Source organism: Gemmatimonadota bacterium, from assembly GCA_026705765.1.
Lineage (GTDB): Bacteria > Latescibacterota > UBA2968 > UBA2968 > UBA2968 > VXRD01.
In genome coordinates, this window is the sequence record JAPPAB010000028.1 from 1 (window position 1) to 57,671 (window position 57,671).

General features: G+C 52.3%; 50 protein-coding genes (1 of these 50 running past the window's edge). 18 read left to right on the forward strand and 32 right to left on the reverse strand.

Annotation, left to right across the window (positions count from 1 at the left end; all coding sequences use genetic code 11):
* Positions 1-1,441: ABC transporter substrate-binding protein (locus tag OXH16_03405; protein MCY3680416.1), on the reverse strand; the 1,441-nt coding region annotated here is incomplete at its 3' end.
* 1 nt (position 1,442) lies between these two features.
* Between OXH16_03405 and OXH16_03410 the strand changes: the two genes are divergently transcribed.
* A complete protein-coding gene (locus OXH16_03410; protein MCY3680417.1) occupies positions 1,443-2,393 on the forward strand; it encodes a 2OG-Fe(II) oxygenase in 951 nt (316 codons plus the stop codon).
* A 6-nt stretch (positions 2,394-2,399) separates the two neighbouring features.
* Here the strand turns inward: OXH16_03410 and OXH16_03415 are convergent, their stop codons facing one another.
* A complete protein-coding gene (locus tag OXH16_03415) occupies positions 2,400-3,449 on the reverse strand; it encodes a M42 family metallopeptidase (protein ID MCY3680418.1) in 1,050 nt (349 codons plus the stop codon).
* A 120-nt stretch (positions 3,450-3,569) separates the two neighbouring features.
* Between OXH16_03415 and OXH16_03420 the strand changes: the two genes are divergently transcribed.
* On the forward strand, positions 3,570-4,013 hold the full coding sequence (locus OXH16_03420) for an SRPBCC family protein (GenBank protein ID MCY3680419.1): 444 nt from the start codon (positions 3,570-3,572) through the stop codon (positions 4,011-4,013).
* Positions 4,014-4,015: 2 nt separating this feature from the next.
* Here OXH16_03420 and OXH16_03425 read toward each other — a convergent pair whose 3' ends face one another.
* Positions 4,016-4,795, reverse strand: a complete 780-nt coding sequence (locus tag OXH16_03425) for a hypothetical protein (protein MCY3680420.1) — start codon at positions 4,793-4,795, stop codon at positions 4,016-4,018.
* Between the two features lie 136 nt (positions 4,796-4,931).
* Here OXH16_03425 and OXH16_03430 point away from each other — a divergent pair, with 136 nt between their 5' ends.
* The 4 genes from OXH16_03430 to OXH16_03445 all read left to right on the forward strand — a co-directional run bounded on the left by OXH16_03430 (position 4,932) and on the right by OXH16_03445 (position 9,435).
* A complete protein-coding gene (locus OXH16_03430) occupies positions 4,932-6,389 on the forward strand; it encodes an arylsulfatase (protein ID MCY3680421.1) in 1,458 nt (485 codons plus the stop codon).
* A 1-nt stretch (position 6,390) separates the two neighbouring features.
* Positions 6,391-7,170, forward strand: coding sequence for a phytanoyl-CoA dioxygenase family protein (locus OXH16_03435; protein MCY3680422.1), 780 nt, complete (start codon positions 6,391-6,393; stop codon positions 7,168-7,170).
* 10 nt (positions 7,171-7,180) lie between these two features.
* A complete protein-coding gene (locus OXH16_03440) occupies positions 7,181-8,020 on the forward strand; it encodes a phytanoyl-CoA dioxygenase family protein (protein ID MCY3680423.1) in 840 nt (279 codons plus the stop codon).
* 89 nt (positions 8,021-8,109) lie between these two features.
* Positions 8,110-9,435, forward strand: coding sequence for a GWxTD domain-containing protein (locus OXH16_03445; GenBank protein MCY3680424.1), 1,326 nt, complete (start codon positions 8,110-8,112; stop codon positions 9,433-9,435).
* A 3-nt stretch (positions 9,436-9,438) separates the two neighbouring features.
* Here the strand turns inward: OXH16_03445 and OXH16_03450 are convergent, their stop codons facing one another.
* The 13 genes from OXH16_03450 to OXH16_03510 all read right to left on the reverse strand — a co-directional run bounded on the left by OXH16_03450 (position 9,439) and on the right by OXH16_03510 (position 22,598).
* On the reverse strand, positions 9,439-10,209 hold the full coding sequence (locus OXH16_03450) for a phytanoyl-CoA dioxygenase family protein (protein ID MCY3680425.1): 771 nt from the start codon (positions 10,207-10,209) through the stop codon (positions 9,439-9,441).
* 8 nt (positions 10,210-10,217) lie between these two features.
* Positions 10,218-10,985 (reverse strand): phytanoyl-CoA dioxygenase family protein, encoded by a 768-nt coding sequence (locus OXH16_03455; protein ID MCY3680426.1) that lies wholly within the window; start codon positions 10,983-10,985, stop codon positions 10,218-10,220.
* A 152-nt stretch (positions 10,986-11,137) separates the two neighbouring features.
* The gene (locus tag OXH16_03460; protein MCY3680427.1) at positions 11,138-11,956 is read right to left on the reverse strand and encodes a hypothetical protein; all 819 of its coding nucleotides are present in this window, start codon (positions 11,954-11,956) and stop codon (positions 11,138-11,140) included.
* A 28-nt stretch (positions 11,957-11,984) separates the two neighbouring features.
* A complete protein-coding gene (gene gcvPB / locus OXH16_03465) occupies positions 11,985-13,424 on the reverse strand; it encodes an aminomethyl-transferring glycine dehydrogenase subunit GcvPB (GenBank protein ID MCY3680428.1) in 1,440 nt (479 codons plus the stop codon).
* Positions 13,424-14,755 (reverse strand): aminomethyl-transferring glycine dehydrogenase subunit GcvPA, encoded by a 1,332-nt coding sequence (gcvPA, locus tag OXH16_03470; protein ID MCY3680429.1) that lies wholly within the window; start codon positions 14,753-14,755, stop codon positions 13,424-13,426. Before gcvPA ends, gcvPB begins: the two co-directional genes overlap by 1 nt.
* Complete coding sequence (gene coaE / locus OXH16_03475) at positions 14,752-15,354, reverse strand: dephospho-CoA kinase (GenBank protein MCY3680430.1); 603 nt, start codon at positions 15,352-15,354, stop codon at positions 14,752-14,754. The genes gcvPA and coaE overlap by 4 nt, the downstream gene beginning before the upstream one ends.
* Positions 15,351-16,283 (reverse strand): peptidase MA family metallohydrolase, encoded by a 933-nt coding sequence (locus tag OXH16_03480; protein ID MCY3680431.1) that lies wholly within the window; start codon positions 16,281-16,283, stop codon positions 15,351-15,353. Before OXH16_03480 ends, coaE begins: the two co-directional genes overlap by 4 nt.
* Positions 16,284-16,375: 92 nt before the next feature.
* Positions 16,376-17,236, reverse strand: a complete 861-nt coding sequence (gene hflC, locus OXH16_03485) for a protease modulator HflC (protein ID MCY3680432.1) — start codon at positions 17,234-17,236, stop codon at positions 16,376-16,378.
* A 1-nt stretch (position 17,237) separates the two neighbouring features.
* Entirely contained in the window at positions 17,238-18,212 is a 975-nt protein-coding gene (hflK, locus tag OXH16_03490; GenBank protein ID MCY3680433.1) for an FtsH protease activity modulator HflK, read from the reverse strand.
* Entirely contained in the window at positions 18,212-19,222 is a 1,011-nt protein-coding gene (locus OXH16_03495) for a carbohydrate kinase family protein (GenBank protein ID MCY3680434.1), read from the reverse strand. Before OXH16_03495 ends, hflK begins: the two co-directional genes overlap by 1 nt.
* A 106-nt stretch (positions 19,223-19,328) precedes the next feature.
* Positions 19,329-21,422: an ATP-dependent DNA helicase RecG gene (gene recG, locus OXH16_03500; GenBank protein ID MCY3680435.1), complete on the reverse strand. Its 2,094-nt coding sequence runs from the start codon at positions 21,420-21,422 to the stop codon at positions 19,329-19,331.
* A gap of 6 nt (positions 21,423-21,428) precedes the next feature.
* Positions 21,429-21,812: a spore germination protein GerW family protein gene (locus OXH16_03505; GenBank protein ID MCY3680436.1), complete on the reverse strand. Its 384-nt coding sequence runs from the start codon at positions 21,810-21,812 to the stop codon at positions 21,429-21,431.
* A gap of 30 nt (positions 21,813-21,842) precedes the next feature.
* Complete coding sequence (locus OXH16_03510; GenBank protein ID MCY3680437.1) at positions 21,843-22,598, reverse strand: DUF2953 domain-containing protein; 756 nt, start codon at positions 22,596-22,598, stop codon at positions 21,843-21,845.
* A gap of 125 nt (positions 22,599-22,723) precedes the next feature.
* On the opposite strand from OXH16_03510, the gene OXH16_03515 reads away from it, so the two are divergent.
* The 5 genes from OXH16_03515 (at position 22,724) to OXH16_03535 (ending at position 30,969) form a co-directional block, all read left to right on the forward strand.
* The gene (locus OXH16_03515; protein ID MCY3680438.1) at positions 22,724-24,574 is read left to right on the forward strand and encodes a phospho-sugar mutase; all 1,851 of its coding nucleotides are present in this window, start codon (positions 22,724-22,726) and stop codon (positions 24,572-24,574) included.
* Positions 24,575-24,662: 88 nt separating this feature from the next.
* Positions 24,663-26,351 carry a dihydroxy-acid dehydratase gene (locus OXH16_03520; GenBank protein MCY3680439.1) on the forward strand — a complete coding sequence of 563 codons (1,689 nt, stop codon included), beginning with the start codon at positions 24,663-24,665 and terminating at the stop codon, positions 26,349-26,351.
* 32 nt (positions 26,352-26,383) lie between these two features.
* Positions 26,384-28,858, forward strand: coding sequence for a CehA/McbA family metallohydrolase (locus OXH16_03525; GenBank protein MCY3680440.1), 2,475 nt, complete (start codon positions 26,384-26,386; stop codon positions 28,856-28,858).
* Positions 28,859-28,982: 124 nt separating this feature from the next.
* Positions 28,983-29,438, forward strand: coding sequence for a hypothetical protein (locus OXH16_03530; GenBank protein MCY3680441.1), 456 nt, complete (start codon positions 28,983-28,985; stop codon positions 29,436-29,438).
* Positions 29,439-29,778: 340 nt separating this feature from the next.
* The gene (locus tag OXH16_03535; GenBank protein MCY3680442.1) at positions 29,779-30,969 is read left to right on the forward strand and encodes a leucine-rich repeat domain-containing protein; all 1,191 of its coding nucleotides are present in this window, start codon (positions 29,779-29,781) and stop codon (positions 30,967-30,969) included.
* Positions 30,970-30,978: 9 nt separating this feature from the next.
* Here the strand turns inward: OXH16_03535 and OXH16_03540 are convergent, their stop codons facing one another.
* Together OXH16_03540 and OXH16_03545 are read right to left on the reverse strand one after the other, a co-directional pair.
* Entirely contained in the window at positions 30,979-31,752 is a 774-nt protein-coding gene (locus tag OXH16_03540) for a 3-oxoacyl-ACP reductase FabG (GenBank protein ID MCY3680443.1), read from the reverse strand.
* A 95-nt stretch (positions 31,753-31,847) separates the two neighbouring features.
* On the reverse strand, positions 31,848-33,044 hold the full coding sequence (locus OXH16_03545; GenBank protein ID MCY3680444.1) for an aspartate/tyrosine/aromatic aminotransferase: 1,197 nt from the start codon (positions 33,042-33,044) through the stop codon (positions 31,848-31,850).
* Between the two features lie 148 nt (positions 33,045-33,192).
* Here OXH16_03545 and hpnC point away from each other — a divergent pair, with 148 nt between their 5' ends.
* From hpnC to hpnE, 3 genes are read left to right on the forward strand one after another with little or no spacing between them, the layout of a single operon-like run.
* Positions 33,193-34,077, forward strand: a complete 885-nt coding sequence (hpnC, locus tag OXH16_03550) for a squalene synthase HpnC (GenBank protein MCY3680445.1) — start codon at positions 33,193-33,195, stop codon at positions 34,075-34,077.
* On the forward strand, positions 34,074-34,922 hold the full coding sequence (gene hpnD, locus OXH16_03555) for a presqualene diphosphate synthase HpnD (protein ID MCY3680446.1): 849 nt from the start codon (positions 34,074-34,076) through the stop codon (positions 34,920-34,922). Before hpnC ends, hpnD begins: the two co-directional genes overlap by 4 nt.
* A 2-nt stretch (positions 34,923-34,924) precedes the next feature.
* Complete coding sequence (gene hpnE, locus OXH16_03560) at positions 34,925-36,238, forward strand: hydroxysqualene dehydroxylase HpnE (GenBank protein ID MCY3680447.1); 1,314 nt, start codon at positions 34,925-34,927, stop codon at positions 36,236-36,238.
* Here hpnE and OXH16_03565 read toward each other — a convergent pair.
* From OXH16_03565 to OXH16_03630, 14 genes are all read right to left on the reverse strand, one after another.
* Positions 36,227-37,393, reverse strand: coding sequence for a threonine synthase (locus OXH16_03565; GenBank protein MCY3680448.1), 1,167 nt, complete (start codon positions 37,391-37,393; stop codon positions 36,227-36,229). The genes hpnE and OXH16_03565 overlap by 12 nt on opposite strands.
* Positions 37,394-37,460: 67 nt before the next feature.
* Entirely contained in the window at positions 37,461-38,798 is a 1,338-nt protein-coding gene (locus OXH16_03570; GenBank protein ID MCY3680449.1) for a sigma-54 dependent transcriptional regulator, read from the reverse strand.
* 217 nt (positions 38,799-39,015) lie between these two features.
* On the reverse strand, positions 39,016-42,882 hold the full coding sequence (locus tag OXH16_03575) for a hypothetical protein (protein ID MCY3680450.1): 3,867 nt from the start codon (positions 42,880-42,882) through the stop codon (positions 39,016-39,018).
* A gap of 30 nt (positions 42,883-42,912) precedes the next feature.
* Positions 42,913-43,350, reverse strand: a complete 438-nt coding sequence (locus tag OXH16_03580) for a hypothetical protein (GenBank protein ID MCY3680451.1) — start codon at positions 43,348-43,350, stop codon at positions 42,913-42,915.
* A 74-nt stretch (positions 43,351-43,424) separates the two neighbouring features.
* Entirely contained in the window at positions 43,425-44,252 is an 828-nt protein-coding gene (locus OXH16_03585; protein ID MCY3680452.1) for an RDD family protein, read from the reverse strand.
* A 1-nt stretch (position 44,253) separates the two neighbouring features.
* Positions 44,254-47,529, reverse strand: coding sequence for an efflux RND transporter permease subunit (locus OXH16_03590; protein MCY3680453.1), 3,276 nt, complete (start codon positions 47,527-47,529; stop codon positions 44,254-44,256).
* A 5-nt stretch (positions 47,530-47,534) separates the two neighbouring features.
* Positions 47,535-49,178, reverse strand: a complete 1,644-nt coding sequence (locus tag OXH16_03595; GenBank protein ID MCY3680454.1) for an efflux RND transporter periplasmic adaptor subunit — start codon at positions 49,176-49,178, stop codon at positions 47,535-47,537.
* A gap of 75 nt (positions 49,179-49,253) precedes the next feature.
* Positions 49,254-49,520 (reverse strand): hypothetical protein, encoded by a 267-nt coding sequence (locus OXH16_03600; GenBank protein ID MCY3680455.1) that lies wholly within the window; start codon positions 49,518-49,520, stop codon positions 49,254-49,256.
* A 132-nt stretch (positions 49,521-49,652) separates the two neighbouring features.
* On the reverse strand, positions 49,653-50,126 hold the full coding sequence (locus OXH16_03605; GenBank protein ID MCY3680456.1) for a zf-HC2 domain-containing protein: 474 nt from the start codon (positions 50,124-50,126) through the stop codon (positions 49,653-49,655).
* Between the two features lies 1 nt (position 50,127).
* On the reverse strand, positions 50,128-50,736 hold the full coding sequence (locus tag OXH16_03610; protein ID MCY3680457.1) for a sigma-70 family RNA polymerase sigma factor: 609 nt from the start codon (positions 50,734-50,736) through the stop codon (positions 50,128-50,130).
* Positions 50,737-50,762: 26 nt separating this feature from the next.
* Positions 50,763-51,173, reverse strand: a complete 411-nt coding sequence (locus tag OXH16_03615; protein MCY3680458.1) for a biopolymer transporter ExbD — start codon at positions 51,171-51,173, stop codon at positions 50,763-50,765.
* A gap of 2 nt (positions 51,174-51,175) precedes the next feature.
* Positions 51,176-51,799: a MotA/TolQ/ExbB proton channel family protein gene (locus tag OXH16_03620; GenBank protein MCY3680459.1), complete on the reverse strand. Its 624-nt coding sequence runs from the start codon at positions 51,797-51,799 to the stop codon at positions 51,176-51,178.
* A gap of 4 nt (positions 51,800-51,803) precedes the next feature.
* Entirely contained in the window at positions 51,804-52,655 is an 852-nt protein-coding gene (locus tag OXH16_03625; protein MCY3680460.1) for an energy transducer TonB, read from the reverse strand.
* Between the two features lie 23 nt (positions 52,656-52,678).
* The gene (locus OXH16_03630; protein ID MCY3680461.1) at positions 52,679-54,175 is read right to left on the reverse strand and encodes a glycosyltransferase family 2 protein; all 1,497 of its coding nucleotides are present in this window, start codon (positions 54,173-54,175) and stop codon (positions 52,679-52,681) included.
* A gap of 277 nt (positions 54,176-54,452) precedes the next feature.
* Here OXH16_03630 and OXH16_03635 point away from each other — a divergent pair, with 277 nt between their 5' ends.
* The 4 genes in view from OXH16_03635 to OXH16_03650 are tightly spaced (at most 17 nt apart) and all read left to right on the forward strand, a layout consistent with a single transcriptional unit that may run on beyond the window.
* On the forward strand, positions 54,453-55,250 hold the full coding sequence (locus tag OXH16_03635) for an AAA family ATPase (protein MCY3680462.1): 798 nt from the start codon (positions 54,453-54,455) through the stop codon (positions 55,248-55,250).
* Between the two features lie 17 nt (positions 55,251-55,267).
* Positions 55,268-56,020, forward strand: a complete 753-nt coding sequence (locus tag OXH16_03640; protein MCY3680463.1) for a phytanoyl-CoA dioxygenase family protein — start codon at positions 55,268-55,270, stop codon at positions 56,018-56,020.
* Positions 56,021-56,037: 17 nt separating this feature from the next.
* Positions 56,038-56,994 (forward strand): phytanoyl-CoA dioxygenase family protein, encoded by a 957-nt coding sequence (locus OXH16_03645; GenBank protein ID MCY3680464.1) that lies wholly within the window; start codon positions 56,038-56,040, stop codon positions 56,992-56,994.
* A 14-nt stretch (positions 56,995-57,008) separates the two neighbouring features.
* Positions 57,009-57,671, forward strand: partial view of a hypothetical protein gene (locus tag OXH16_03650; GenBank protein MCY3680465.1) — the 5' portion only. The gene runs 420 nt beyond the window's last position; 663 of the gene's 1,083 nt are visible here — the first part of the coding sequence; it begins with the start codon at positions 57,009-57,011; its stop codon lies off the right edge, out of view.

The window sequence follows — 57,671 nt, forward strand, 5'->3', positions numbered from 1 at the left end:
CGGGGTGTACGAAGTCGATGGTGAGTTCAAAGCGGGAGCCATCCCGAAGTTCGCGGATGCCGTCGCCATCGGTATCGACATAGCCTTCGCTGTCGAGGAGGTATCTGGCTTTGTCGGGGTCGTATTCGGCGTATTTTTTATAGGCTTTTGGAGAGAAATAAGGGCTTATGGGGCCAAAGGAATAGCCCGAGGGGTCGAGGAGGCCGTGGAAGACTATTTCGTCAATTTCTTCGCGGTTTATAGCGTGTGAGAGTGCGATGCGGACGTTTTTGTTGCGGAAAGCTTCGCTCAAGGCGGGCTTGGGCGCGTCCCAGTTGAGGTGGTAAGCCGGTCCTCTGTTGGGTCCGGTGAGTCGGAGATTGAATTTTCCGGTTTTCTCTTTTACTTTGAGGGTGGGGAACATGTCGATGCGGGTATAACGCCCGATTAAGTCGAGTTCGCCGTTGATGAATTTTAGCAGAATGACCTGGGGGTCCTGGATGATGTTGAATACGATGCGGTCGGCATAGGGTAGCTGGTTGCCCGCTGTATCTATTTTCCAGTAGTAGGGGTTGCGTTCATAGATGATGCGCTGACCCCGAATCCATTCGACGGGGATCCAGGCTGAGATGCGGGGGATGCCGGGCTGCATGAGTAGTTGCGCGCTGGTCGTGGCTTCTCGAAAGGCGTTGTAATCGGTTTTGGGATTGTATCTGGGGTGTAGGGGCGATAGGACGTGTTTTGGCGCGGCGATTAGAGCGCGGCTGAGTTCGTGGAGTACGCGTCCCAGGGGTTTTGACGAGGAGATTTCAAGGGTGTGAGGGTCAATTTTTTTGAACTGCATGGGTTTGCTATCTACCATCCATCCGGCTGGCGGAAAGGGGTTTTGACGGGCGTTGTCGTCAAAGGTCATGTCGTAATACCAGAAGAGGATGTCGTCAACGGTGAATGGGTGGCCGTCGGACCATTTGACGCCTTTGCGGATTTTGAAAATTGCGACTTTGCCACTGTCCTCATAAGTGAAGTGCTCGCATAGGTTGTATTGGATGCTGTTTGGAAAGGGACGTTCGTAGCCCATGAGGTTTTCGTTGAGGGTTTTGTTGGGTCCCGGGGTTTGTACGATGTCGCCGGTGAGGGCGCGTCTCAGTGTGCCGCCGTAGATGCCGATTTCTTCGGTGGGTACGATGACGAGGGGATTTTCGGGCAGTCGCTCAGAGACGGGGGGGAGTTTGCCCTGTTTGACCTGTTGTGAGAACATGGGGGCTTCGTTAAAGGTGCGGTGTTGGAGTATGGCGGGGTTGATTTTGAGGGGGGCACGGGTTTGAGGTGCTTGCTTTTGAGCGCTGGATGTGGATTGGGTGGGTATGTTCTGTCCCGGATCGGGAGCGAGGCATCCGAGTAAGAGAAGAGATAGGCAGAAGCAGGGTAAATGGTGGTTCATGTTAAACGCTAAGAGGCTCACTATGGGTATCCTGAATCGGGGCGAACGCGCTCCCGACTTTGTTCTTCCGATTATGGACGGTTCTCAAACGCGCTTTTATTCCCGCGCAGGCGGTCGTCCGACGCTTTTGATTTTTACCGGGGAAGAACGGGTTTTAGAAGGTTTAGAGCGTTCGGAAGAGGTAGATGTTTTTGTTATTAGTCCGTCGGAACCAGTACAGGTTAATGGTACTGTATTTATCGATAGTGAAAACGCGGTTGGCAAAGCTTATGGTCTCGATGGCGTTTTTGCCGCGTTTGCGCTGGATGCCAATCTGCGGGTTCTGTCGGGGATTGAGGATCCGAATGCGTTTGTTCAGATTTATAAGGCGTTTGAGAGTCTGCCTTCCCATCTGGCTCTTGATGTCGATGTCCAGGCGCCGGTTCTGCTTATTCCCAATGTTCTGACTTCGGATGTCTGCCAGGCGCTTATCAATGTGTGGGCGACAAAGGGCAATATAGAAACCGGTGTTGAAAGTTCCCAATCTGGCGTTCGGCGCGATGTTATTGATTATCAGAACAAAAAGCGGCGAGACCACGAGGTTACCGATGCCCGACTGTTGCGGTTGCTTACTTCTACGGTGGGGCGGCGGGTTATGCCCGAGGTACAGCGCGCTTTCCACTACCGGGCGACGCGTTTCGAGGGTTTCAAAATAGCGTGTTACGACTCGGAGAGTAGGGGTTTTTTTCACGCGCATCGCGATAATCTCAGTCCTTCAACTGCCCACCGTCGCTTTGCGCTTACGCTCAATCTCAATGACGATTATACAGGCGGTCATCTCGTTTTTCCCGAGTTTGGTCCCCACCGCTATCGCCCGCCAGCAGGCGATGCTATTGCGTTTTCCAGTTCTTTTCTCCACGAGGTCCAGCCCGTGACCCGGGGACGTCGGTTTACGTTGCTTTCGTTTTTGTTTCATGAGGAGCAGAGGCGGTAGCGAAACTCATACCATGTCCCAATCTGTGCGATGGCCTTCTTCGAGAAAGGCTGCCAGTAGTTGGATCGTGGCTTCGATGTCGTCTTTGTCGGCCAATTCGATAGAGGTATGGACGTACCGCGTGGGAATGGATAAGGTGATTACGGGTACTCCGGCTCGAATTCGCTGTATGCCACCTGCGTCTGTGCCGCCCCGGGGTAGTATTTCCATCTGGTATTTGATGTCGCGCTTTTTTGCGAGGGTTTTCATGTGTGCGACTAATCCCGGGTGTGAGATTGAGCTGGAGTCCTGTATTTTTATCGCAGCGCCTTCTCCCAGGCGCGTGACCTGTTCGTGTTCGGGGATGCCCGGTATGTCGGCTGCCAGTGTGATGTCCAGTGCTACGCCTACGTCTGGATTTACGCCAAAAGCACTCGCGGTTGCACCTCGCAGGCCGATTTCTTCCTGTACTGTGGCTACGGGATATGTTTCAAAGGCGAAGGATTCAGCCCGTTTTACGGCTTCGATCATGACATATACGGCGATCCGATTGTCCATGGCTTTGCAACTTACGCCGTTGCCGATTTCGACAAAGTCGCGTTGCAGTGTGACCATTGCGCCGATTTCGATTTCTTCTTTGACGTCGTCGGCTGACATGTAGAGATCTACGACAAAGTCGCTGACGTCCAGTTTTTTGTTGCGGTCGGCTTCTGTCTGGATATGCGGGGGTTTTACGCCGGGATACAACAGGCCGATGTGATCTTTTTCAATGCCGGCGACGGTGACGCGCTGTGCGACCATGTTGCGGGGATCGTGCCCGCCCAGGGGTACGAGGCGCAAGAGGCCCTGTTTGTCGATGTGGGATACGACAAAGCCTATTTCGTCCATGTGCGCGGCCAGCATTAGTTTTTTGGGGTTCTCGCCCGCGCTTGCGTTCTTTTTCATGATTAAGTTGCCCATCCCATCTACGCGAAGTTCATCTGCGATGGGTTCCAACTCTCGCCGCACGATTTCGCGCAGTCGCTCTTCGCGCCCAGGTACTCCCGAACATTCACACAATTCTTTTAATAGTTCCATGCTGATCTCCTGTTATTGATTATTGGTGATAGCCCTTGTGTTCCTCGCTGTGATTGCTCTGGGTTTTTTTGTATATTGTGTGCCCATTTTTACCAGTATATTTTCAACGAGGAGGACGATATGGCCAGGGCCAGTGTTTTTGTCAGTTCAGTGCTCGATGCTTCAGTAGATGCTGTGTGGAAAAAAATTCGCGATTTTAATGCGTTGCCCGAATGGCATCCCGCGATTGCAGATAGCCATATTGAAGGTGGTGAACCCAGCGATAGTGTGGGCTGTATTCGCAATTTTAATTTGCATGATGGCGGCAATATTCGCGAACAATTGCTGACGTTGAGCGATGTCACTTTTACGTGTACGTATTCTATTCTCGAGTCGCCTATGCCGGTTGAAGATTATGTGGCAACGCTGAGTTTGACGCCCATTACGGATGGCAATCGGACGTATATTCAGTGGACTGCAGAATTTGGCTGTCCGGCAGATGAAGAAGAGGAACTGGTCGATTTTGTCGGCAATGGGGTTTTTCAAGGTGGTTTTGATTCGCTGAAGGATATTCTCGCTGGATAGATTTACATCGATCCTTTGAGGGCCATTAGATCTACGGGGTCGGGATTTTCAAATACTGAGGCGGGTAATGCATCAAAGACGGCTATATCCGTATGCTTGCGTTCGCCTCTGCGCGTTGATCCGCGTCCGTCGGAGAGCAGGATGTTGCCGTGTTTTGTCCAGTTTGTCCACGGGCTGCGGAATCGCGGTTCTGCGTCCGATGCGTTGCGATAAAAAGCCCATTCTGTGACCAGGTTGTGTTCTTGATCTACCCATACGTCGTATTTATTTTGCGGCGTGACGCCGGTGTTTTGAAAGGTGAGGGTCAATTTGTGCGCGGGGCGGTCGTCCAGGGTTTTGTCTTCGCCGCTGTATTTTAAGGTGACGCCGGTGTCTTTCAATTTATAGGGCATGACGAGCCAGTAGGAGTCGTTGATCCACCGCCTGTAACCCTGGTTCATATATTTTTTTACTGAGTCGGGGTTTGTTTGCTCTGTTCCTCCAAACCAGACGCGGCCTTTTTTGGTGTTTATGTTCGTCAAGATGAGCATGTCCCCGTCTTCATGCCGCAGGTTGCCCGTCCATTTGTCCCATACGTGCATGCGCCGTCCAAAGAAACGCCATGTGATGTATCGGGTCTGATTCCAATTTTCCCATCCGCCCATTTTTTCCATGACTGCATCGGCAATTTCAATTGCTTTTGCGTCGGATTCCGACTGGTTGAATCCTTCGGCGGGGGGATTGGTTTCCGCCTGGGCCATTGTGCTTAGCAATACCGCGAGAATTGTCAATCGAGTAATCATATATTCTCCTTGTTCAATGCGTGTGGTGATTATTTCCGCTTGCTTGCGGTTTGGATAACGTCCTATATTGCGAACCCGTAATTTACGCAACGGGATACGATTGCGCCAGAAGTTAAACGAAAGGATACAAAAAAATATGAAAGTTTCGTCAAAGCACCCCAATATTGTTGTTATGTACGCGGATGATCTCGGTTTTGGAGATGTGAGTTGTTACGGTGCTACGGTACTCGATACGCCCAATATTGATCGTTTGGCTTCTGAGGGTGTGATGTTTTATCAGGGGTATGCTACGGCGGCGACGTGTACGCCTTCGCGCTATAGTCTGCTTACGGGATCTTATTCCTGGCGCAATGAACGCGCGCATATTTTGCCCGGGGATGCGCCGCTTATTATAGATCCGGGTACTGCTACGTTGCCTGCTGTTCTCAAGGAGGCGGGTTATACTACGGGTGTTGTTGGCAAGTGGCATCTGGGTATTGGCGAGGGGAATCAAAATTGGAATGAGCCGCTTCCGCTGACGCCTCTGGATATTGGGTTTGACTATTCTTATATCATGGCCGCGACCAATGATCGCGTGCCGTGTGTGTATCTGGATGGCAGAGATGTGGTGGGTCTCGATCCGTCTGACCCGATTGAGGTGGAGTACGATAAGAATAAGCCCTTTCCGGGGTTGCCGACAGGGAGAGACAATCCCGAGTTGCTGAAGATGATGTTCCACCACGGGCACGATATGAGTATTGTCAATGGCGTGAGTCGGATCGGGTATATGAGAGGGGGCGAGGCTGCGCTTTGGGTGGATGAAGATATGGCTGATGTGTTTTTGGATAAGGCTGTTTCATTTGTGGAGGATAACAAGGATAATCCTTTTTTCTTGTATTACGCGTTCCACCAACCCCATGTTCCGCGGTTGCCGCATCCCAGATTTGTAGGGCGCACTGGATTGGGTCCGCGCGGCGATGCGATTGCCGAGATGGATTGGTGTGTTGGCGAGTTGCTCGATGCGCTCGATCGGTGTGGTTTGAAAGAAGATACGATTGTGGTTTTTTCGAGTGATAACGGTCCGGTGTTGAATGATGGTTATTACGACGAGGCGGTTGAGTTGTGCGGCGATCATAGACCAGCAGGTCCGTTGCGCGGGGGCAAATACAGTATGTACGATGGGGGTACTCGCGTGCCTTTTATCGTTTCCTGGCCCGGTAATGTGGAGGCCGGGGAGTCTGATGCGCTGGTCAGTCAGGTCGATTTTCTCGCGTCTTTTGCTGCGCTTGCAGGTGTGTCGCTGGATGCGGATGCAGGTCCCGATAGCGTGGATGTGCTCGATGCTCTGTTGGGAAAAAGCGATGAGGGTCGGGCGGAGATTGTTCTGGAGGGTATTCAGGCGAAGACTATTTTGCGACAGGGGGACTGGGTGTTTATTCCGCCCCACCAGGGTCCGCCTGTGAATACGAATGTGAATATTGAGACTGGCAATTCTCCTGTTCCGCAACTTTATAATCTTTCGGGCGATATTGGGCAGATTGAGAATGTGGCGTCGGTCTATCCCGATGTTGCCGAGCGGATGGCGGATCGATTGCGAGCGATGAGGTCGGGGTGATATGAATAATTTGCGTAGTGAATACGATCAAAATGGCTATGTTATCGCACGTGAGGCGATTGATGCGGCGCTCGCAGAGGAGACGGTGCAACACGTCCACTGGCTTATTGAGCGGAATCCGGGCGTGCGTCCCGAGCGTTTGCATCACCATTTGCTCGCCCGCGATCCTTTTATGCACCGGCTCGTGGGTGATGAGCGTCTGGTAGATATTGCGGAACAGTTTCTCGGTCCCGATGTGGCGATGTTTGCCGCGCATTATATCGCCAAACCTCCAGGCGATGGTCAGGCTGTGCAGTGGCATCAAGATGGGTCTTATTGGCCCCTCGAGCCGATGGAGGTGACGACTTTGTGGGTGGCAGGGACGCCTTCGACGGTTGAGAATGGCTGTATGCGGGTGTTGCCGGGGACGCATGATAAGCATTTGCTCAAGCGTCGCGATCTCATTGATCTGGATCGAGAAAAGTACGTGCTCGGCGTGGGGATTCATCCCGATCAGATTGACGATTCCGATGCGGTTGACCTGGAGCTCAATGCGGGCGATGTTTCGATCCACAATCCGAATATTATCCACGGTTCCAATGCCAATACTTCGGATCAGTGGCGCGTTGGGCTTACGTTGCGGTATATTCCGACGAGTACATGGGTGAATAGAGAAGATCACGAGAATATTCTCGTGCGCGGCAAAGCCGATCCCGGTGTTGCAAATGTGTATGCAGCGCGCCCGCGGTATGTTCCGGGGGAGACTATGCCGTTTGGGGGCTGTGAGGAGTGGAAGAAATAGGAGATGAATCATGGGTGGTTTGACTGATGAGCAGGTTGCTTTTTATAAGGATGCAGGGTATTTGTTGATAGATGAATGTTTGCCCCCAGGGGCGTATCAGCCGCTTGTGGATGAGTTTGATGCGGTGATTGGACAGAAGGCCAGGGAAGCTTATGCCCTGGGGCAATTGGAGAGTCTTTTTGAGGACGCGCCTTTTGAGCGTCGATTGGCGCATTTGTGCGAGGCGCTGGAGACGGATAAGCGTTTTGTAGCTGAGATTTTGGGCAAGGCGCACAAGACTGCGGGTTTGTTTTTTTTGTTGACCCATCCAGCTATTCTGGATGTGGTAGAGTCGATTATTGGGCCGGAAATTCTGGTGCATCCGCAGTTTAATATCCGCGCAAAGATGCCCGGTGAGGAAGAGGTGTTGTGGCATCAGGATATCGCGTTTCTGGATCCGGAGGTGGAGGAGACGTTTATGGTCAATTTCTGGGTGCCGCTGGTGGATACGGATGTGGAGAATGGCTGTCTGGAGATTTTGGCGGGGAGTCATAAGCACGGTATTATTCCGCACGATCCGGCGGATTCGGAGAAGGAGATTCCCGAGGATCGGCTGCCGCCGGGCGATCGCGTTTTGTCCGTGCTGCCTGCCGGGGGCGCCGCGTTGATTCAGCACAAGACAATACATCGCTCGTTTCCCAATGCGTCCGATCACATTCGCTGGAGTCTGGATATTCGATATAGCGATTACAGGTTGCCAACCGGGCGCGAGGAGGTGCCCGGCTTTGTTGCGAGAAGCGCGATAGATCCGGGGCGGGTGGCAAGCGGTCATGAGGATTGGCTGCGGTTGATGGAGGAGGCTGGGAATTGAGAATTAGGAATTAAGAAGCGGTGTACAACTGGTCGCAGTTCATTGTCCTCGTCCCCAAATTTCTAATTTCTAATTGGGAAAGATACGCCATGAGATGGATACGTTGTGTCGCGGTGCTGCTCATCTGGTCGCACGCGGGTGGCACTGGAGCGCAGGATTTGCCTTTGAAGAGTACGGGCAACCTGCGTTTTTTTGTGGATTTGTCGGCTTTTCGAGGTCCTGAGGGATATACCCGACAGGAGGTGGCGCTGTTGCTGGATGCGAATCAGCTTCAACTGCGAGAACAGGCGGGTGAGTCCGTTGGGAAAATTTCTCTGGTTGCTGTGGTGCTGGATACGCTGGATAATCGGGTGGCACATCGAACATGGGTGCAGCAGGTTGCTGTACCGGAGCTGGATGTGGGGATTGGGGCACCGTTTAAGGATGTTGTTTTCTTTGATTTGAAGCCGGGTGCTTATCGGCTGATTGTGCAGATTAAGGATATTCATGCGGAGGAGAGTGGGCGTTGTACTGTGCCGCTTCAGATACCGGATTACGAGCGTCGTGCGGGGCTGGTGTTTAGCGATTTGCAATTGGCTTCTCATGTGGCGCGAAGCGGGGAAGTACATCGGTTTGTCAAGCAGGGCTGGAAGGTCGTGCCGAATATTACCCGAAATTATGTTATCGGAGAGCCGCTGCAGATTTATTTTGAGGTGTATAATCTGTCGTCGTCGGGAGAGAGTTTTATTATGGGGTACCGTCTGATTGATGCGGAGGAGGAGGTTGTGCGTACTTATCCGGCCAAGCGGTTCTTAAAGCCGGGAGAGAGTTGTGTGAGGGCAGAGGTTCTGGATACAGAGGGTTTGCGGGAGGGGACTTATGATCTTCAGGTGGAGGCGTTTGATGGGAGTAGTCGGCAGTATTTTCAGACGAGACGGCCCATTTTTCTGGTTTCAAAAGATTTGCCCGAGGGGCTTACTCAGGTACAGAGGGATTTGATCGGGTATTATGCAGATATCCGGTATATCGCCGATGAGAAGACGCGGCGGACTTATGACGCGCTGGAGAGTTGGACCGCCAGGCTGGCATTTTTGAAGGTGTTTTGGAAGCAGTTGGACGACGCGCCCGATACGCCGACCAATGAGCGTCTGTTGCAGCATTTGATGCGTATGCATTATGTAGAGACGCATTTTGGGGCTGGCGTAAGGGGATCGGATACGGACCGGGGACGGGTTTATATTCAGTATGGGCCGCCCGATGATATTGATTACCGGACTTCTGCGGCGGGTCAGAAACCTTCGGAGGTCTGGTTTTACGAGACCCATCGGCGCTACGAATTTGTGTTTAGAGATCGGCGAGGTACGGGGGTTTACGAGTTGGTTCATTCCTCTTATCCGGGGGAGATGTCCAATCCGTACTGGTGGCGGGAGTTTTAGTCGTCAAATGTCGGGTGGGGGTTCGCCGACTGTGGATTTGCCATTGCGGAGGAAGGGTTCGGCGTTGCCCCAGAGTTTGCTGCCGTCGGAGGATAGGATGGGTTCGCAGGAGTATTGGCCCAGGTACGCGCGGCGCAGTTTTGGGGTGGTGTTGGTGCTGCTGCTGTGAAAGACGATGCTGGAGAAGGCGACAATGCTGCCTGCGGGAACTTCTGCAATGAGGCCGGGGTCGCTGCCAAAGTAGCCGACTTTGTCGTTGCTGCCTTCTTCGACGATGTGGTGTACCCACGAGCGAATGCCGCTGCGGGAATAGGGCAGGAGATGGACGGTGCCGTTTTCTTCGCTCATGTCGTCGAGCGCACACCAGCAGGTGAGGTACGGTTTGTGGTCGGGATAACCGACATAGCCGGAGTCCTGATGCCACGAGAATTTCATGCCGGTTTCCGCGCCTTTGACGACGTATTGTTCCCAGAAGAGGTACGCGTTGTCACCGAGGGTGGCACGGCATATTTCGGCCATGAGTTCGCTGAAGAGGAAGGCGCGGAGTTTGGGTTGCTGGCGAAAGCAGTTGGAGACGAAGTAGCGTTTGTTGCGGTGGTTGATGCCGATGGTGTCCGTGCCCTGTTCGTCCATGCGCGCGTGCATGGAGTTGATGAAGGTCTGACATTCGTCGCGCAGGAGTTCGAGGTGGTGCTCGGGTATGACGGCTTCGAGGATGAAATAGCCTTCGTCTTTGTATTGTTGTTTTTGCGCTTCGGTGATGGTAATGGACATGGTGAACTCTACGATAGGACGTCGCGGACGCAGGGAAATTCGCGCCAGATGTCCTGGAAGCCTTCGTTGCCATTTTTGTCGCAGTCGATGTGGCGCAGACGCGCGATGGCGGCGTAGCGTATGTTGGGCGAGGCATTGGGGCCACCGGTGTGGATCATCTGATGGTGTGCGATGATGAGGTCGCCGGCGTTGCCGGTGACCATGTCCGGCCCTTCGGGCAGGTCAACGCGCGGGGTGCCGTTGGAGAGTGTTTCGAGGCCCTCGCATTTGAGGTAGTTTTCGAAGAAGCGATGAGAGCCAGGCCAGACGGTGAAGTTACCGCTGTAGGGTTCGGGTACGTCGGCCAGGTAGATGACGGCGAAGGCGGTGAATCCGCGGTGGTACACGCCTTTTGGCATGCCGTTTGTGCCGGTGCCCATGCCGTCGAGATGGCCGCGGGGTTCGGGTGGGACTTCGCCGATTACTGTGGGGAAGCGCGGGGCGACTTGCGCACCTCTGATGGGTTTTTGCAAGTTGCCTTCTCCCATGAGCGATTCGGCGATGGAGATGACCGGGCTGGCGTTGAAGAGGTTCATGATAACCGGGGCGCCATTCAAATCGCGACAGAATTGCGCTGCGCGATGTTTGGACATGTCTTCGCCATTTGGGCCCAGGGTGCCGATGGAGTGGTTGACGGCCTGACGCGCGGTATCGACCATGGCTTTTGATATGGCTCCGGGTATTTTGACGTAACCGCGGTCGTGAAATTCACGTATTTGTTCGGGTGTGAGTTGCATGACGTGGCTCCTTAATGCGAATAGACGAATAGACGAATAGACGAACCCTACCCCGCCACCCAAAGGCGAGGCAAATCCCGATGAACTGTTATCGCAGTCATGCTCAATTTACGAATAGAAAAATTCAGAGACAATAGTTATTACACGACGGTTTATGTCGCAGATGCAAGGCGTTTGATGGCGGTTTCTTTTCTTTCCACGCGTTCGTTCATGTGTTGGGAATATTCAGGTGTGCCGCAGAAGTCGTGGATGGTGGCGCGTTTGCGGTAGGGTACGTAATTGCCGAGGTGCCAGGCGCTGGAGCGGTAGAGGGCGAAGTCGCCCGCGTTGAGGCGCAGTTGAATAGCACCGGGCATGTTGCGCGTGTAGTCGAGGCAGTCGCGTTCTTGTTGTTCGTGGGATACGGGTCTCTGATTGCGGAATTTTTCGCGGTCATAGGCGTTTTTGGCGGCGATTTCGCCGGGGAGGTTGCGCTGGCGATAGTGGCTGCCAGGTACGATCCAGGTGGCGGGGTCTTCGTATAGGGCGCAGTTGATCTGGTTCTGGTAGTCGATGTGGAATGATTGCCATTGCCACTCTTCGCGAAATTCGGATTCGAATACTTCCCTGGGCATGTGATCGCGCCAGTCGCGGTGCCAGTCCGTACACCAGGGGTATTCGGCGGGTTCGAGGAGGATGCCGGTGCGGTCGAGGTCGGCGTGGTAGTGTTGCGGGGTGAGGACGCGATGGATGGCGTCGTTGAGTTCTGGCAGTTCGCCGTAGTTTTTGAAGGGTTGTTGGTCGAGGTCGTATTTGGCGATGGGCTGGAGGCGCTGTGCCTGTGGGCCGGTGACTTTGCGCGCTATTTCTCTGGCTTTGTCGGCGACGCGGCGCAGGTCCGTGAGTAAGGATGTGGGTATGATGTTCTGGAAAATGGTATAGCCGAGGGTGTGGTAATCGGCGATGTGTTTTTCTGTGAATTGGAAGGACATGATAGCACCTGCCTTTTGGTGAGGTGTTTTACAATTTCCAGCGCAGGATGGGTTTTCGCGCGGCGGTTGCTTCGTCCAATCTTCGCACGGGCGTTGCGTGGGGGGCTTCTCTGAGGAGGTCGGGGTTTTCTTCGGCTTCTTTTGCGATTTGAATCATGGCTTCGATAAAGTCGTTGACCTGTTCGAGGCTTTCGGTTTCGGTCGGTTCGATTAGCATGGTTTCGGGGGCTACGTTGGGTAGGGGAAAGTAAATGGTGGGCGGATGGACGCCGTAATCGATCAGCCGTTTGGCGATGTCGGTTGCGGTGATCCCGTTCGCCTTTTTTTGTCGCGATGCCGAGAATACCATTTCGTGCATGGGTTGTGCATTTTTGGGGCGGTCGTAGTAGGGGTCGAGTTTTGCCGCGATATAGTTGGCATTCAAGACGGCCATTTCACTGGTGCGGCGCATGCCTTCTGCGCCGAGCATTTTGGCATAGATTAGCGCGCGTATTACCATGCCAAAATTGCCGTAGAATGAACTCACTTTGCCGATGGATTCCGGGCGGTTAAAGTCGAGCTTAAACGCATTTCCTTCTTTCAGGACTACGGGCAAGGGCAAGAATGGCAAGAGTGCTTTTGTTACGCCTACTGGACCAGAACCTGGTCCCCCGCCTCCATGGGGCGTGGTAAATGTTTTGTGCAGGTTGATGTGTACGACGTCAAAGCCCATGTCGCCGGGCCTACACTGGCCCAGAAAGGCGTTTAAGTTTGCGCCGTCGTAATACAAGAGGCCACCCGCGTCGTGTACTAACGCGGCGATGTCTTCAATTTCGTCTTCAAATACGCCAAATGTGTTGGGGTTGGTCAACATCAATCCGGCTACGTCTTCGGTCAAGTGCGTTTTGAGGTCTTCCACATCGACTGTGCCGCGTTCTGTTGATTTTATTGCCTGTACTGCATATCCGCAGATTGCCGCGGTTGCCGGGTTTGTGCCGTGGGCAGAGTCTGGAATGAGGACTACTTTTTTGGCATTGCCCTGTGCCCTGTGATAGGCGGCGATCAGTGAGATGCCCACGAATTCGCCCTGCGCTCCGGCTGTGGGTTGAAAGGTGAATCCGTCCATTCCGCTGACGGCTTTGAGCACCTGTTCCATTTCCCAGATGACTTGCAGGGCGGGTTGGGCATTTTCCGATAGGGGATGCAATCCCGCGATCTGTGGGATACGCGCAGCTTTTTCGTGTACTCTGGGGTTGTATTTCATGGTACAGGATCCCAGGGGGTAAAAATGCGTGTCGATGCTGAAGTTCATCTGTGAGAGCGCGGTGTAGTGGCGCACGAGTTCCAGTTCGCTCACTTCGGGGAGACCGGGAGGCACATCGCGGCGCATGGTTTCGGGTATCGCTGTTCCGGAATCCACAGCAGCGGGAAATGCGACACAGCGTCTGTCTGGTGCGCCGCGTTCAAAGATCAATATATCGCGATCCATTACAATGTCCTCCACGCATCGATGAGGCGATCAATGTTGGCGTCTGTGCGTTTTTCTGTGACACATGTGAGAATACAATTTTCGAGTTCGGGATAAAATCGGCCCAGGTCTATGCCGGCTTCAATGCCCCGATGTTGCAAAGCTGTTAGAACATCGGATGCTTTGCGGTCTGTTTCCAAAACGAATTCGTTGAATATTGGACCGGAGAATTTTTGGCGCACACCGTCTAATGCGGTTAATGCCTGCAATGCGCGGTGGCTTTGATGCCAGTTCAATTCGCCAACTTCTCGGAAGCCCTGCGGTCCGACCGAGGATAGGTACACGGTTGCTGCAGTTGCGCAAAGGGTCTGGTTGGTGCAGATGTTTGATGTGGCGCGTTCGCGTCGAATGTGTTGTTCGCGGGTTTGTAATGTCAGTACAAAGCCGCGTTTGCCATCTACATCGGTGGTCTGTCCGCAGATGCGACCGGGCATTTTGCGCACGTGTGCGTTTCGCGACGCAAAAAAGCCGACATAAGGTCCGCCATAAGACAGGGGCAGGCCCAATGGCTGCCCATCGCCTACGACTATATCGGCACCGAAGTCGCCCGGCGGGCGAATCGCGCTCAGGGATATGGGGTTGACGCAGGCTACAAAAGCCGTTCTGGTATTGTTGACGAGGTCGCCAATTTCGTCCAGGTGTTCGAGTACGCCCAAAAAATTCGGATTTTGTACGACCACGGCGGCGGTATTGTCGTTTAATTCGCGCTTTAAAGCGGGGATATCCAGTGTGCCGGAGTCGGACCAGGGAATATCCACGAGTTCGAGATCTATCCCCCGCACATAGGTCGCTACTACCTGGCGGTAAAACGGGTGCAGGCTGCGCGGCAATAAGATGCGCGTGCGGTTGTTCAGCCGGACCGACATAAGTACGGCTTCGGCCAGTGCAGAAGCGCCGTCGTACATGGACGCATTGGCGACTTCCATGTTGGTCAGTTCACAAATCATGGATTGAAATTCAAAAATAGCCCGCAGGGTTCCCTGACTCACCTCGGGCTGATAGGGCGTGTAGGCTGTAAAAAATTCGCCTCGTGAAATGATGGCATCGACCACGCTGGGCGAAAAGTGATCGTAAGCACCTCCGCCCAGGAATGATAGGGGTGTCTCGCTTCCGCGGTCGGTTAGCGATTGCACAAAAGCCATCGCTTCCATTTCACTGATTCCAGAGGGCAAATTGAGCGCTTTCAGGCGCAGTGATTCGGGAACGGGTGCAAATAGATCATCTGTGGATGCTACTCCGATCACGTTGAGCATGTGCTGAATATCGCGTTCTGTATGTGGCGTGTAATTCATCTCTCCTCACATTGCAATTTGTTCCAGATAGCCCGCGCGCGCTGGCGACACACGGCGGGTGTTTTGTCATTGACTACGACAAAATCTGCGACTGAGACTTTGTCTTCTTCGGGCAACTGTGCGGCCAGTCGCGCCACAACTTCGGCTCTGGAGATGCCCAACCGCGCCATTGTCCGCTGAATCCGCAGGGCTTTTGGGGCGGTTACTACTACGAGTATATCGACGATTTTTTTGGGATCGCCGCGTTCGACCAGAAGGGCCGCATCTACAACGACAGGGCGTGTGGGTTCTCGATCCAGAGCCGCGTGAATTTTATCCAGCAATAACTGCCGAAGCGGTTGCCACACGATGGCGTTGAGTTTTTCGCGGCTTTTGTCAGAGGCAAAGGCTCGCTTGCCCAATTCCCGGCGTGCGATTTGCCCGTGGGAATCCAGAATCTCCTGTCCGAACACATCGGTCAGGTTGCGAATCACAGTCGTGTCGCGGAGTACTTCGTGACCTGTTGCATCGGCGTCGATTACGCATGCGCCGGCTTTTTCAAATACGGCGCACACGGTGCTTTTGCCCGCGCCAATGCCTCCTGTTACGCCTATGATCACTGCTCGTCCTCTCGGCGATATACGCGCAGTTGCAGGGTCAATTCTTCGGCTGCGTCTTCGGCTTCCCACCGACGCAAGGTCGCGCGGTTCCGCAGTCTCACGCATATATAGGCGAGTAGCAAGAGCAAGGTGAGATACAGCCAGATCAAATCGGGCGAAAAGAGTAGTGTCATCAGACTGAATCGCGCCTGTACATCATCGCGCCATCGCCGCTCAAATTCGCGGGGCGTTTCGCCAGTTACGCGAAATAATGCGACTTCAAAGGGCGCGCCTGCTTCCAACTCGGAAAGCATGACGACCACGGCATTAGGACCGCCCAAACGGATTAAAAACGAGACTGCCAGCAAACTTTCCGTGTAAGCCAGATCGGCTTTTGCCGAAGGGAAAGATAGGACTTCATCAATTTCGGAGAGCGGGATTAAGTTTTCCGAAAAGACCGCGTAAAACACTGCCGCGCTTTGTCGCAAGCGCCACTCGTGCGACGCCCACATCGCCACGCCTTCGTGAAACCAGACGGGTACACGCGATGGCGCAATGGCGTGCAAAAATATATGGGCAAATTCGTGCCGCGCAACCTGTAGTAAATTGTCGGTGCCAGCTTGCAGTACAATGGTGCGCGATTCGAGAAATGCAACCCCCGCGCTCCAGTGTGGCAACCGCCCGTGTGTCAATTCTCCAAAAACGGTTTTGCTCGGTGCGAGATAAACCGCTATGGGAATTTCGGGGGCGCCGCCCAGTTTGCGCCGGATTTCATTGCGTCCAATAAGGAGTGCGTTCAACAATTCTCGTGCCCGAACCGCATCGGTATGCGCGAGGTATAAGGCGAGTCCATCGCGTTCAAATTTGTGCCATTCTGTCGCGTTTGCTGCGGAAAAAGAGAAGAGGAGGAGAAAGCAGAGATACGAGATTTTCGTTAAACGGGCAGACATGGGGTTGCCTCGTTGAGGCGTAGCCTACACCCAAATTCAGGGCGATGGGGTACAGACGGGACGGCACAGGGGCCGTCCCCTACAGACCATTTCTACCGCGGACGCTTTTTGGTCAGGTACTTAAAGAAGTCGCTGGTGGGAGGCATCACGACGGTTGTTCCTTCACCCAGGGTTTTTTCATAGGCTTCGAGGGTGCGCCAGAATTGAAAAAACCGGGGGTCTTGTTCAAAGGCATCGGCATAGATACGCAATGCTTCGGCATCGCCTTCACCGCGAATTAGCTGCGATTTTTGCAGGGCTTCGGATTTGAGTCGCGCGACTTCGAGGTCGGTTTCCGCGCGGATTTTCAGAGCCGCTTCTTCGCCCTCGGCGCGGTATTCTTTGGCCTGCCGGTCGCGCTCGGCACGCATGCGTTCAAATACGTTGTTTTTGTTTTCGCGCGGCAGGTCTGCGCGTTTAATCCGCACATCGAGGATATCAATGCCCAGTCCGAGTGCTGCCTCGTGGGAGCGCTCTGTTACTTTTTTCATGATTTCCTCGCGGTGCGTAACTACGATCTCGACCAGCGTGCGTTGGCCGAGTTCTTCTCGAACAGCAGAAAAAATGATGTCGTCCAGGCGCGATTGTGCATAGGAGACATTCTGGACAGATACCAAAAACTTGAGTGGGTCTGTGATGCGCCAGCGGGCGAAATTATCGACGATGAGGTTTTTCTTGTCCTGTGTGTAAATTTGTCTGGGATCGGCATCGCTGTACAGCAGGCGATCTTCGAAGGTGTGCAATTGTTGGATAAATGGGATCTTAAAATGCAGGCCCGGGGATTGCACGGTGCGTACGGGTTGTCCAAATTCTGTGACGACGACCTGTTCGCGTTCATCCACGATATAACACGATGATTGCAATAAAATGGTGGCAGCTATCAAAATGACCACCAGGGTTACGAGGTTGCGCATGTCAATTTCCTCCTCCTAATGGCTTTTGCAAGTTGAGAACGTTGAGGATGCCGCCCTTGCCATCGGATTCGACGACGTATTTTTGTATGCCGGGCAGAATTTTTTCCATTGTTTCGAGGTACATTCGCGTTTCGGTCACGTCTTTTGCGTTGCGGTATTCTTTGAGCACCTCGACGAAGCGGTCTGCATCGCCCTGTGAGCGCTTGACGCGCTCGACCTTATAGGCTTCGGCTTCTCGAATCATTCTTTCGGCTTCACCGCGCGTTTTTGGGATGATGTCGTTGCGATAGGCTTCGGCTTCGTTGCGGAGACGTTCTTTGTCTTCTCGCGCGTTGGCGACGTCCTTAAATGCGTGATCGACTTCCTGGGGTACAGATACGGTTTGCAATTTGGCCTGATCGACGCGCACGCCGATTTGGTAGAGGTCCAGGACTTCCTGAACCTGTTTCAGTATCTCTTCCTGTATTTCCAGCTTGCCCTCTGTGAGGGCCTGATCAATGGTGCGCTGCCCAATGACCTGACGCAATGCGGCCTCGGTCACGTCTTTGACGGCTTTTCGCTGGTCGTTGACCTGGAACAAGTAGTTCTCCAAATCGCGGATGCGATACTGAACGATCAACTCTACATCGACGATATTCTCGTCGCCGGTCAACATGGCGGATTCGGCTGTGACCTTCTGGTATCTCGGCGTGGGCGTTACGCTGATGGTGCGAAAGCCGACTTCGAGGCGTTTTACCTCTGATACGCGCTCTTTTTCAACGCGCTCGATGGGTGTGGGCCAGTGGTAGTGGATGCCAGGATCTTCCAGGCTTACCGCTCGTCCAAATCGAAATACGACTGCTTGCTCATCTTGCCGCACCGTATAGATGCCACTGGCCAACCAGAGCAATGCCAGTACAATTAACCCGTAATAGATGAACTTGGGGTTGAATTGCAAATCGAAATTTGGACGGTTTGGAAATTGATATTCTTGCATCAGGCCCTCCTTTCAGGACCGGGGAGAATGCCGTTTAATACGGCAGGTTGACCTGTCTGAATGTCCTGCACAGGCAGGTCTTCGGGGTTTAAGAATTGATTTATTTTCGCAATGCCCTCAATGCCGCGCAAACACACGTTGATACCCGCCACTCGATTGGCAAAACGGCTTGCAACTGCGCGGTTGCCCGTTTGCAAGAAGGCCCAGGTATATCCCATTAAAAAGGTGTCGCCACATCCGGTTTCGTCACAGGGTTCGGATATGGGCGCGGGGTCAAACTGGTCGATTACAATGTCTGAGCGATCATCTTGAAAAATTGTCTCAGAACCGCGGTTGCTGCGCGTGATCATCAATACCGAAGGTCCCGCGCACAGTACTCGTTTTGCAAAACGGCGTGTTGCGTTTTTTCCATCAAGTGTTTCGCCGGCGAGCAAAGCGCCTTCTTGCTCATTCATTTGTACGACATCTACGCATCCCATCCATTTTTCCCACTGCGGGGGCACGCGCCAGAACCGGCGGCGTTTTTCATCCATGCCCAGGGTTAGACTGTGGACATCCATTAACAATAAGCCAGTGGCGGAACGGCGTACGCGCTGTGCGGTTTCGAGCGCGAGTTCCATTCCGGTGATGAAATTAAAGCATATCGCGTCGCAGTCTAAAAATGGTTCAATTTGTGAAAAAGAGATTTGCGGGACGTCATTGTGCAGGGTTTCGCGTTTGCGCCCGTTTGCGTCGTAGTCCAAAAAGCAATGGGGATTCTTGCCCGATACAAATCGGATGCCGTCGAATTTGACGTGCGGATATGGCGCGAGTTTTTCTCGCACTACGGTTTCCATGTCTGCGCCTACATTGCAGATGGGATAAATCGCTACCCGAGAAGACGCGATCTCGGCCAGTGCCAGGATGCTGTACAACAAACCGCCGTAGCTTTCGGTTGTTACGCCATCGGCGGTGTGAATCGTGTCTCGGTTAATCGTGCCAAGCAACGCAATGCGCAGCTTATGATTCATCAGTCAGTTTCCGGGTAATGGTGAAAAAGATCATCCGCAGATGAAACCGAATCAATCTACCATAATACAATATGGGTGTCAACTATTAGCGGTTAGCTATAAGCGGTCATCCCGCTTCTACAATTTGCATGTCGTGGCGTGCGGTTGCGGCTAATTCTCGTCTTAAAACAGTGTGTGCGGTCAAATTTGGGTCGCGGTTCAGGAGTGTCTGTGCTTCTCGGCGTGCGGCGGTGATTAAGGCACCGTCGCGGGCGAGGTCGGCAAAGTGAAATTTGGGGAAGCCAGCTTGTTGTGTGCCAAAGATATGTCCGGGTCCCCGGATGCACAAGTCGGCTTCTGAAATTTCGAATCCGTCCGTTGTTCGCGCCATGGCGTCGAGGCGTTCATGTGCGTCATCTGATAGCCCTTCCTGGGGGTCTGCGATTAAGATGCAGTAGGATTGATGTTGACCGCGGCCCACGCGTCCGCGCAATTGGTGCAGTTGCGATAGTCCAAAACGCTCGGCGTGTTCGACCATCATGACTGTGGCATTGGGTACATCGACGCCGACTTCTATGACTGTTGTCGTGACCAGTGCATTCAGGTCGCCGCGTCTAAAGGCAGACATTGTGGTTTCTTTTTCATCGCGTTTTAGCCGGCCGTGAAGCAAGCCCAGTTGAAAGTTGGAGAGTGCGCCCTGTTGCAGGTTTTCAAAGGCGGCGGTGGCGGCTTGCAGGTCGCTTTTTTCGGATTCGGATACGAGTGGATAGACGATATATGCCTGGCGATTCTGTTGCAATTCGCTGCACAGGAATTGCAGTGCGCGGGCGCGGTCCTGTGCATAACGCCATCCCGTGCGTACAGGGATGCGACCGGGCGGCAGGGCGTCGATGATGGTGACGTCCAGATCGCCGTACAGGGTCAGCGATAGGGATCTGGGTATGGGGGTGGCGGTCATGACCAGGAGATGGGGCGCATTGCCTTTTTCGCGCAGCATGGCGCGCTGTACCACGCCAAAGCGATGTTGCTCATCGACGACGATGAGCGCGAGATCGGCAAATGCGATGTCGTTTTGCAACAGGGCATGTGTGCCGACGGTTAGTTGTATTTTTCCAGAACGCAATCCGTTCAGTATTTTGTCGCGTTGCGCCTTTGGCATGCGTCCTGTTACCAGTGCTATGTCTAAGCCCAATGGGGCGGTGAGTTCCCGGATGGTGTGGGCGTGTTGCTCGGCGAGGATTTCTGTGGGTGCCATTAAGGCGGCCTGCGCGCCGCTGTCTGCGGCACACAACATGGCGTGGAGGGCGACCAGGGTTTTGCCGGATCCCACATCGCCCTGTAACAGGCGGTGCATGGCTATGGGGCGCTGTAAGTCATGGCCGATTTCTGCAATGGCGCGCGTTTGCGCCTGTGTGAGTTCAAAGGGCAAATGCGCTACGAGTTGTTGCGTCAGGGGACCGCTGGATGTCAGGACGCGCCCGGGGGTGCGCTGGCGAAGCTTTTTTGCTTGTCCCAGATAAAGCTGGATGTAGAAGATTTCGTCAAATGATAGGCGTTGCCGCGCAGTGTCTATGTCCGTTTTTGTGTCTGGGAAATGAATTTTTTCAATTGCGTCTCTAAGGCGCATCAGGCCACGGCGTTTGCGTATGTTTTCGTCCAATGGGTCTTCGATTTGATCTCCAATAGCTTGTAGCGCGGCGAATAACAGGCGGCGGAGTGCGCGGGCTGTGAGGCGGTCTGCTTTCATTTTTGATGTGGTGGAATACAAGGGGATGATGCGTCCGGTGTGTAGCCGCTGGTTGTCGTCGTCTTCGTTTGCGAGAACTTCTATTTCGGGGTGTACTATTTGCAGGGTGCGCCCGAACCGCGTCAATTTGCCTCCGAGTGCCACGATGTCGCCCGCGCGATATGCATTTTTGAGGTATTGAATGCCTCCAAAATAGGTGCAGGCGACCGATCCGGTCTGGTCTTCTACTGTCATGACGAATCGCCGACGCTTGCCGGGGATTGTTTGCATGCTTACGATTTCGCCAACTGCGGTGACTTCTCGCTCCAGCGGCAGGTGTGCGATTCCGACTTCGGTGGATCGATCTATGTACCGATAGGGCAGGTAGAGCAGCAGATCGCCCACGGTGGCGATGCCAGCGTTTTCCAATACTTTTTCGCGCTTTAGCCCAATGCCCGGCAGGGTTCGCAGGGGCTGGTTTAAGTTTGAGAGCATAGTGTTTTATTTTTTTTCTTCGCTGTCGTCGTTCACTTCTTCCTTCTGTTTTCGCTTGTCCTTAAACGCTTTGATTTTTTCAATTAAATCAGGCGCGTATTTGAGCAGGTCGGCGATGGACATGCTTTTGTCTTCTATGGGGAGAAGCTGTGCTTTGCCTTTTTGTATGACGATGAATGCCACGGGTTGCACAGAGCCGCCTCCGCCCGTGCCACTGCTTCCGTCGTCTTTTTTGCCTTGCCCACCGCCTGCACCAAATCCAAAGGATATTTTGGATACGGGGATGATGGTGACTTCGCCCACGACAACAGGCTCGCCTACTACGGTTTCGGTTTGTACGATTTCACGCAGTTCGTTTAACATCGTTCGCACCATGTCTTCAATGGCCATGTGTCCTCCCGATAAATAAGGTCGCGATAATTAGCAGTCAGCAGTTAAGGGGACTTTGCGCCTGTTTTTGCGTTTTGTCCACCAGATTTTTGCGCGCCAGAGTCCGCCGCGTATAGTTAGGGCGAGTGCGGCGAATATCAGGCGGTGAAGATAAATGGAGATTCTCAAGGATCCCGATCCTGCAAAGCGCGGTTGCAAAAAGTCAGGGGTGATTGAGATGTGGATGCGTTTGCCAAAGATGCGCTTGAATGCTTCAACATATCCAAATAGACGTCCGGTGAAGGCGGGGTCGTCTGTTCCCAGTTCCAGATTTAATTCGAGGTGCTGAAATGCTATTGTTTTTGATAAGCGCTTCGCAAATCGCGTCAGTATGGGGCGCGCATCCGCGGCGTAGTTCAGGTATTGTTTTGTTTTCGCGTGCAGGGTTTGCAAGCGCGACCAGTAGGAGGGTTTTGTTGTCGGATATGATTCTGGTCTGTCCCGTTTTGGTTTGGTGGTGGTATCTTTTTCGGGTTCTGTTGTTGGGGCCGGTGATGGCGGTTTTTCTTCGGGTCGCCACACGGCCCAGCGTCCGATAACGACGCGTAGTTGTATTCCCTTTTTGTCAATGTCGCAAATAATACCACATAGCCCGGCACAACCGCGCGCGAAGCCGGATATACTGTAGTCATTTTCGCGGTAGTATCCCGTTGCGCCTGCGCGGATTGGCAAGAATATGAAGAGTGCCAGAATTGCAAGGGGGATACCCAGCGCAAGGCCAATGGCGATGAAGATTGTTGTAAGCATTTTCAAAATAGGGCAAAAATGAGCGTTAAAGTCAAGTAGTTTTGCCTATGCACTTGACACGGTGGCGCGCAGATTGCAATATTTGGCAATAGATAGTTATGTAAACGCGATGGACAGGAGTATTTATGACGATACACCAGCAGATCGAGAACTGGACGGCGGAGAACAGGATTTCTGCCGCGGCATTTCAAGGACTTTCGCAATGGCTTATTGATCCAGAGTTTGCCGATTTTGTTCCGGAAATTCAATTGCTTATCGAAGATGGAGATATAGACGAACTCGAGGATGCTTTTCGCACCCATATCGAGTTTGGTACGGGGGGTATTCGGGGTAAGATGGGGCCGGGTCCCAATCGGATCAATTTGAGGACGATTGGAGAGGCGGCGCAGGGTTTGGCGCAATATATACTCAAGTCGGGTATTGAAGATGCCAGAGATATGGGTGTGGTGATCGCATACGATACGCGCAATAATTCGGATGTTTTTGCGCGGGAGACAGCTTCGATTATTGCGGGTAATGGTGTTGTCGCGCGTCTGTTTGACGGTCCTCGGGCTACGCCTCATCTTTCTTTTGCACTGCGTCAGATAGGGGCTGTTGCAGGAGTGGTTATTAGCGCGAGTCACAATCCTCCGTCGGATAATGGTTTTAAGGCGTGCTGGATCGACGGCGGGCAGGTGGTTCCGCCGCACGATAAGAATATTATTGCCGAGGTTGGTGCTGTTAAGGGCCTCGATAGGGTTGATTATGCGGAGGGGGTAGAACGGGGATTGATTGAGGTGATTCATGCAGAGATCGATGCGCAATATATTGACAAGCTGGCTGACCTTTCCCTTTGCGATGCCCGCGATGTAAGTGTTGTATATACGCCGCTGCACGGCGTTGGTTCAACGAGTGTTGTGCCCGCGCTCGAGAAGTTGGGATATTCCCATTTGCGCGTTGTTGAGGCGCAAGATGTTCCGGATGGCAATTTTCCTACGGTGGCAGGGGGTGTGGCAAATCCCGAAGATCCAGGTGCGCTTTCTCTGGCGATTGAAGATGCAAGACAGGTTTGGGCTGATATTGTTCTGGCGAGCGATCCAGATGCCGATCGTCTGGGTTGTGCGCTGCCCGATCCGCAGAGGGGATGGGATGCCGACCCGGAAGATCTCGCGATTAATGGCAATCAGATTGGCGCTGTTTTGTGTTATTATATTTTGTCTTCGCTCAGGGATCAGGGCAAATTGCCCGATAAGGGGGTTGTGTGCAAGACGATTGTTACGACGGACCTCATTAGTCTTATTGCGAGGGATTTTGGTTTGATACCTGTTGACAATCTGCTCGTTGGATTTAAATATATTGGTGATGTGATTAATAGTCTGGCAGATGATGAGACTTTTGTGTTTGGTACGGAAGAGAGCCACGGTTATTTGTTTACCGATTTTGTGCGCGATAAGGATGCGGCTGTTGCTGCGGTTTTGCTCGCGGAGTGCGCGGCTCAGCTCAAGAGGCAAGGTCGCACGTTGCGGGATTATCTGGATGATATTTATCGCGCGTTCGGATATTTTTGCGAGGTGCAGAAATCGACGTATCGAGAAGGCGCACGGGGCAATGAGGAGATTGCCCAGATTATGAATGGTCTGCGCCAATATCCGCCTGCTGAAATTGGCGGTCATAAGGTGGTTGAGGTTATTGATCGCCAGACGAATACTGTGCGCAATGTTCAGGCGGGTTCTACGCGCACGATTCAGGGTGCTATGGGCAATGTTCTCGCTTTTACCTTGTCGGAGAAAGGGCACACGCGGGTTACTGCTCGGCCTTCTGGTACAGAACCCAAGATCAAGTATTATGTTTCGGCGACTTCGGCTGATCGCGCAGATCTGGCTGGGGAGGATCTGGAGCAGACAAGACAAAATGTCGATCAGTTCGCTCAGGAGATCGTCAATGGGATGCTTGTTTCAGCAGAGTGCGCGTTAAAGGAAGTAAGAAGTAAGAAGTGAAAAGTGAGAAGGCCCCGCCCAATCACCCAAAGGCTGGTGCTTCTACTCATTTCACACTTCACACCTCCTCCTTCACACTTCATTTACTATGACCCAATCGACAGATACAGGTATTAACCGGAATTTGACGAGTTACGGCGATCCGGAATTTAGTAAGTATATTCGCAGGGCTTTTCTCGCGGCTGCGGGATATGACGGCGAGGATGTGGATCGTCCCGTTATTGGAATTGCTTCGACGGCTTCTGATTATAATCCCTGCCACGGGCATATGCCGGATTTGATCGAGGCGGTCAAACGCGGGGTTTTTGAAGGCGGTGGCCTGCCTTTTGTGTTTCCCACGCTTTCGCTGAATGAGATTTTCTTTTCGCCTACGACGATGCTTTTTCGGAATTTGCTGTCTATGGAGACCGAGGAACTGATTACGGCGCAGCCTATGGATGCGGTGGTGCTGATGGGGGGGTGCGATAAGACTGTGCCTGCGCAGTTGATGGCTGCTGCTTCGGCTAATATTCCAGCTGTTCAGGTGGTGTCTGGCGCGATGCGGACCGGTTCGTGGCAGGGTGAGAGGTTGGGCGCGTGTACAGATTGCCGCCGTTATTGGGCGCAATATCGCGCAGGGGAACTGAGCGATGAGCAGATCGAAGGTGTGACGCAGTCGCTTTGCAGTACGCCGGGGACGTGTATGGTTATGGGGACTGCTTCGACGATGGCGAGTGTGGTGGAGACGCTGGGTTTGATGGTTTCTGGTGGTGCGTCACCGCTTTCGGGTACGGGAGATCGCCTGCGCGTAGGTGTGCGGTCTGGACGCATGGCTGTTGCTCTTGCTCGCGCGGGACGGCGTCCTGTACAATTGCTCACGCGGGCGTCGTTTCTCAATGCGCTCGCGGTGCTCCACGCGCTGGGTGGTTCTACGAATGCGATTGTTCATCTTCTGGCGATTGCGCGGCGGGCGGGGACTCGGCTGACTCTGGAAGATATGCACGAGATGTCGCAACGGGTGCCGTTGCTGGTGGATTGCAAGCCCGCAGGTGTGGGTTATATGGAGGATTTTCACGAGGCGGGTGGCGTTCCCGCGTTGCTCAAGGCGCTGGCGTCTTTGCTGGATTGTTCTGTGCCGACGATTGCGGGGCAAGCGTTGGGCGATTATTTGAAGACGGTTCAACCTCCTCAGTCCTGGCAAAGTACTATTCGCACGCTGGACAATCCACTTGGTGCTACGGGCGCGCTGATCGTGGTTCGCGGCAATCTGGCGCCGGATGGGGCTGTGCTGAAGGTTGCTGCGGCGTCTCCCGAATTGTTGGCGCACCGGGGCCCCGCGGTTGTTTTTGATTCTGCTGAGGATGCATCTGCGCGGATTGATGATCCTTCTCTCAATATTACGTCCGATCATGTGATGATTTTGCGTAATGCCGGTCCCGTGGGGGATGGGTTCCCCGAGGCGGGGTCTTTGCCCATTCCCAAATATCTTGCGCAAAGAGGGGTCAAAGATATGGTGCGGATTTCCGATGCGCGCATGAGTGGGACGTCTTATGGTACGGTGGTGTTGCACTGTTCTCCCGAGGCGGCGACAGGGGGACCGCTTGCTTTTGTGCGCGATGGCGACATGGTTGAGTTGAATGCAAGAGAACGCCGCATTGATTTGCTGGTCAATGAGGCAGAGCTTGCGCGTCGCCGCGAGGCTTTTGTTCCTGCGCCAATTCCCGAGCGCGGATGGCGACATTTGTATGCCAAATGCGTTTTGCCCGCTCATCTCGGCGCAGACCTGGATTTTTTGTGAGATATAACCCCCTAAAAGAAAGGATACCTGTCATGGCAGATTATCAACCTCTCGATTTGTCGGCGTTGTGCAATGCGGGGCTTGAAGTTTTGGGCGCGAATGCGAAGGCTCCCATAGGCAAACAATTATTTCGCGGTTTGCCGTTTTTGGTAAATGACGATGGTTCGAATTGTTTTATCGCGCTGGATGAGGCTTCTGGTCGCGTGACGATTCCGATCAATGAGTCGGTACGCCGCGTGATTATTGCCCATCGATTGCTGGATTCCGATCTGATGGAGGGCGGTCCGTTGGGAGAGACTGTGGCGCATTATCTGTTCCGGATGGCGGAGGGTGAAGAATTCCGCATTCCCATCCGCGAGCGATTTGAGATTGCACATTTATCCAGCGGTGGTGCGCCCTTTGTCGCATTTTCGGACCAGAACGACCAGCTATTGCCGCGTTACGAAGGGAGATGGGCGGATATGGGGCGACGTCAGACCGAGGTGTCGCGCGGGTCGGCTCGCGGTTATTTTTTGTGGGCGTGGGAGAATCCTCAACCGGATCGCATAGTCGAGTCGCTGGAGATTATTCCGAATGGTCCGCGTTTTATTATCGCCGGTGTTACGCTTTCTCATCTTGAGGAGTATCCTTTTGTGCGACACGGGAAGCGGGAGGCGCGTCTGATCCTGACCCATCCCGAAGATGCGGAAAGACCGTTTGACCTTAGTGTGGAGGTGGATCGGGGGACGGCAACTTATGTGCATCCACTGCCCGAAGCGTCTGCCGATGATTTTGTCAATGATGATTTCGCCGGTTGGGGAGAAGCGCAGAATCCCAAATCGAGTCCGGCTTATGTCGAGGTCGCTGCCACGCCTTCGGCTACGATGACGGTGAAGCAGGGCGAGGAAAAGGTGGGCGAGGTCAAGTGGGGTGATGTGGAGGAGAAGAAGGTGGTGGAGACGCCGCGCATGCGCGTGGAACTCCTGGATCGGGGGCGGAACTGGGTTCACGTTACTGTTCTCGATGACGATACGGGGAAGCCCATTCCTTGCCGCGTCCATTTCCGCTCGCCCGAGGGGATTCCCTATCAGCCTTACGGGCATCACAATCAGGTTAATTCCAATCTCGATAGCTGGCATGTTGATATTGGTGGCGATCTCAGGCTGGGACAAATTACCTACGCGTATATCGACGGTCGTTGCCAGGGGTGGTTGCCGCGCGGTGAGGTCATTGTGGATGTCGCCCGGGGATTTGAGTATGAGCCGGTGCGGACACGGGTGAAGATCGAACCGGGACAGCGCGAACTGACTTTGCGTCTCAAGCGATGGATTCACATGAACGAGGGGGGATGGTATAGCGGGGATTCGCACGTTCACTTTCTCTCGACGCAGGGAAGTCATACGGAGTCTCAGGGGGAGGATCTCAATATCGTTAATTTGCTTCCGTCGCAGTGGGGCAATCTTTTTACCAATACGGAGGATTTTACGGGCAGGCCGAGTATTTCGCAAGATGGGAATAATATCGTCTATGTCGGTCAGGAGAATAGGCAGCACTTTCTGGGGCATCTTATCCTGTGGGGTCTCAAAGAGCCGGTGATGCCGTGGTGCAGTGACGGTCCCGGTGAGTCCGAGCTGGGTGGGACGCTGGAGATTACGATGAGTGATTGGGCGGATCAGTGTCATGCGCAGGGCGGTTCGGTTATTGTTCCGCATCTTCCGAATCCGAATGGGGAGCCTGCGGCGCTGATTGCCACGGGGCGCGTGGATGGCGTGGAGATGCTGCGTCATGCGCCGTTTAATCATCTGGAATACTATCGCTATCTCAACTGCGGTTACCGCTTGCCTCTGGTTGGTGGGACGGATAAGATGAGTAGCGATGTGCCCGTTGGTATTTACCGCACGTATGCCTATTTGCCCGATGGGGAATTTACCTACGATAATTGGTGCAAGAGTGTGTCGCAGGGTCGAACATTTCACAGCGGGGGTCCCATCATTCATCTCACCGCAGATGGACACCAGGTTGGCGATACGATGCAGTTGTCGGGGGCTGGTACGGTGGAGGTCGAGGCGTGGGTGGAGAGTATTTTCCCGATTCATACGCTCGAGATCGTTCAGGCAGGGCGCGTCGTTGCTTCGACGGAGGATAATAAAGGTGCGCGGCGACTGGCGTTGAAGGCGAAGGTGAAGGTGGATGGGCATACGTGGATTGCCGCCCGATGTGCCGGTCCCAATTATACCAGCGTTCCCCATCACGATGGCTGGGGACGGGGGATTTTCGCCCATACGTCGCCGATTTATATCGCCTGCGGTGGCGAGTGGTGGATGTTCGATCTGGAGGCTGCCCAGTATATGCTGACGCTTATTGATGGCGATCTGGCGTACATCCGTCAAACCGCTGCCCGGCACACCTCCGGTACGGCGACGCACCATCACGGTGAGTTGGACCATCTCGCGTATTTGGAACGTCCCTTTGTCGAAGCCCGTGCAGCGATTCACCGAAGGATGCATCAGTTGGGGATACCGCATTGATGCGGTAAGAATTGAAAATATTTGAACTGTCGGTATTGACAAACTGACAGATGTGCTTTAATTGAAAAGAGTTTCCCATGTTTATGAATGTGGAGTTGTAGTCAGTACTGTGGAGGTTTGTAAAATGACAGGTGCCGATATTGCAGTGTACGGTCCAGATGGACAACTTCAACTGGTCGTCGAAATTAAAAATAGACCCGGCGCGTCCGCCGAATGGGCTACTCGCCTGCGCCACAATTTATTGGTCCATTCATTTATACCGCGTGCGCCCTACTTCCTGCTCGCGCTCCCTGATTTTTTTTATTTGTGGACAGACGCCATATCTGCGAGTAATCTGGCAAAACCCGACTATAAAATAAAGGCCACGAAAATACTGGCACCATATCTTAACCAATTAACCCAGCCCCTTAATGGTCTAAGCGGGTATGGCTTCGAGATGATTATGACTTCATGGCTGGCTGGCATTGTACATACAGACCTTCAACCAGACGAAGTTGATCCAAATCTCCAATGGCTCTTTGACTCGGGATTATACGAAGCAATTGCACGCGGTTCTGTTGCGATTGAAGCTACAGTATGATTGTGTACGTAGAATCAAATTTCGTCCTTGAACTCGCTTTTCTTCAAGAAGAACATGAAAGTTGCGAGGAACTTTTGAGCCTGTCAAAGTCAGGAGATATTCACTTAGTGTTACCCACCTTTAGTATTGGAGAGCCGTATGAGACATGGGTGCGTCGCTCAAAAACGATCTAAAAAAATACGATTGCTTACGGCTGCCAAATTTCACTAAGGGTTTAGAGTATATCCGCAGTCGGTTGTAAAATGTAGCACTGGCGCAGCCAGTTCATTGCGCAGATTTTCTATGATAAAGCCTCAACCATGAGGAAGGGCTTTATCATTTTTTTTCAGGAGTTTTGCAAATGTTTGGAAGAAAAGGGTTATTATTTTTTGTCCTATTTGTGTTGTTGATGTGTACCGGTCAAGCAATTGCTGGTCCCAATGCGAATGCTTCTCCAGACTTTGATGGGGATGGTGTGGTTGGTATTCCCGATTTTTTGCTATTTGTAGATCGGTTCGGGTCCAGTCGGAGCGATGGGACTTATGAAGCGAAATACGATCTGGATGGGGATGGTGTGATTGGTATTCCCGATTTTCTGATTTTTGTGGATAACTTCGGCAAAGAGGTGCCTCCCTCTCGTGATGATGAGGTGGTTGTCATTGCAGATGCGAATCTGCGCGCTGCAATTGAAACGGAGCTTGACAAGGCGAGCGGTGCGACGATCACCAGGGGGGATATGGCGACCTTAACCCGTCTTGAAGCAGAGAACTCGAATATTAGCGACTTGGCAGGGCTGGAGTTTGCAATCTGTCTGACAAGACTGAATCTCGGTTATGAGATAGTAGAAAGGCGTGCGGTCAATAGTAACACAATCTCAGACCTTTCCCCACTGTCGGGATTGACGAGTCTAACAAATCTGAATCTTTCCTACAACTCTATCTCAAACCTTTCCCAGCTGTCCGGATTGACGAGTCTGACAGAGCTGAATCTTGTAGGCAACTCGATCACAAATATTTCGCCACTGTCTGGTTTGATCAGTCTGACAGAGCTGCGTCTTTACTACAACAGCATCTCAGACATCTCTGATCTGTCGGGATTGACCAGTCTGGAAAGGCTGGATATTAGTCGCAACTCTGTCTTTGATATATCAGCGCTGTCGGGATTGACCAGTCTGGAAAGTCTGCGTCTTGGTGGCAACTCTATCTCAGACATCTCTGATCTGTCGGGATTGACGAGTCTGACATATCTGATTCTTCACAATAACAACATCTCAAACATCTCAGCTTTGTCGGGATTGATGAGTCTGGAAAGGTTGAATCTTCACGACAACTATATCTCTGATCTATCTGCACTGTCGGGATTGACGAGTCTGACATGGATTAATCTTTACAACAACAGCATCTCTGACCTTTTGCCATTGGTAGCAAATACGGGATTGGGAAGTGGAGATGAGGTTGAGTTGAGGAATAACCCACTGAGTGACACATCAATCTACACGCATATTCCAGTTCTTCGGAGCAGAGAGGTTACTGTGAACTATGGTGCGTTTTAGTCCCTTGGGTTAGAAAATAGACGCCATCCATCCGCCATCCACGGGCAGGGCTGTGCCGGTGATCCAGGCGGCGGCGTCCGATGCGAAGAATACCGCGGCGTTGCCGATGTCCGATGGCAAGCCCAGGCGGGGCAGTGGGGTTTTTACTTTGCAGTCTTCAATGTCCTGCGGTGTGAGATAGTCCTGTATGGGCGTTTCGATGTAGCCCGGGCAGATCGCGTTGACGGTTGCGCCAAAGGGAGCCAATTCCAGGGCGGTGTCTCGCGTGAGGTTGACGACGCCGGCTTTTGATGCAGCATACGCTGGTCCTCCGCCCCCGCCAAATGACTGTACAGATGCGATGTGGATGATTCTGCCGGATGGTTTTTTGAGGTGTGGCATGGCGAGTTTGCTGGCGACATATAGTGCCCGAAGGTTTACGCCCATTACGGTGTCGTAGTCGGCGATGGTTGTTTCTTCTATGCCGCCAGGTATTGTGATGCCGGCGTTGTTTACCAGGATGTCTAATGTGCTAAATTCGGAGATGGTCCGTTCGATCAGATTGCGTACCGCTTCGTCATCCGATACGTCGGTCTGCACGAAGATTCCTTTCCCTCCGCGTTTTTCTATTTCTTCTACCGTAGAAGTGGTTAAGTCGGTGTCGTGATATATGCCCTTTTTGGGTGCTTCCTGAATATCGGCCACTGCCACACATGCGCCTTCTCGTGCAAGTGCCAGTGCTATGCCCCGCCCAATGCCAGAGCTTGCGCCAGTGACGATTGCCACGCGGTCTTTGAGTGTCATGGTTTCTCCTTGGAAAGGCGAATCAGCGAATCTACGAATCGAAGCCTTTAGTGATTTTGGGTGGTGGAGCGGGGTTCGTCTATTCGTCTATTCGTCTATTCGTCTATCACTTCCGCTATCGCTTCGCACAATGGCCCGATGTTGTCCCTTGTCATGCCCGCCACGTTGATGCGTCCCGAACTGACGATGTATATCGAATATCGCTCGCGCAATGCTTCTACTTGCTCGGGGGTCAATCCGGAGAAAGAAAACATTCCTCTCTGGTGTGCGATAAACGAAAAGTCGCGCCGCACGCCTTTTGTTTCGAGGGTATCCACAAATAGGGTGCGCATGTTGTTGATGCGGTCGCGCATGGCTTTTACTTCGCCGTCCCATTGTGCCCGCAAGGCGGGGTCGTTGAGGACTGTTGCGACTGCCTGTGCGCCGTGCGATGGCGGGTTGGAATAATTTGTGCGGATGCAGATTTTGATGTGGCTCATCGCTTTTTCAACGGTGGTGGCGTTTTTCCCTACGATGGTCAATGCGCCCGTGCGTTCGCGGTAGAGGCCAAAGTTTTTGGAGAAGGAACTGGCGACGAGGAGTTCGCAGCCGGGGCGGCTGAGAGATTGGAGGCCGACGGCGTCTTCGACGAGGCCATTGCCCAGGCCCTGATAGGCAAAGTCAACGAGTGGGATGATGCCGCGGTCTGCGACGACATCGGCTATTTGCGCCCATTGCTCGGGAGAGGGATCGACGCCGGTGGGGTTGTGACAACATCCGTGTAATAAGACGACATCGCCTGCGGGGATTTGCCCGAGGTCCTGGATGAGTGCGTCAAAGTCCAGGCCGAAAGACGCGGGGTTGTAATAGCGGTAGGTCGCTGTGGGTACGCTGGCAGATTCAAAAATTTTAGGGTGGTTTGCCCAGGTGGGGTCGCTCAGCCATACGCGGGCATGGGGATAGTGCTGATGGATGAAATCGCCGGCAATGCGCAATGCGCCCGTGCCGCCTGGTGCCTGGGCTGTTCCCGCGCGGCCACTGGTGAGTATTTCGTGTTCTGTTCCCCAGAGGAGTTCCTGGACGGCTTTGTTATACGCTTCGTCGCCTTCTATGCCGAGATAATTTTTGGTGTCTTCGTGTGCGAGTAGGCGTTCTTCTGCTGTTTTTACAGAGGCGAATATTGGCGTGTTGCCGTCGCCGTCTTTGTACACGCCAACGCCGAGGTTTATTTTGTTGGGGTTTGGGTCGTTTTTGAATGCTTCGGTCAATCCTATAATGGGATCCGCAGGGGCCATTGTGAGGGATTCGAACATTATTCCTTCCTTTCAGGATCAGGGTATTGAGGATAGGACAACCTCTTATTATTCGTGGGCAAAGATACATACGCACGCTGTAAAACGCAAGGATACACCCGAAAGTCAATATATTGATTTTCCCACCCCCCTGTCGTATCTTCACGTTATGTCACAGACTGCACACAAGACCCGCGGGATTGCGATTGCAGAGGCTTATGCCCATTGCGAGGCACTTACCCGCGCGCATTATGAGAATTTTCCGGTTGGCTCGGTGCTTATTTCCAAACGCGTGCGGCCCCATGTGTATAGTATCTATGCGTTTGCGCGTACGGCGGATGATTTTGCCGATGAGCCGGGTTTGACGGCGCAGGAGCGACTCGACCATCTCGCTGAGTGGGAAGCGCGTCTCGATGCGTGTCTTTCAGATCCTGTTGGTCCGATATTTACGGCGCTTGCAGAGACGATTCGCACGCACGATTTGCCCGTGCAATTGCTCAGAGATTTGCTTACGGCGTTTCGCATGGATGTGACGACGCAACGGCATCAGACTTATGGGGATTTGTTGGCGTACTGCACGTTTTCTGCCAATCCCGTGGGGCGGCTTATTCTCCATCTGTTTGGGTATCGCGGCGAGCACTATGCGCGGCATTCTGACGCGATATGCAGTGCGTTGCAACTCGCCAATTTCTGGCAGGATATTGCAATTGATTTTTCGCGCGGGCGCATTTATCTCCCGCAGGAGGATCTCAAACGGTTTGGTGTCGGGATTTCAGATTTGCGCGATCAGCGCGTTACGCCGGAGTTTTGCAGGCTTATGGATTATCTCATCAACCGCACACGGGATCTGTTTGTGGAGGGGTATCCCCTGCTGGATATGGTGAAGGGGCGATTGCGTTTTGAACTGCGGTTGACCTGTTTGGGCGGTATGCATATTCTGAAGAAGATTCGCGATAACGATTGCGATGTGTTTCATCGACGGCCCACTGTTACAAAACGCGATTTGCCCGCGCTTTTGTTGAAAACGCTTTTTTTTCGAGGCGTCCAATCGTGAACCTTAAAAAACACATTGCCAAAATTGTGTGGGGCGCTCGGACGAATTTTTTTTACGCGTTTGTTTTTTTGCCGCGCAAGAAACGCGAGGCTATTTTTTCGGTTTATGCGTTTAGCCGACATACCGATGATATTGTCGATGATGCGGCTTCGCCAGAAGAGGCGCGGTGCCGTCTCGATGCGTGGCGCGAGCAACTCCACGCCTGCTATAAGGGCAGTGCTACCCATCCGATCGCGCAGAATCTGCAGGGCGTTTTGCGGGATTTTCCCATTTCCAAAGCGCATTTTCTGGCGCTTATTGAGGGTGTTGAGATGGATTTGACAAAGAATCGGTATGCGACGTTTGACGAGTTGCGCGAATACTGCTACCGGGTCGCATCGGTTGTGGGGTTAATCTGTATTGAAATTTTTGGGTACCGCAATCCGCAGACCCGCGATTATGCCGTCAATCTGGGTCTCGCACTTCAACTGACTAATATTTTGCGAGATGTGCATACAGATTGGCAACAGGACCGCATTTATCTTCCACAGGAAGAGATGGCGCGGTTTGGATATCCGGAAGAGGCGCTTGCTCGGGGAGATTATAATGCTGCGTTTATCGAGTTGATGCGGTTTCAAGCGCAACGCGCGTGGACCTTTTATCAAACAGCCGAAGAATTGCTTCCCGCGGAGGATAGGGCTGCCATGTTTTCGGCGCAGATTATGGGCAAAATTTATGCCCAGTTGCTCGTGAAGATCCAGCAGGCCGACTACAATATTTTTGGCGCGTCTATTCGTCTCAACGATTTGCACAAACTGGGCATTGCGCTGCGCTATTGGCTGGGCAGTCGTTTCGCTTGGGGGTGATTGTGAAACGCGTAACGATAATTGGGGGAGGGTTTGCTGGTCTTGCAGCAGCTGTCCGCCTTTGCGATGCGGGATATTCCGTCACGCTTTTGGAGCGGCGGCAGCAATTGGGGGGGCGCACCTTTTCGTTTACAGATCCCGTTACGGGCGATACGGTTGACAATGGGCAGCATCTGTTGATGAAGTGCTATCGGGAGACGCTCGATTTTCTCGATCGGATTGGCGCGCGCGACAATGTGGTGTTTCAACCTCGGTTCAGAATAGACTTTCGCCATGCCGATGGTGGTGCGTACACATTGAGGTTTCCGTCCTTTTTGCCCGTGCCGTTGAATCTGCTGTCCGGCTTTTTGCGATTTGGCGCAGTTCACTGGACAGATATCCCGCCGTTGAGAAAAGTTGTGGCGGAGTTGCACAAGGATCTCGATACTGGACTCACGGTGGATGCCTGGCTCGACGATTGCGGTCAGAAACCGCGCATGCGAGAGGCTTTCTGGGATCCGCTTTGTATTGCCGCCCTCAACCAGCGACCGCAAAATGCCAGTGCGCGATATCTTCAAGCCGTGCTGCGAGAAGCTTTTTTGGGCGAATCAGATGGTGCGCGTTTGGGATATGCGCGGACGGGTCTGAGTGGTTTGTTTGAGAATCGCGCATGGGAATATATTTCAAAACGGGATGGCGAGGTTCTATGCGGAAAAGCCGTGACGTCTATTGTGCCTGCTTCTTCTGGCGTTCGCATCCATACCCGTTCGGGAGATGTGATAGATACAGATATGTGTATTGCGGCGGTTCCCCCGCTACAACTCGCCAGGATGATTTGTGGGAAAACCTTTGCCGAACTCTATCACACGCTTTGTCAATACGAGCCATCGCCCATTTTTTCCGTCAACTTGTGGTTTGATCGGTCCATCATGCGTGAACCTATGTGCGGTTTGCTCGGTACGACGATGGAATGGGTTTTTAACAAGTCCGTGCTCTATGGCAACTATGACCGCGCTTCTGAGGGCTTTCTCACCATGGTCGCATCTGCGGCGCATCATCTTTTACACATGTCAAATGAAGACCTTGTTGACCTATCTTGCAGAGAGCTTCATCAGGTCTTTCCCGAAAGTAGGCGTGCCGAGTTATTACACGCCAAAGTGATATGCGAGCACGCGGCGACTTGTGCGTTGCCACTTTCTTATTGTGTACCCAAAACCCAGACGTCACACCTCCGTCTGTTTCTCGCGGGGGATTGGACAGATACTGGATTGCCGCCGACTATTGAAGGTGCTGTCAGGAGCGGGTACGCGGCTGCAGATGCGATCTTACTCGAATAGTTCGATGTATTTTAAGCCCGTTCCCGTGTTGAATAATACGACGCGCTCGCGCTCGTTAACCAGATTTTGTGCTATGAGTTTTTCAAGAGCAGCGAGGGTGGCTGCGCCTTCGGGCGCGGGAAATGATCCCACGGCGGCAGCCAATTTTGATGTGGATGCCATTAGTTCTTCATCTGTGACGGAAAGCGCGCATCCACCGCTGTCGCGAATGGCTCTTAGCATCAAAAAATCGCCGACGGCAGCAGGGACGCGCAGACCCGCGGCGATTGTTTCGGCATCGGTCCACGGTTCGGCGTGTTCATCTCCCGCACCATAAGCCCGAACAATGGGCGCGCATCCCGCCGCTTGTACGGAAATCATGCGGGGGCGTTCTGAGCCAATCCATCCCATTTGTTCCATTTCGTCAAATGCCTTCCACATGCCGATTAATCCCGTGCCACCTCCGGTTGGGTAAATGACGACTTCTGGCAATTCCCAATCAAATTGTTCGGCCAATTCATAGCCCATCGTTTTTTTGCCTTCTACACGGTACGGCTCTTTCAGGGTCGAGATATCAAACCAGCCTTCGGCTTTTTTGCGCGATGCCACAATTTTTCCGCAATCGGAGATCAGGCCGTCGATCAATTCGACATGTGCGCCCAGGATCTTGCATTCGATATAATTGGCTTGTGGCACATCTTTGGGCATAAAAATATGCGCTGGCAAGCCCGCTCGCGCAGCATAAGCGGCTGTTGCGCCACCCGCATTGCCAGCCGAGGGAATGGCAATGGCCTGAGCGCCCAATTCCGCAGCTCTTGAAATTGCCGCCGACATGCCGCGCGCTTTAAATGATCCCGTTGGATTTAAGCCTTCGTCTTTGATGTACAGTTTTGGTACACCGATTTCTTGCCCCAGTGATGTCGCTTGCAACAATGGGGTGAATCCTTCGCCGAGACTCACCTGAAATTGATCGTTTTCGACTGGCAAAACTTCGGCATAACGCCACATTGTTGGTACGCGTTCTGCGAGTTTTTCCCGGCGCATGGCTTTTGCAACTGCATCGAGATCATATCGGGCAAATAACGGCGCATCTGCCTCTGGGCTCAAATTCCAGAGCTGGTCTTTTGAATACGCTTTGCCCGTCTTGGTGCAGACCAGATCAATGAGAAATCCCATAATTACCTCGCTAAAAAAAGTTAAAAGCTCGTCATAGTATGGGGCGTACTTTTTTTTTAGTCAAGGTCTAACACATCTGTCCGTTTTTTATTCTTTCCGCCGCGTATCGGCGTATTTTTCGCCTCAATGTCGGTCTGGATATCCCGAGCACTTCGCAAGCTCGTCCCTGATTGCCACTGGTGGCGAGCATTACCCGCTCAATATGCGCTTGTTCGATTTCATACAGGGTTTCAATTTTGTCTGTTGCGCTGGACTGTGTGGGCCTGAGTACATCCAGATGTTCGGGGAGAATTACTCCTTTCTGACAGGCCAGGGCTGCGCGGTAAATGGCGTGTTGCAATTCCCTTAAATTGCCCGGCCATTCATATCCTGCCAGATATGCAACTGCCGCTTCAGAAACTCCTTGCACCTCCATACCTGTATCGGCTTTTATTCGCATTAGCATTGCTTGAACAATGTGGGGGATATCTTCGCTGCGCTCCCGCAGAGGAGGGAGGGATATGGTCACGGCGCCGAGCCTGTAAAACAAATCCAGGCGAAATTCACCTTGTTCAATCATGGAATCGAGGTCGCGGTTGGTGGCAGCAATTACTCGAACCTGCGTTTGTATGAGTGATTGTCCGCCAACTCTGACAAATTCACCGCGATCTAAGACCCGCAACAGCTTGGCCTGAAATGCAGGCGAAGCTTCACCAATTTCGTCGAGAAAAAGCGTGCCGCCATCGGCTTGTTCAAAACACCCTGCCCGACGGGTTATGGCGCCGGTAAAAGCACCTCGCTCATGCCCAAAGAGTTCACTTTCGGCAATGCCTTCTGCTATTGCCGCACAATTGAGTGCTACAAATGCTCCCGCCCGCCCGGAAGCCCGATGTATTTCTCGTGCCATCAGTTCTTTTCCGGTTCCACTTTCTCCATAAAGCAGAACCGAAGCCGATGTTCGCGCTGACAGGCCCGCGCGCTTGAGTGCGAGTAACATGTCTGGACACGATCCAATCACCATCCCAGTGGGTGACTCGCCTCTGGGATTTTGGGATAGATAGTGTAGCGCGATTTTACCCTCGACCTGCAATTGAGAGATCAGAATATCCAGGGTCTGCCGATCAATAGGGTGTACGAGAAAATCGCGTGCTCCCAACGACAAAGCCTCGAGAACCCTATCAGATGCCATATATTCACCCACAATTACGACGGGACATAGATCTTCAAATACGGGAAGTAGCTTTAATCCCCGTCCATCGGGGAGGGCTTCAGCGACAAGGGCGAGATCGGGAATTCTTTCTTCAATGCGTTTCAAGCAGTGATAAAAAGAACCCGCTATGCGCGCGTTTGCGCCCAGTTTTTTCAGCAGTTGCGCCAATTGCATTGCGCGTTGCGGATTTCCATCAACAATCAGTATGTCTCCCATAAAACCTCCAATGTGTAAGTTTTACGAGATACATCATGCATATTTTGTGCCAGAGATAAAGAAATTTATAACATATTGATAAATAATTAGTTAAAAAGAACAAGAAAAATTTTAACTCGTACATCTGACGCATAAAAGGCGACAGATGGCTCCTATTTATATAAAAAAAGGCGTCCTTCAAAAGAAGAACGCCTTTTTTTCCTCTCTCGCTGACTCTCTATGGGGAAAAATCAAAATCAGTATCTGAAGGACCACTGATCCGTCCAGACAGAGATGTGCGGATCCGGTAAACATAGGTGAAACCACTTTTAATATCTCTATCGCTATAAGAAGTGGTCGTGATCGGATCCTCGGTTTCCAAAGTCGTATAATTTTGATCTGTTAAATTTCGAATGGCAGCACCGGAAGCAGCTCCGGCGATTTCTGCCCGTTGGACGATGAAATGGTCATACTTATCGGGAGCTACCCAGGTCAAATTGATCGCGGGAACAGCGGGATTATAACGAGCCACCAGGTCCGTTGGAGGAACGGGGACTATATCAGTTGTGGTCACCGTCCTGATGGGTGATCGCGCACTCTCATTGCCCTGATGGTCAATGGCAGAGATCTGATACCTGTAAGTCGTGCGGTTTAGCAGGTCGGTATCTCGATACATCTGATGCGTCGCATCTAAGGTATCTATCTCAGTCGGCACAGTATTCAATGGATCCGCGCGATAAATTACAAAGCTGGCAAGTCCGGTCAGGTCGCCGCCATTTGCATCTCTTGTGGGGGCGTCCCAACTCAACTCGATCGCTGCCCCACTACTTTCCAAAATAGCGACAAAATTGCCGGGGGTAGCGGGTGGGATATCGTCGATCAGTGCCGTTGCAGAGGCAAATAGCGATGGTTCACTTTCTGTGTTATTTACACCAATCGCCTGCACGCGATAGACATAGGTCTGATCTGCTACCAGCGGCGAATCGACATAGGTCGTATGCACGGTCGAAAAGGTCGCTTCGGCCTCGGTTTGCGCCGGGTCTGTATAGCGCATGATGCGATACCCGGTCAGCTCTGCTTCTGTATTGGCAGACCAGGTGATGGCGATATACCCAATTCCACCAGTCGCGCGTACATTGCGCGGTGCTGCCAGAACCGGAGGCGGCTCGGTGGCCTGTGCAGAAACAAAGACCGATAGTTCGCTCCTCTCATTGGCGGTGCCAACTGCCCGCACTCGATAGACAAAGGTCTGTCCGGCAGTGACAGGGGTATCCACATACGTCGTCAATACAGAAGAGAAGATCCTGTCAGGTGTTTCATCTGTGGGATCTGTAAAGCGCAATATCTCATATCCGGTCAATTCCGGCTCGGTGTTTGCCGCCCAGGTCAAGGTGATTTTCAACTCACCACCAGTCGCGCGTACATTGCGCGGTGCTGCCAGAACCGGAGGCGGCTCGGTGGCCTGTGCAGAAACAAAGACCGATAGTTCGCTCCTCTCATTGGCGGTGCCAACTGCCCGCACTCGATAGACAAAGGTCTGTCCGGCAGTGACAGGGGTATCCACATACGTCGTCAATACAGAAGAGAAGATCCTGTCAGGTGTTTCATCTGTGGGATCTGTAAAGCGCAATATCTCATATCCGGTCAATTCCGGCTCGGTGTTTGCCGCCCAGGTCAAGGTGATTTTCAACTCACCACCAGTTGCTTGCAAGTTGCGCGGGATGGCAAATCCCCTGGTGGTCACAGATACTGGCTGAGATCGGGGTCCGGCATTGCCGGCCTGATCCAATGCTCTGATTGCATAAAAGTATCGCGTCAATAACTCGACAGATGTGTCTTCGTAACTCACCTGATCGCTCGATACTGCGGCGATCAGCGCAAAGGATGTATTGTTCTCGCGTGATCGGTAGATTTCAAAGGAGGTCAATCCGGTCAACTCATTGCCATTGCTATCTCTTGTGGGAGCCGTCCAGCTGATAAGCACGCGCTGGAAATTATCATCGTCCAGGCTGACGATGAGATCCGAGGGCGCGCCGGGAGGGCTCTGATCGGCTGAGACGGTCGCAGAAGCATAGAGTGATCGTTCGCTTTCTTCGTTATTGGTACCAACAGCCTGTACGCGATACACATAGGTCTGTCCCGATACCAGCGGCGAATCGACATAAGTCGTCTGCACGGTCGAGAAGGTCGCTTCGGCCACTGTCTGTGCCGGGTCTGTATAGCGCATGACGCGATACCCGGTTAGTTCAGGCTCGGTGTTTGCCGTCCAGGTGATGGTAATATGACCGATTCCGCCTCTTGCCTGCACATTGCGCGGGGCTGCCAGAACCGGAGCAGCTTCAGTGGCCTGGGCAGAGACGGGGGACGATAATTCGCTCTTCACGTTGGCGGTGCCAACTGCCCGCACCCGATAGACAAAGGGGTGATCTGCTGTGACGGGTGTATCCACATATGTCGTCAGCACAGAAGAGAAGGTTTTGTCGGGTGTTTCGTGTGTGGGATCAGTGAAGCGCAATATTTCATATCCGGTCAATTCAGGCTCGGTGTTCGCCGTCCAGGTCAATGTGATTTTCTGCACACCAGGAGTTGCCCGCACGTTGCGCGGGCTGGCAAAGCCCTTGGTGGTTACAGATATTGGCTGAGATCGGGGTCCGGCATTGCCAGCCTGATCCACCGCTCTGATCGCATAGAAATACGTCGTGAGCAATTCGACAGAAGTATCCACAAAACTCACCTGATCGCTCGATACTGTGGCGATTAGTGCAAAGGATGTGTTGTTATCGCGTGACCGGTAGATTTCAAAGGAGGCCAATCCGGTCAGTTCATTGCCATTTCTGTCTGTTACAGGTGCAGTCCAGTTCAGCATCACCCGCTGGAAATTATCATCGTCCAGGCTGACGATGAGATCTGAGGGCGCGCCAGGAGCACTCTGATCGGCAAGTGCCAGTCCATCGATGAAAGTGGAAGTATCACTGCGCAATAGTCCAAGATTAGGATCTTGCACAACGGTTTGAACTTTGTAGTAGTACACTTGATCGGTCGCGACAAGCGAATCGACATAGGTCGTCTGTCCTGTGGTAAAGAGCGTGTCGCTTGTTACGGATGTAAAAGGACCTTGTGTCGATTGTGACCGCAAAACCAGATAGCCCAGCAAATTGGAATCGTTTACGGGATTCCAGGATATGACAATGCGCGCCTGTTCATTTTTCGTTGCGCGCAAGCCAGCAGGTATTGGTACGTTCGCGCCTGGTGTGTTTATGGTCACTAATGTAAGTGCTGGAGGTCCTGTGTTGCCTTCTGGATCGACGGCGATGACCACATAAACGTGGAGCACGCCAGCTTCGAGCCCATCGGTATCGAGGAAATAAGTCTGGTTGGCTGGCACGGTTCCAAGTTCGACAAAAATATCCTTCAATTCGGCGGATATTTCTCCCAGATTATCGAGGTCAATGCCCAGTTCTGTGGCGAGTTGGACCAGTGCTGCTTGCGAACCCTGTATCTGGAGTTTGCCCTGCGAATCTTTGATTCTGAAAACTCTGTACCCGGACAAGCCGGTCAATTCCTGATTGCCTACATCCATTTCTGGCGCTGACCAGCCCAGTGTAACCTGTTTGCCATCGGCATCGGTGATGGCGACGAGATTTGTCGGCATAGCCGGTGCGCGCGTGTCATCGAGTACTTCTGCGCTCACAAACGCAGACAAATCACTTGCTTGTCCATCTACATCTACGGTGCTGAGTTTGTAAAAGTATATTTTTGATACACTGGCATCTATTGTCGAATCCACATAAGTCGTGCGTGCTGTGGTTACGTCGGGAACGGATGATTCGCCGCGCAATAGATCAAATTTGCCCGTAGCCGATGTTGACCGCCATATCCCATATCCCGCAAGATTGGTGCTGTTCACGGGGTTCCAGTTCAAAGTAATCCGTCCAATACCGCCCTGTGCGCGAATATTGCCCGGCGGATTCAAAGCCGTCGTGCTTCCTTCAAATTGTGAGTCAACCGGATTTACGCGCTCGCGTCCGCATCCCCACATAGCTATTAAAATTATTGCAATCCCCAAAAGGCCGAGTTGTAGTCGGCGCGTCCACCAGTGCTTCATAATAATCTCCTCATTGCCCATTAATGATGATTAAAATTTTTTCTTTAACACAATTCCAACAGATTTTTTGCGAATGTCACTGTTGAGATCTATTTTGATTCGTCGATCAATTTTGGGCATTTTATCATCCACGCCGCTGTGTATGAGTAAACGCAAACCACTGATCAACAAAATTGCGGAAAATCCGACACTCATCATGCTCTTGGTATCTCGATCGCTCGTGCGGTTAAAAAATTGTTCGGCTTCTCGAGAGTCTTTCGCCGCCTTGTAGGCTTCGTAATTGTCGTTTGCATCGCGCTTGTAATCAATGGCGCGCTTGGCCATATAAGCACTGCCACCGAGAAATAAGATACCAAATGTACGCCGTGCAGTAAAAAAGGACCGCGCTTCGGCAACGGGGGCCAAACACCCTAAAAAGAATGCGGTTGCCAGCACGACGCAACACATTTTATACATCCGTCTGTGCATACTTACTCCTTCCCTGAGATTTCGAGGGTTTAGACGAGAGTACATGATTAAAAGTTTCGGATAACTGACATATTCTATTCAAATCTTCTTTCGGCTTCTGTCTTTTCCCATGTGCGCACCATGCGAACGAGCTTTGTGCCGAGAATTTTATCGTGAAGTGCCCGGTTGTTGGGGTCCCACAGCATCCAGAATCCACTGAGGCCCAATGTCGCGATAAAAAGCAGAGGCTGTAGAATAAATCTGCCCACTGCCTGTGACCAGGTTGGAATACCTCCCCCAACGCGCTCGATTCGAATGCCCAATTCGCGCATCCCCAGGGTAAATCCAGAACGCGCCCATCCCGATAAGGTCATGAAAATACGGAAGGCGAGCAAAATGGTCAAAATGATTCCAAAATCATTCCAGATAATCATCGCTCTGCTCTGCGCTGCGGGGTCTCCCTCGATCAATCCAACGGCGATATCCTTCGCACCTCCTGCAAAACTCGTGATGTCCGACCAGATATCATCGGATTGATTGCCGCCACCGCCACCGCCACCTCTCCCGCCTCTCCCACCGCCACCTCGTCCACCGCCTCGTCCACCGCCAGCACCTGCGGTTTGCGCGCCTGGAAAGAGAACGCTTTTGAGAAGAAAAAAAATTAAAAAAGGAACGAGCACTTGCATGGAGAAATCAATTGCGCTCGACGCGAGGCGTCTCAAGATTCCGGGTGGATCCGTCAGCGTACTTGTATCCATAGATTTTGGATCAAAGTCTTTTAAGCGCGCTTCGATTTCTGCCCTGACTTGATCGTATCGCTCTGGAAATCGGTCGCGATCCAGATGTGCATAAATATCTTCGAGTTCTGAAAGCGAATAGTTCTGAAGCGATTCGACAAATGCTTCATTTCGGCTCTGGTCCATGCTATTCCTTGCGGTCGGTTAGCGAATACAGCGTTGGGATCAGTACCAGAGTTACCAGTGTTGATACGACCAGGCCGCCAATAACGGTAATGGCCATAGGTGCGCGTATCTCAGCGCCCTGTCCCACCGGGAATACCATGCCCACCACAGCCATGACCACGGTGAATACCTGTCCAGACAATATGCCGTCCAGCGCGCCTTCGATGCTTTTGACAAGGGGCTGAAAATTGAAAATGCCCAGTGCCATGGGCAACAAGCCGAGCACGGTTGTAGAGGTGGTCATCAAAATGGGACGCAAGCGCACTCTGCCCCCTTGTGCAATCGCTTCCATTTTGGGCATGCCCTCATCTCTTCGGAGCGTGTTGATATAATCGATGAGCACGATGGCATTGTTGACGACGATGCCGGCGAGCATAATCAAACCGATGAGTACGACTACACTGATGGTCTGTCCAGTTATGAGGAGCAGGGCAAAAACACCTACGAGCGCAAAAGGTATGGCAAACATGATCACAAAGGGATGTACGAGCGATTCAAATTGCGATGCCATCACCAGATAAACGAGAAAAATCGCCAATCCAATCGCCAATTGCATACTTTCAAACGATCGCTGTTGCTCTTCATTCTGACCACCCACTTTAATCGAAAAATCAGCGGGCAACTCTATCCGATCTATTTCGCGTTCGAGGTCTGCGACGACAGCACTCAGACTTCGTCCCACGAGGTTGGCCGAAATCAATGCCACGCGCTCCTGGTCAATTCTGCGAATTTCTGCAGGTCCCATTTCCACCTGTAAATCGGCAACCACACTCAAAGGCACCGGCGATGGGGCATTGTTAGGACTGACGATTAACCGCCTCAGATCATCTACTGTGCTTCGGTGTTCCTCTTCGGCGCGAACGCGAATATCGACCCGTCGATCTCCTCGGGTAAATTGTGTGGCAACCTCTCCTTGAACCTGATTGCGGATAATCTCGCCAATGGCGTTAATCGTTGTGCCCATTTGCGCCACGCGCTTGCGGTCAAACCGAATTTGCACTTCGGGTGTACCGCCCTCGCTCGTTGTTTTTATATCTGTCAGTCCCGGAATAGTTTGCATGCGCGCCATCATTTCTCCGGCGATCATCTGTAGCGACAGCAAATTATAACCGGCGACTTCCACTTCGATTGGCGTGCGGGACGAGAATAGCGATGGGCGAGCAAATTTTGTATCCACGGCGGGAATTTCCAGGATCATCTGGCGCAAGCGATCCATCACGGCAATTTCGCGATCTCTAATAATGCCCTCGTGGAGTACGACATTGACCTCACCTACGTTTTCTCTTTCTTCTCCGCCGCTTCCCCCAGATGCCGATTGCGTGCCGACAATGCTGTACACCAGACGCACTTCGGGTTGGCTGCGCACAATTCTCTCAATGGCTTGAATGGTTTGTGTGGTGGCGGCAAGGGGTGTGCCCAGCGGCATTTCGACTGCAATTGAGAACGCTCCCTGGCTCATTTCGGGGATTAGTTCACTGCCCAATCTCGAGCCAAGTGTCCAGGTGCCACCCAAAAGGGCAATTGCCAACCCAATCACATACAGGCGATGTCTGAGCGCCCATCTGATAATGTGCGGATAGACGAGATAAGCGCGTCCAATCACTCTGTCGAAAATCCAGAATAAAGGTGTCAGGCAGGTCAGAATACCGCGTCCCAACCATCCTGCAACCGCGCCCAGCAATCCCATAGCACGGGCAGGTGCTTCTACACCACCCTTGTGTCCGCTTTCCTTTTTTCGTTTCTCTACGGCGGCAAATTCACCAATCCAGGAAAATTCCAGCGAAGCCAGCATGGGTATGACCGTGAGGGCAACGAGCAGGGAGGCGACGAGCGAATAGGTCACGGTAAGTGCCTGGTCGCGGAATAGTTGCCCGGCAATGCCTTCGACAAAGACAATGGGGACAAAGACGCATATTGTCGTCATTGTAGAAGCCACTACGGCTTGCCCCACTTCAGACCCCCCTTTATTGGTCGCTTCACGCGGACTCAGGCCGCTGTCCTGGTAACGTTGTACGCTTTCGAGTACGACAATTGAGTTGTCAACCAGCATGCCAATTCCCAGGGCAAGACCACCCAGAGACATGATATTGAGACTCACGTCGGATGCGTACATGAGGAAAAATGTCGCAACAACCGAAATGGGAATAGATACGCTGATGATGCCCGTGCTTTTGGGGCTTTGCAAAAACAGATAGAGGACGATAATGGCCAAAAAACCACCCAAAATAGCGGTGTTGAGGACCTCGGAAACCGAGTCTCGAATGAATGTCGATTGATCCGCGACGACCTCCATCCGAGAATTGCCCAGCAAATCGCCGGATGTGCGGCGGAATTGCTCAAGGGCTTCTTTAACGGATTGCGCAACGGTTACGGTGTTGGCATCGCCCTCTTTGTATATGGCCAGTTCGACACTTTCTTGCTGATCAATACGCGTGATTACCGTGCGTTCGCGGTGCCCCCGGGTCACCAACCCCACATCGGCTAATGTGATAATTGTGCCCTGCCGCTGGCCCACCACGATGTCCTGGATTTCTTCTATTGTTTTAAATTCGTTGAATGTGCGAACCAGGTATTCCGCTTCGCCATCTTTGAGTTCTCCGCCTGTCAGATTCACATTTTCCTGGGCTAAGCGATTGACGACCTGAGCGAGTGGAATGCGCAATGCAGCCAGTTTGGGCTGGTCAATCTCAACTTGTATTTCTTCTTCCAGGCCGCCATTGACGCGCACAGATGCGACCCCTTCGAGGCTTTCCATTTCGGGCTTAATTTCTTCTTCGGCCAGGAGGCGTAACGCGATCAGGCTTTCTTCGCCGTAGAGTCCGATGCGCATGATTGGGTCCAGCGAGGGGTCAAATCTCAACAGTACGGGTTTTCTCACGTCCTGTGGCAGGCGCACCTGATCGAGCTTTTCCCGAACATCGAGGGAAGCAAAATCCATGTCCGTACCCCAGGCAAATTCCACAACCACATCCGATATGCCAGGGCGGGAGGTCGATGTTACCCGGATAACCCCATTTACCACACCTACAGATCCCTCAATCGGCTCGGTGATTAAGCGTTCCATCTCCGAGGGAGCCGTGCCTTCGTATTCTGTGCGCACCGTCAGGGTGGGATAGGTGATGTCGGGCAGTAGATTGATCGACAGGCGCTGAAAAGCCACCATGCCAAATAACACTGCCGCAGCCACAAACATCGTTACTGTTACCCGTCGCCGGGTCGAAAATTCAATGAGTTTCATAAGTTTTAATTACCTCGTCCGCCTCGTGCTGGTATCAATCCTTTTTCTCGCATTTCAGTCACAAAAGCGCGGAGTTTTTCCATATTTGTTGCGAGTTCAGGGTCGTCTTTCACGCGTTTTTCATATTCGGCTTTGACTTCGGGGAAGCGCTCGATTATGCGTTTTATACGGTCTGTGGGATCACCGCCACCTTGCCCACCTGCAAATCCTCTGCCCTGTCCACCTTGTCCCATTTGTCCTCGTCCCTGTCTGCCCTGTCCACCTTCACCCATCTGTCCGCGACCCTGTTGTCCACCACCTCGTTGGCCTCTCTGACCCATTTGACCGGTATTGGCATCATCTCCTGCCATAGTGCCACCACCTCGTTGTCCGCCTTGTCCCATCTGCCCGCGTCCTCGTCCCTGCCTTCCCTGTCCATCGCCACCTCGTTGTCCGCCTTCACCCATTTGAACACTTCCACCACGTCCTCGTCCCTGTCTGCCCTGCCCGCCTTGACCCATCTGCCCTCGACCCTGCCTTCCCTGTCCACCGCGTCCGGCAAGTGCGGGGGGTGCGGCTTCTCCGACGAGGCGCACGGAGGAACCCGGTCTCAATCCTTCCTGTCCCACGGTAATGACTTGCTCTCCCTGGGAAAGGCCATTGAGAATCTCTAAGCGGTCGCTATCAGTAAAACCGATTTCGATGCGCCTGCGTTGGGCCTGCCCGCGTCCGGTTTCGGGATCGGTCTCAAAGGTAAATACCTGGTTGCCTTCTCCTTCGAGTACGAGGGCTTTTTTGGGAATGACCAGGGTGTTTATTCGCGTTTCCGTGATGATATAGACCGAGGCAAACATCCCGGGACGCAATAGACTTTTATCTGTTCGAGGTATCTCGACGGTTACTTTGACCGTGCCGCTTTCGGGATCCACCACGGGGCTGATCATTTTCACCGTGCCCGTAAATTCCTTTTCAGGCGCAGCTTCAATAGTAATGCGCGCAGTCTGTCCTACGGTGATTTTACCAAAGTCCTTTTCGGTTACCTGGATGCGTGCAAGCAGAGGATCAAATTTGGCTACAGAGGCCACCACCTGATTGTTGGTGACCATATTGCCCACTTCGATATTTCTCAGCGTCATAATGCCTTCAATGGGTGATCTAATCGCCGTGTAGCTCAAATCGAGTTTGGCCTGTTCGAGTTGTGCTTTGGCAGATTCGAATTGGGTCTTGGCATTTTCATAAGACTGTTTGCTACCCAGGTTGCGCTGAAATAGGGCATCTTCGCGTTCATACCGCTGTTTGGCCTCTTGATAGGCAACTTCTCGTTGCGCGACGCTGATCTGGGCAGCGTCGGCGTCGAGCCTCGCCAGCACAGTACCCTCGCGTACGGGGTCGCCTTCTTCTTTTGAGATCGCGATGACCTGTCCGGGTCTGCGCGCTCGAACGTCAACCCATCTTTCGGCTTCGAGTGTTGTGTTTTTGAGGATATATGCAGAAATATCCCCTTGTTTTACAGTCTCGACCTTGACGGGCGCAGCAGCACCACCACCGCGTCCACCGCGACCACCGCGTCCAGCACGTCCGCCCTGTGCCTGTTGTGCTTCTTCACCGCAGGCAAAGAGCGCGAGAAAAAGCAGAACGAACCATCGGTGTTTGGCTATTTTTTGCATCATCCCTCCGTCTTCTCAAAACTTAAAAATTAAAAGAAAGTAAACAATTACTCACTTATTTTTGCACAAAATTCTTTATCACTCGGCTTTATTGCTGTGAATCCTGTTTCTGTGCTGGGTACGCCGTCGAGTCTCTTGTTCGGCCATCATCTCATCAAATTCTTTTCGCTGTTCAGGTGTCAAAATTTCCCGAATTTGAGCGCGGGTTGTGTTTCTCACTTTTCCAAACTCAGAGCGATAGGCCGTGTTGATATCGACCATGCATTTGCGCCCTTCCTCGAGGATTGTGTCCAGTTGCGCTTTCTGTTTATCTGACAGGTCGAGCTTTGCCACCATTTCAGACATGCGCACTCGCCTTTTTCCAGCATTACCAGACGCAAGACTTTCGTAAACAGTCCCTATCACTGCGCCGAGTAATAAACACAAGACAATCAGGCATGTAAAGCGGAAACGCGAAATAAACATAATAAAAACCTTCTAACGCGTGTTGTCGGATAAGACGAGGTCGAGTACGCGGTCTTTGGAAAAATCATCTTCGGTCAAACTCACAACTTCTCGAACCTCGCGGTCGAGCGAACCCTGTAAAAAAGCATCCAGGGTGACGGGTTCAACATTTCTGTCCAGGCGTTGGGTCAAAAATGCCAGCGAGCCAATGGAGATCAGCAACATTGCGGCAGTGGCGAATTTTTGAAATCCCCATCGGTTCTTCATTCGCGCTACTTCTTCCTGGATTTTTATATCTACGCGCCGCACAAAAAAACGGTCGGGTGCAGGCGGAGACCAGGCGGCAAATAGTTGGCGCATTCGCACCATCTCGGCCAGTTCACGCCTGAGACTGTCAGATGTGCGCAAGAGTATCTCAATTCTGGCTCGATCTGCTTCTGTCAGCGCATCATCGAGATAAGCTGACAACAATTCTCGGTTGATGTCAATGGTGTTGCCTGCGTCCATATCACGCCTCAATCCAGTTGTCGTATTGCACCTGCAAAATTTCGCGGAGTTTTGTTCGTCCTCGAAACAGGCGAGACTTAACGGTTCCTATTGAGCATTTGAGCAATTCGGCAATTTCTTCATAGGTCAGACCTTCAATTTCTCTCAAAACAAAGGTCACGCGGTATTCTTCCGATAGATCGTCCAGGGCGCGTTCGAGAATTTCTTGAAGTTCCCGTTGTTCAACGCGCATATCTGCATTTTGGGGCTGACCCGTCCAGATGCGCGGTGCATCCCAATTTTCTCGGTGTTCATCCAGAGATATAAAGCTGCGCCGATGTCTGGATTTGAGGTGGTCTAAGCAGCAGTTGATAGCGATGCGGTGCAACCACGTTGAAAATAGCGATTGCCCCCGAAATCGATTCAGGGCGCGAAATGCCTTGAGAAATGCCTCTTGCGCCAAATCGTCGGCTTCGTCAAGATCGCCAATGAGGCTGTAAACCGCATTGTACACGCGTTCATGGTGTCGCTGAACCAGCACGGAGAAAGCCTCTGTGTTGCCCTCTAAGACCCGGGCGACGATTTGGATATCTTCCATATGTAAAAAATTGGACGATTTTGAATCGCGCATTGTTCCGACCTCTGAGACCAAAACCGCTATTTATTGGTTTCCGCTGTGGCATTGGTAATCCGTCTGATTCCCACACCTCTGACGAGGTCCAGAATCGACATCACGTCGCCATAGGGCAATTGACGGTCTGCCCGCAAAATGAGCCCCCCACTTTCATCGATATCCGCCGCGTGTTGTTTTAATAATTCCCGCAATGCCGGTTGATTGACCATCTGACCATCCAATGCCATTTGACCATCTGCCGATACGTTGAGAATATAACGTCTTGGATGCTGCGTTTTTTCCGCGTGTTCCATGGCGGGCAGTTCGACCTTGAGTGCGGATTGATCGATAAATTGCGTGGTTACAAGAAAAAATGTAAGCAATAAAAATAGGACATCGATCAAAGAAGTCACATTGATGGCCGGGCGGCGCTTGAGGGGCATTTGCATTCGCATTACTATTCACCTTCGGAGTCTTGAAACCCCCGGAGTTTTTTCAGGAGGGTATTGGCGTATTTCTCAATTTCCAGGATCAAGCTTTCTGCCCGACTGCTGTATAAATTGTAAAATACGAGTGATGGAATCGCAATAAAAAGTCCAGCGGCAGTCGTTAAAATTGCTTCGGAAATGCCCCCTGCCAGAAGATTGGCCTGTCCTACGCCTACTTCTGAGACCTGTTGAAAAACTTTTATCATGCCCAGAACAGTGCCCAGGAGTCCCAAAAGCGGTGAAACTCCCGCTACGGTTTCCAGTACTACCAGTCCCTTTTGCAATACGCCCATTTCCTGACGGCCCTGGTCCAGAATGCTTTCTCTGACCTCTTCTAAAGGCAAATGGCGATTGTCCAATCCCGCGCGCATTACCGCGGAGAAAGGACCTTTGTGCTGCCGACAGACGTTCAATGCCAATCCGATGTCTTCGGGGCCTTGAATATTGTCGATTACACTGACAATTTCGGGCCGGATGACGGCGCGACGGCGCAGTGCAAACCCGCGCTCAATTGCAATGCCCAAAGCCAGTACTGAGCACAAGGTCAGAGGATACATCATGAGGCCACCCTGTTCAAATAGTGCCCAGCCCATATTATTATCGCCTTTGTCCTTTGCCAAAAATCAAATATTCAAAAGTACCCGTAATGTCGAGGTACTCTTCCGGGAAATCTGGCGGTAATGCCTTGAATGGTGCCGATAGTTCGATAGCCTTCAAGCTCGTATCGCGCAATAGGTAATGGCCCTCATAGTCGATCAATTCGGGGCCTTCGAGCCGCCCATCGCGCCAGATTCTGAATTTCACTATGGTCTTGCCATCAATCATACCCAATTCGAATGCGCGAGGCGGATATATATGACGGTCAATATGTCGCTTGAGATATTGCATGTAGGGGGCGAAATTCCAGGCGTAAGTGCTCAGTTGCAATCCCCCGCGTTCGAGTGCGCGGGTCTTGCTATTGTCCATATCTATGCGTGGTTGGGGCAGTTCGCCGCCCAATACCGCGCGTTCTCGCTCTTTTCGCGCTTCTTCGGGATTTTTTTGCAATACATCCACAAAGCTAAAGGGGTTGTCGGTGGTTCCCTGCGTACGGTCTGCGCTTTGCGTCTCACTGCGCGGCTTCCCCTGCGCTGGTGCCGCTATATTTTTAGCCTGTGATATGCCATCGGAAAATGGTAAGTGGCTTTCGGGTAAGGGGACCGTTTGTTGATCGCGAGAGATGTTATCGCGCTCTGCGAGCAAAGGGGTTTCTTCGGGCGGTGCGTCGTCTCGATTTTGGGGCACATCGACAAATTCAAATGTCAGGGGCGGTGATGCGGGTATTTTTTCTGGTTGCGGTACAATGATCGCAGAGTGCCATAGCGGGTTCTCCATGAGCAGGAACATAATGTGCAGCAGAATGGCTGCGGTATAAGCCCAGAGGTATGGATTGTTGAGTCGCGTTGCCATATACCCATTCTGCCTTTACTATTTTAGTTTGCTTCTGCGACTTCAATTGCTCGCGAATGTATTTTTGCCCACATGCCCTGGAATAAAGACATTCCCCCCACATAAAAAAAGCCAGAGGCAAACAAAATCAGGAATGGTACGGGGAAGTACAGCCCTTTGGCAATCGAATACGCCATGGCACCCAGCAGATAAAGGCCGAGTCCAATTTCCAAAAATGCAGTTATATTTTTTTTCAGGGCGTAATTTTTGCGATACCAATTTCCATTTCGTCCGATAACGCGATACTTAGGGGTGCGGTTGAATGCGGTCTCGTGCCCCCGCAGAGCCTGAATCACTCCGCGCGCGTTATTCAATGATATCCCCATGCCCAGGGCGAGTACGAATGGTAAATACAGGATGCGCGATTTCCAATCCGAATATATTTCTCGCTGCGAGTGGATGTAGTATCTCGAGATCACGCCCGTCGCGCCTACAAAGAGGGGAAAATCGATTATCAATACTCTGAGCCATCCGAGGTCTTCCCGCAGCACAATTGCGGGAAAAATGAGAATGGCGATCATTGCCATCAAACAATATGCAAAATTGGTTACCAGATGAAAAGCGGCTTCGCCTTTTACACGCCAGGGGAGATGGCTTTGCAACAGGGTTTTCAGTGTTTTTTTGGCGGTTTGAACAGAGCCTTTTGCCCACCGAAATTGCTGTGATTTCCAGGCATTTACTTCCACGGGGATTTCGGCTGGCGTTACGGTATCTGAGAGATAGACAAATTGCCATCCCGCCAATTGCGCGCGGTAGCTCAAGTCGAGGTCTTCGGTCAGGGTATCGTGATGCCAGCCGCCAGCTTCGTCGATACAGGCTCGACGCCAGACGCCTGCTGTGCCGTTAAAATTGAAAAACAAGCCCGAGCGGCTTCGGGCACCGTGTTCCATAACAAAATGGCCGTCGAGATAGATGGCCTGTACGCGTGTCAAGATGGAGTAGTCCCGATTCAGATGTCCCCAGCGCGTCTGAACCATGCCGACTTGCGGTTCTGCGAAATGCGGAATGGTTTTTTTTAAAAAGTCCGGTGGCGGCAGAAAATCGGCGTCAAAAATTGCGATCAATTCACCGCGTGCAACTCGCAATCCCTCTGCGAGCGCACCGGCTTTATACCCGGTGCGCGTTTTGCGGTGTATCAGCGCGATATTCAGTCCCGAATGTCGAAGTTCATCAACGCACTGCCTGGCAATTGCGGTTGTCTCATCGGTTGAGTCGTCTAAAACCTGAATTTCGAGGCGGTCGGTTGGATAATCCATTTTGGCGACGGCGCGAATCAGTCGTTCGACCACATAGCGTTCGTTAAATACGGGCAATTGCACTGTCACAAAGGGTAATTCATCAAAGGTGCCGCGGGGAATGGGCTGTTTGCGACGGTGCTTGTAATAGAGGTGTACCATCAAGTGTCGATGCAGGCTTACGAGCATCAGCAATGCAAACACGAGGCTGTAAGTGGCCAGCAAAACGGATTGCCACCAGGCCATACAGATCTCCAAAATGAAAGTCAAAATAGATGTGTTACCAGTGCAGTGCAGCAAAATATAGGGTTTGGATACGTTCCGTCAAAGTATTTTGTGTCAATGTCTCCGTGTTGTCTAAAATGCCCGAAAACACTTAAATCGCTTTGTCGATCACTTGACACAGACCGTTTGAGGTAACTATATTGGATTGCGATAAAACAGGTGCAATGGGCAGGGGTAAACTTCTATTCCGATAGGTGCGTAAAATCCATGATCGGACTTAAAATAAAGGATTAAGACCGTGTACGATAAATATTGGAATCTGACAGAATTGCCGTTTGAAAATGTGCCAGATCCGCGTTTTTTTTATTCTTCGAGAGATCACCAGAGAGCATTGTTGCAAATGTTTTACGCGATCAATAACCGCCTGGGGGCTGCCGTGCTCACGAGCGATGTGGGCTGTGGCAAAACCACTGTGGGTCGCATGCTCATCCATGAACTGTCATCTGATAGGTATAAAATCGCACTTATGGATAGACCTGGTCTTTCGCCGGAAGACTTTCTGCGGGATATGCTCGAGCAATTGGACGTTGAGGACCAATCGAACGGAAAATTGCAACGCGCACTTGAGGTTCAGGCCGTCAAAAGTGCCAATGCGGGCAAATATACGGTTGTTATTGTCGATGATGCCCATGCAATAGAAGACGACGATACGTTTGAAGCGTTGCAATCTCTGTTCAGCTTTCAACGCAACGGGCGTTTTTTTCTCACCCTTCTCCTCGTTGGACAGGCAGATCTCATGGAACGGGTTGCGGGCGTTGAGGCATTGGGACAACAGGTTGCGCGGCAATATCATCTCGCGCCGCTCAAGCGCGAAGAAACCCTATCTTATGTGCAAACTCGTCTGGAAAAAGCTGGGGCTGATCGATCTTTATTTGATGAGGACGCGCTCGACGCGCTCTATCAAGCGTCTAATGGTGTTCCACAAAATATAAATAATATTTGCGATATTGCCCTGTTGCTCGGTTTTGATGCCGGGGTCAAAACCGTTGGAGAGGAACAGATAGAGAAAGCTGTTTACGCGGTTGACAATCTGTAGTGAAAACGGAGGGGATTATGACACCAGAAGAGAAATTTCGATTTGATTTGCAGGGGTTTTTGGTTGTCAAAAATGTGTTGAGCGCAGATGAGGTGGATGCGCTGAATAAGTTGGCCGATGAGGTATGGGCTGCTCCTGCCGACGAAAATGATGGGCACCGCCGTACGAGTCGCGTTTCAATGTGGGGGCCAGAGACGCAGGCGTTGTTCGATCATCCCAATGCGTTGCCGTATATGATTGAGTTGCTAGGGCCAACATTTCGCGTGGATCACGATTATTCCATTTTTATGAAGAAGGGGGCGAGACGCGGGCGATTGCACGGTGGGCCATCACTGCAGGCGGGTGTGCCGGGCGATCATTGGTACAAATACCACGATGGGGTGATGCGCAATGGGTTGACGGTGTTTACTTATAATCTTGCGCCCGCGCGCAAAGGGGATGGCGGCTTTGCCTGTGTTCCCGGGTCGCATAAGAGCAATTTTGTCAGTATTCCCAGCGATGTGCGCAATTTTGAGCGACCGGCGCACTATGTACATCAGCCCGAAGCAGAAGCCGGGGATATGATCATTTTTACAGAGGCACTGGTGCATGGAACAATGCCATGGGAGGGCGAGCACGAGCGCCGTTCATTGCTGTATAAATTTAGCCCGGGACATTCGGCGTGGTCGCAGAATTATTACAATCCAGACGATTATCCGAATGTGACAGATCAGCAGCGACGGATTATGGAGCCGCCATCAATTGGCGGGCGGGAAAAAGTCGTTATGTGATCGGAAAGGACATACTTATGGGGCTTACAGCAGAGGAAGTTCGACAGTTCAAAGAGCTTGGTTATGTGGTTAAAGAATCCATTTATTCTTCGGACGATTTGCAACTTTTGAAGGATGGGTTGACAGGCGCGGTTCAGGAGAAGTGCGATGAGTTGATTGCCGCTGGCGAGCTGGATCGCGATTTTGCCGAGGAGCCATTTGAGACGCGGCTGACCAGGCTTAACCGATACAACCCGGAGGCCGCTCACAAGGTGTTGATGTCGATCTGGTCGGGTAGGTTTCACGGGCCGGGGATTTTGAAGGCGTTGCGGCATCGTCCATTGATTGCGTGTATTGAGGATATTATCGGTCCCGATATTGTCGGTACGTCGATTTATCGCATACGCCCCAAGGTGCCGGGCTATTCGCGCGGGGAAGTGCCCTGGCATCAGGATGCGGGTTATTCGATGGAACATTGTTACGATTATTTGATGGTGACGTGCTGGGTACCGCTGGTGGATGCGACGCTGGATAATGGGTGTTTGTGGGTGATTCCAAAGGTGCAGGATAAGGGGATTATCCGACATTATACGGGTGGTCACGCGGGTTTTTTGGAAATTGCACCTGAAAATGTTCCGAAGGGCGCAATACCCGTGGAGATGTCGGCGGGGTCGGTTTTGTTTTTGACGAATTTGACGCCCCATGCTTCGTTTGAAAATAAGACGGATATTGTGCGGTGGAGTATGGATTTGCGATATCAGGATTTTGGCGTGCCGAGCAATATTGGCGAGGTGCCCGAAGATTATATGCCAGAACGCGAGCCAGTGACGATGGCGTGCCATCCGGGCGAGGCGTATTTCGTGATTCAGGATACGCAAAATCCCGAGCGAGAGATGCGAGATCCCGAGGCTTTTGCCACGTTGCGGAGAGAGTGGGATAGAAAGAAGGTTCACGCCCCAGGGCGCGGTTGGACGCCGCTGGATGAACGCCGCTAAACATGGAGAATTGCATGGGTGAAGTAACTTATCGGGTTGAGAAATTGCACGGTAAGCCAATTGTCGATGGAAGTGATGTGCGGCGGCTCAGGATTGGGGCAGATCCCAATCGCTCGAGGCTGCGCGGCGATGCGATGTTTCCCACGGTGGTTCGGGTTCCCGACTGGGTGTCTGCGGAAGATCGGGCACATCCGGATGCGAATTATTATCTCTATTTTGCGTCGCATCACGGGACGAGTATTCATCTGGCGTGGTCAGATCGGGTGGATTCGGCGGATTGGACGATTTTTAATGCCGGGAGATTGGATGATCCGCGTTTTCCCGGGCGCGGAGTTTTTGATTTGCGGCTGGACAATGAGACTGAGACGATTGATGTGGTGGATGGTATTGTGTTGAAGGGGCATGTGTCGTCTCCCGAGGTGATTGTGGATGAGGATAGTCGGCAGTTTATCATGGTGGTTCACGGGAGCAGCAATGATGGCCAGCGTTCATTTGTGGCGACGTCGAAGTCCGGATTGAATTTTAACCGTCCCGAAGTGGGTGGCGAAGAAGGCTGCGGATTGAAACGGTTGAAATTTGCGGATCGAAATTATCTGCGCGTGTTTACCTACCATGGCGATTGGTACGGTTTTGCACAGCGCGGATTTTTTTTAGAGCCAGCTGTTCCCGAATGTCCG

Bases quoted from the DNA above. Each gene is read 5' to 3' on its own strand.
- OXH16_03410 (MCY3680417.1), top strand. From the start codon at position 1,443: ATGGGTATCCTGAATCGGGGCGAACGCGCTCCCGACTTTGTTCTTCCG.
- OXH16_03415 (MCY3680418.1), bottom strand. From the start codon at position 3,449: ATGGAACTATTAAAAGAATTGTGTGAATGTTCGGGAGTACCTGGGCGC.
- OXH16_03420 (MCY3680419.1), top strand. From the start codon at position 3,570: ATGGCCAGGGCCAGTGTTTTTGTCAGTTCAGTGCTCGATGCTTCAGTA.
- OXH16_03425 (MCY3680420.1), bottom strand. From the start codon at position 4,795: ATGATTACTCGATTGACAATTCTCGCGGTATTGCTAAGCACAATGGCC.
- OXH16_03430 (MCY3680421.1), top strand. From the start codon at position 4,932: ATGAAAGTTTCGTCAAAGCACCCCAATATTGTTGTTATGTACGCGGAT.
- OXH16_03435 (MCY3680422.1), top strand. From the start codon at position 6,391: ATGAATAATTTGCGTAGTGAATACGATCAAAATGGCTATGTTATCGCA.
- OXH16_03440 (MCY3680423.1), top strand. From the start codon at position 7,181: ATGGGTGGTTTGACTGATGAGCAGGTTGCTTTTTATAAGGATGCAGGG.
- OXH16_03445 (MCY3680424.1), top strand. From the start codon at position 8,110: ATGAGATGGATACGTTGTGTCGCGGTGCTGCTCATCTGGTCGCACGCG.
- OXH16_03450 (MCY3680425.1), bottom strand. From the start codon at position 10,209: ATGTCCATTACCATCACCGAAGCGCAAAAACAACAATACAAAGACGAA.
- OXH16_03455 (MCY3680426.1), bottom strand. From the start codon at position 10,985: ATGCAACTCACACCCGAACAAATACGTGAATTTCACGACCGCGGTTAC.
- OXH16_03460 (MCY3680427.1), bottom strand. From the start codon at position 11,956: ATGTCCTTCCAATTCACAGAAAAACACATCGCCGATTACCACACCCTC.
- gcvPB (MCY3680428.1), bottom strand. From the start codon at position 13,424: ATGGATCGCGATATATTGATCTTTGAACGCGGCGCACCAGACAGACGC.
- gcvPA (MCY3680429.1), bottom strand. From the start codon at position 14,755: ATGAATTACACGCCACATACAGAACGCGATATTCAGCACATGCTCAAC.
- OXH16_03480 (MCY3680431.1), bottom strand. From the start codon at position 16,283: ATGTCTGCCCGTTTAACGAAAATCTCGTATCTCTGCTTTCTCCTCCTC.
- hflC (MCY3680432.1), bottom strand. From the start codon at position 17,236: ATGCGCAACCTCGTAACCCTGGTGGTCATTTTGATAGCTGCCACCATT.
- hflK (MCY3680433.1), bottom strand. From the start codon at position 18,212: ATGCAAGAATATCAATTTCCAAACCGTCCAAATTTCGATTTGCAATTC.
- OXH16_03495 (MCY3680434.1), bottom strand. From the start codon at position 19,222: ATGAATCATAAGCTGCGCATTGCGTTGCTTGGCACGATTAACCGAGAC.
- recG (MCY3680435.1), bottom strand. From the start codon at position 21,422: ATGCTCTCAAACTTAAACCAGCCCCTGCGAACCCTGCCGGGCATTGGG.
- OXH16_03505 (MCY3680436.1), bottom strand. From the start codon at position 21,812: ATGGCCATTGAAGACATGGTGCGAACGATGTTAAACGAACTGCGTGAA.
- OXH16_03510 (MCY3680437.1), bottom strand. From the start codon at position 22,598: ATGCTTACAACAATCTTCATCGCCATTGGCCTTGCGCTGGGTATCCCC.
- OXH16_03515 (MCY3680438.1), top strand. From the start codon at position 22,724: ATGACGATACACCAGCAGATCGAGAACTGGACGGCGGAGAACAGGATT.
- OXH16_03520 (MCY3680439.1), top strand. From the start codon at position 24,663: ATGACCCAATCGACAGATACAGGTATTAACCGGAATTTGACGAGTTAC.
- OXH16_03525 (MCY3680440.1), top strand. From the start codon at position 26,384: ATGGCAGATTATCAACCTCTCGATTTGTCGGCGTTGTGCAATGCGGGG.
- OXH16_03530 (MCY3680441.1), top strand. From the start codon at position 28,983: ATGACAGGTGCCGATATTGCAGTGTACGGTCCAGATGGACAACTTCAA.
- OXH16_03535 (MCY3680442.1), top strand. From the start codon at position 29,779: ATGTTTGGAAGAAAAGGGTTATTATTTTTTGTCCTATTTGTGTTGTTG.
- OXH16_03540 (MCY3680443.1), bottom strand. From the start codon at position 31,752: ATGACACTCAAAGACCGCGTGGCAATCGTCACTGGCGCAAGCTCTGGC.
- OXH16_03545 (MCY3680444.1), bottom strand. From the start codon at position 33,044: ATGTTCGAATCCCTCACAATGGCCCCTGCGGATCCCATTATAGGATTG.
- hpnC (MCY3680445.1), top strand. From the start codon at position 33,193: ATGTCACAGACTGCACACAAGACCCGCGGGATTGCGATTGCAGAGGCT.
- OXH16_03565 (MCY3680448.1), bottom strand. From the start codon at position 37,393: ATGGGATTTCTCATTGATCTGGTCTGCACCAAGACGGGCAAAGCGTAT.
- OXH16_03570 (MCY3680449.1), bottom strand. From the start codon at position 38,798: ATGGGAGACATACTGATTGTTGATGGAAATCCGCAACGCGCAATGCAA.
- OXH16_03575 (MCY3680450.1), bottom strand. From the start codon at position 42,882: ATGAAGCACTGGTGGACGCGCCGACTACAACTCGGCCTTTTGGGGATT.
- OXH16_03580 (MCY3680451.1), bottom strand. From the start codon at position 43,350: ATGCACAGACGGATGTATAAAATGTGTTGCGTCGTGCTGGCAACCGCA.
- OXH16_03585 (MCY3680452.1), bottom strand. From the start codon at position 44,252: ATGGACCAGAGCCGAAATGAAGCATTTGTCGAATCGCTTCAGAACTAT.
- OXH16_03590 (MCY3680453.1), bottom strand. From the start codon at position 47,529: ATGAAACTCATTGAATTTTCGACCCGGCGACGGGTAACAGTAACGATG.
- OXH16_03595 (MCY3680454.1), bottom strand. From the start codon at position 49,178: ATGATGCAAAAAATAGCCAAACACCGATGGTTCGTTCTGCTTTTTCTC.
- OXH16_03600 (MCY3680455.1), bottom strand. From the start codon at position 49,520: ATGTCTGAAATGGTGGCAAAGCTCGACCTGTCAGATAAACAGAAAGCG.
- OXH16_03605 (MCY3680456.1), bottom strand. From the start codon at position 50,126: ATGGACGCAGGCAACACCATTGACATCAACCGAGAATTGTTGTCAGCT.
- OXH16_03610 (MCY3680457.1), bottom strand. From the start codon at position 50,736: ATGCGCGATTCAAAATCGTCCAATTTTTTACATATGGAAGATATCCAA.
- OXH16_03615 (MCY3680458.1), bottom strand. From the start codon at position 51,173: ATGCGAATGCAAATGCCCCTCAAGCGCCGCCCGGCCATCAATGTGACT.
- OXH16_03620 (MCY3680459.1), bottom strand. From the start codon at position 51,799: ATGGGCTGGGCACTATTTGAACAGGGTGGCCTCATGATGTATCCTCTG.
- OXH16_03625 (MCY3680460.1), bottom strand. From the start codon at position 52,655: ATGGCAACGCGACTCAACAATCCATACCTCTGGGCTTATACCGCAGCC.
- OXH16_03630 (MCY3680461.1), bottom strand. From the start codon at position 54,175: ATGGCCTGGTGGCAATCCGTTTTGCTGGCCACTTACAGCCTCGTGTTT.
- OXH16_03640 (MCY3680463.1), top strand. From the start codon at position 55,268: ATGACACCAGAAGAGAAATTTCGATTTGATTTGCAGGGGTTTTTGGTT.
- OXH16_03645 (MCY3680464.1), top strand. From the start codon at position 56,038: ATGGGGCTTACAGCAGAGGAAGTTCGACAGTTCAAAGAGCTTGGTTAT.